Annotated in this window: 42 protein-coding genes and 1 pseudogene (1 of these 43 running past the window's edge); 24 read left to right on the forward strand and 19 right to left on the reverse strand. The window is 59.6% G+C overall.

Features of this window, described 5'->3' with window-relative positions; translation table 11 throughout:
- Positions 1-302: pseudogene (locus B9Z48_RS17680) on the reverse strand (energy transducer TonB); the annotation flags it as partial.
- Between the two features lie 409 nt (positions 303-711).
- Between B9Z48_RS17680 and B9Z48_RS17685 the strand changes: the two are divergent.
- Positions 712-2,997 carry a TonB-dependent siderophore receptor gene (locus tag B9Z48_RS17685; RefSeq protein WP_108380141.1) on the forward strand — a complete coding sequence of 762 codons (2,286 nt, stop codon included), beginning with the start codon at positions 712-714 and terminating at the stop codon, positions 2,995-2,997.
- A 197-nt stretch (positions 2,998-3,194) separates the two neighbouring features.
- Here B9Z48_RS17685 and gtfA read toward each other — a convergent pair whose 3' ends face one another.
- The 3 genes from gtfA to B9Z48_RS17700 form a co-directional block, all read right to left on the reverse strand.
- Positions 3,195-4,667, reverse strand: coding sequence for a sucrose phosphorylase (gene gtfA / locus B9Z48_RS17690; protein ID WP_108380142.1), 1,473 nt, complete (start codon positions 4,665-4,667; stop codon positions 3,195-3,197).
- Between the two features lie 52 nt (positions 4,668-4,719).
- Positions 4,720-6,015 (reverse strand): MFS transporter, encoded by a 1,296-nt coding sequence (locus B9Z48_RS17695; protein ID WP_108380143.1) that lies wholly within the window; start codon positions 6,013-6,015, stop codon positions 4,720-4,722.
- 217 nt (positions 6,016-6,232) lie between these two features.
- Positions 6,233-7,465 carry a hypothetical protein gene (locus B9Z48_RS17700; protein ID WP_108380144.1) on the reverse strand — a complete coding sequence of 411 codons (1,233 nt, stop codon included), beginning with the start codon at positions 7,463-7,465 and terminating at the stop codon, positions 6,233-6,235.
- A gap of 366 nt (positions 7,466-7,831) precedes the next feature.
- Between B9Z48_RS17700 and B9Z48_RS17705 the strand changes: the two genes are divergently transcribed.
- The 3 genes from B9Z48_RS17705 (at position 7,832) to B9Z48_RS17715 (ending at position 14,261) form a co-directional block, all read left to right on the forward strand.
- Positions 7,832-10,588: a TonB-dependent receptor gene (locus B9Z48_RS17705; protein WP_108380145.1), complete on the forward strand. Its 2,757-nt coding sequence runs from the start codon at positions 7,832-7,834 to the stop codon at positions 10,586-10,588.
- 84 nt (positions 10,589-10,672) lie between these two features.
- The gene (locus B9Z48_RS17710; RefSeq protein WP_108380146.1) at positions 10,673-12,193 is read left to right on the forward strand and encodes a tryptophan halogenase family protein; all 1,521 of its coding nucleotides are present in this window, start codon (positions 10,673-10,675) and stop codon (positions 12,191-12,193) included.
- A gap of 61 nt (positions 12,194-12,254) precedes the next feature.
- Complete coding sequence (locus tag B9Z48_RS17715) at positions 12,255-14,261, forward strand: prolyl oligopeptidase family serine peptidase (RefSeq protein ID WP_108380147.1); 2,007 nt, start codon at positions 12,255-12,257, stop codon at positions 14,259-14,261.
- Positions 14,262-14,409: 148 nt separating this feature from the next.
- Here B9Z48_RS17715 and B9Z48_RS17720 read toward each other — a convergent pair whose 3' ends face one another.
- The 5 genes from B9Z48_RS17720 to B9Z48_RS17740 all read right to left on the reverse strand — a co-directional run bounded on the left by B9Z48_RS17720 (position 14,410) and on the right by B9Z48_RS17740 (position 21,841).
- On the reverse strand, positions 14,410-14,784 hold the full coding sequence (locus B9Z48_RS17720; protein WP_108380148.1) for a VOC family protein: 375 nt from the start codon (positions 14,782-14,784) through the stop codon (positions 14,410-14,412).
- Positions 14,785-14,861: 77 nt separating this feature from the next.
- Complete coding sequence (locus B9Z48_RS17725; protein ID WP_108380149.1) at positions 14,862-16,088, reverse strand: alpha-amylase family glycosyl hydrolase; 1,227 nt, start codon at positions 16,086-16,088, stop codon at positions 14,862-14,864.
- A gap of 42 nt (positions 16,089-16,130) precedes the next feature.
- The gene (locus B9Z48_RS17730; RefSeq protein WP_158273312.1) at positions 16,131-18,581 is read right to left on the reverse strand and encodes a glycoside hydrolase family 13 protein; all 2,451 of its coding nucleotides are present in this window, start codon (positions 18,579-18,581) and stop codon (positions 16,131-16,133) included.
- 2 nt (positions 18,582-18,583) lie between these two features.
- Positions 18,584-20,176 carry an alpha-amylase family glycosyl hydrolase gene (locus tag B9Z48_RS17735; RefSeq protein WP_108380151.1) on the reverse strand — a complete coding sequence of 531 codons (1,593 nt, stop codon included), beginning with the start codon at positions 20,174-20,176 and terminating at the stop codon, positions 18,584-18,586.
- Between the two features lie 12 nt (positions 20,177-20,188).
- The gene (locus tag B9Z48_RS17740; RefSeq protein WP_108380152.1) at positions 20,189-21,841 is read right to left on the reverse strand and encodes an alpha-amylase family glycosyl hydrolase; all 1,653 of its coding nucleotides are present in this window, start codon (positions 21,839-21,841) and stop codon (positions 20,189-20,191) included.
- A gap of 165 nt (positions 21,842-22,006) precedes the next feature.
- Here B9Z48_RS17740 and B9Z48_RS17745 point away from each other — a divergent pair, with 165 nt between their 5' ends.
- The 11 genes from B9Z48_RS17745 (at position 22,007) to B9Z48_RS17795 (ending at position 35,624) form a co-directional block, all read left to right on the forward strand.
- Complete coding sequence (locus B9Z48_RS17745; protein ID WP_108380189.1) at positions 22,007-24,838, forward strand: alpha-1,6-glucosidase domain-containing protein; 2,832 nt, start codon at positions 22,007-22,009, stop codon at positions 24,836-24,838.
- A gap of 5 nt (positions 24,839-24,843) precedes the next feature.
- Positions 24,844-26,109 carry an ABC transporter substrate-binding protein gene (locus B9Z48_RS17750; protein WP_108380153.1) on the forward strand — a complete coding sequence of 422 codons (1,266 nt, stop codon included), beginning with the start codon at positions 24,844-24,846 and terminating at the stop codon, positions 26,107-26,109.
- A 6-nt stretch (positions 26,110-26,115) separates the two neighbouring features.
- On the forward strand, positions 26,116-27,030 hold the full coding sequence (locus B9Z48_RS17755) for a carbohydrate ABC transporter permease (RefSeq protein WP_108380154.1): 915 nt from the start codon (positions 26,116-26,118) through the stop codon (positions 27,028-27,030).
- Entirely contained in the window at positions 27,027-27,863 is an 837-nt protein-coding gene (locus B9Z48_RS17760; RefSeq protein ID WP_108380155.1) for a carbohydrate ABC transporter permease, read from the forward strand. The genes B9Z48_RS17755 and B9Z48_RS17760 overlap by 4 nt, the downstream gene beginning before the upstream one ends.
- Before the next feature lie 21 nt (positions 27,864-27,884).
- On the forward strand, positions 27,885-29,525 hold the full coding sequence (locus B9Z48_RS17765; protein WP_108380156.1) for an alpha-glucosidase family protein: 1,641 nt from the start codon (positions 27,885-27,887) through the stop codon (positions 29,523-29,525).
- A 61-nt stretch (positions 29,526-29,586) separates the two neighbouring features.
- The gene (locus B9Z48_RS17770) at positions 29,587-30,720 is read left to right on the forward strand and encodes an ABC transporter ATP-binding protein (RefSeq protein ID WP_108380157.1); all 1,134 of its coding nucleotides are present in this window, start codon (positions 29,587-29,589) and stop codon (positions 30,718-30,720) included.
- Positions 30,721-30,755: 35 nt separating this feature from the next.
- On the forward strand, positions 30,756-32,486 hold the full coding sequence (locus tag B9Z48_RS17775; RefSeq protein ID WP_108380158.1) for an alpha-glucosidase: 1,731 nt from the start codon (positions 30,756-30,758) through the stop codon (positions 32,484-32,486).
- Between the two features lie 7 nt (positions 32,487-32,493).
- Complete coding sequence (locus tag B9Z48_RS17780; RefSeq protein WP_108380159.1) at positions 32,494-34,080, forward strand: glycoside hydrolase family 13 protein; 1,587 nt, start codon at positions 32,494-32,496, stop codon at positions 34,078-34,080.
- 79 nt (positions 34,081-34,159) lie between these two features.
- Complete coding sequence (locus B9Z48_RS17785; protein WP_108380160.1) at positions 34,160-34,621, forward strand: DUF6249 domain-containing protein; 462 nt, start codon at positions 34,160-34,162, stop codon at positions 34,619-34,621.
- Between the two features lie 2 nt (positions 34,622-34,623).
- A complete protein-coding gene (locus B9Z48_RS17790) occupies positions 34,624-35,190 on the forward strand; it encodes an RNA polymerase sigma factor (protein ID WP_199233546.1) in 567 nt (188 codons plus the stop codon).
- Positions 35,187-35,624, forward strand: a complete 438-nt coding sequence (locus B9Z48_RS17795; RefSeq protein ID WP_108380161.1) for a hypothetical protein — start codon at positions 35,187-35,189, stop codon at positions 35,622-35,624. Before B9Z48_RS17790 ends, B9Z48_RS17795 begins: the two co-directional genes overlap by 4 nt.
- A gap of 45 nt (positions 35,625-35,669) precedes the next feature.
- Here the strand turns inward: B9Z48_RS17795 and B9Z48_RS17800 are convergent, their stop codons facing one another.
- Positions 35,670-37,052 carry an MATE family efflux transporter gene (locus B9Z48_RS17800; RefSeq protein WP_233261185.1) on the reverse strand — a complete coding sequence of 461 codons (1,383 nt, stop codon included), beginning with the start codon at positions 37,050-37,052 and terminating at the stop codon, positions 35,670-35,672.
- A 277-nt stretch (positions 37,053-37,329) separates the two neighbouring features.
- On the opposite strand from B9Z48_RS17800, the gene B9Z48_RS17805 reads away from it, so the two are divergent.
- The 6 genes from B9Z48_RS17805 (at position 37,330) to B9Z48_RS17830 (ending at position 42,976) form a co-directional block, all read left to right on the forward strand.
- Positions 37,330-39,213 carry a glucokinase gene (locus tag B9Z48_RS17805; RefSeq protein WP_108380163.1) on the forward strand — a complete coding sequence of 628 codons (1,884 nt, stop codon included), beginning with the start codon at positions 37,330-37,332 and terminating at the stop codon, positions 39,211-39,213.
- Between the two features lie 126 nt (positions 39,214-39,339).
- The gene (locus B9Z48_RS17810) at positions 39,340-40,023 is read left to right on the forward strand and encodes an energy transducer TonB (RefSeq protein ID WP_108380164.1); all 684 of its coding nucleotides are present in this window, start codon (positions 39,340-39,342) and stop codon (positions 40,021-40,023) included.
- 71 nt (positions 40,024-40,094) lie between these two features.
- A complete protein-coding gene (locus B9Z48_RS17815) occupies positions 40,095-40,901 on the forward strand; it encodes a MotA/TolQ/ExbB proton channel family protein (RefSeq protein ID WP_108380165.1) in 807 nt (268 codons plus the stop codon).
- A gap of 54 nt (positions 40,902-40,955) precedes the next feature.
- Entirely contained in the window at positions 40,956-41,369 is a 414-nt protein-coding gene (locus B9Z48_RS17820) for a biopolymer transporter ExbD (RefSeq protein ID WP_089963644.1), read from the forward strand.
- Between the two features lie 25 nt (positions 41,370-41,394).
- Positions 41,395-41,823: a biopolymer transporter ExbD gene (locus B9Z48_RS17825; RefSeq protein ID WP_108380166.1), complete on the forward strand. Its 429-nt coding sequence runs from the start codon at positions 41,395-41,397 to the stop codon at positions 41,821-41,823.
- Positions 41,824-41,941: 118 nt separating this feature from the next.
- Positions 41,942-42,976 (forward strand): LacI family DNA-binding transcriptional regulator, encoded by a 1,035-nt coding sequence (locus B9Z48_RS17830; RefSeq protein ID WP_233261186.1) that lies wholly within the window; start codon positions 41,942-41,944, stop codon positions 42,974-42,976.
- A gap of 27 nt (positions 42,977-43,003) precedes the next feature.
- On the opposite strand, the gene B9Z48_RS17835 is transcribed toward B9Z48_RS17830, so the two are convergent.
- Both B9Z48_RS17835 and B9Z48_RS17840 read right to left on the reverse strand, forming a co-directional pair.
- Entirely contained in the window at positions 43,004-43,432 is a 429-nt protein-coding gene (locus B9Z48_RS17835) for a hypothetical protein (RefSeq protein ID WP_146186324.1), read from the reverse strand.
- Positions 43,429-45,504, reverse strand: a complete 2,076-nt coding sequence (locus B9Z48_RS17840; RefSeq protein WP_108380192.1) for an ATP-dependent helicase — start codon at positions 45,502-45,504, stop codon at positions 43,429-43,431. The genes B9Z48_RS17835 and B9Z48_RS17840 overlap by 4 nt, the downstream gene beginning before the upstream one ends.
- A 187-nt stretch (positions 45,505-45,691) precedes the next feature.
- Between B9Z48_RS17840 and B9Z48_RS17845 the strand changes: the two genes are divergently transcribed.
- Positions 45,692-46,660: an AEC family transporter gene (locus tag B9Z48_RS17845; RefSeq protein ID WP_108380168.1), complete on the forward strand. Its 969-nt coding sequence runs from the start codon at positions 45,692-45,694 to the stop codon at positions 46,658-46,660.
- Positions 46,661-46,747: 87 nt separating this feature from the next.
- Here the strand turns inward: B9Z48_RS17845 and priA are convergent, their stop codons facing one another.
- Entirely contained in the window at positions 46,748-48,853 is a 2,106-nt protein-coding gene (gene priA / locus B9Z48_RS17850; RefSeq protein ID WP_108380169.1) for a primosomal protein N', read from the reverse strand.
- A gap of 19 nt (positions 48,854-48,872) precedes the next feature.
- Here priA and B9Z48_RS17855 point away from each other — a divergent pair, with 19 nt between their 5' ends.
- Entirely contained in the window at positions 48,873-49,115 is a 243-nt protein-coding gene (locus B9Z48_RS17855; RefSeq protein ID WP_108380170.1) for a hypothetical protein, read from the forward strand.
- A 157-nt stretch (positions 49,116-49,272) separates the two neighbouring features.
- Here the strand turns inward: B9Z48_RS17855 and hemE are convergent, their stop codons facing one another.
- Entirely contained in the window at positions 49,273-50,385 is a 1,113-nt protein-coding gene (hemE, locus tag B9Z48_RS17860) for a uroporphyrinogen decarboxylase (RefSeq protein ID WP_108380193.1), read from the reverse strand.
- Positions 50,386-50,844: 459 nt separating this feature from the next.
- On the reverse strand, positions 50,845-53,019 hold the full coding sequence (locus tag B9Z48_RS17865; protein ID WP_233261189.1) for a protein-disulfide reductase DsbD: 2,175 nt from the start codon (positions 53,017-53,019) through the stop codon (positions 50,845-50,847).
- 291 nt (positions 53,020-53,310) lie between these two features.
- Here B9Z48_RS17865 and B9Z48_RS17870 point away from each other — a divergent pair, with 291 nt between their 5' ends.
- On the forward strand, positions 53,311-54,150 hold the full coding sequence (locus B9Z48_RS17870; protein WP_108380195.1) for a creatininase family protein: 840 nt from the start codon (positions 53,311-53,313) through the stop codon (positions 54,148-54,150).
- A gap of 18 nt (positions 54,151-54,168) precedes the next feature.
- On the opposite strand, the gene B9Z48_RS17875 is transcribed toward B9Z48_RS17870, so the two are convergent.
- From B9Z48_RS17875 to B9Z48_RS17890, 4 genes are all read right to left on the reverse strand, one after another.
- Positions 54,169-55,338 (reverse strand): hypothetical protein, encoded by a 1,170-nt coding sequence (locus tag B9Z48_RS17875; RefSeq protein ID WP_108380171.1) that lies wholly within the window; start codon positions 55,336-55,338, stop codon positions 54,169-54,171.
- Between the two features lie 76 nt (positions 55,339-55,414).
- Entirely contained in the window at positions 55,415-56,089 is a 675-nt protein-coding gene (locus B9Z48_RS17880; RefSeq protein WP_108380172.1) for a histidine phosphatase family protein, read from the reverse strand.
- A 99-nt stretch (positions 56,090-56,188) separates the two neighbouring features.
- Positions 56,189-57,157, reverse strand: a complete 969-nt coding sequence (locus tag B9Z48_RS17885) for a threonine dehydratase (RefSeq protein ID WP_108380173.1) — start codon at positions 57,155-57,157, stop codon at positions 56,189-56,191.
- A gap of 34 nt (positions 57,158-57,191) precedes the next feature.
- Positions 57,192-57,671, reverse strand: partial view of a PhzF family phenazine biosynthesis protein gene (locus B9Z48_RS17890; protein ID WP_108380174.1) — the 3' portion only. The gene runs 444 nt beyond the window's last position; only the last 480 of its 924 coding nucleotides appear in the window; the start codon falls outside the window, past its right edge; the stop codon is at positions 57,192-57,194.

The following is a 57,671-nucleotide window of genomic DNA, read 5'->3' on the forward strand; positions in this document are numbered from 1 at the left end:
GCCGTCACGGCGGCAATGGCGTTGACCGGTGCGGGTGCGGTAACGGCCACATCCACTGGGGGCACGTAGGCCGGGGGCGGTGGGGGCAGGTTCTTGGGGGGTGGCGGTGGTGGTGGGGGTGGAATGTCTGGCTTGGCGTCCTCCAGCAAGACCGCCTCCACAGGCCCTTGAATCTTTTTGACCACTGCACGGGCCAGACCCGAGCTGATGGCCCAAAAGAGCAAGAGGTGCAACACCACCACCAGCCCCAGCCCCACAAGGTGCTTGGTCGGCTTTCTTTGCCGGCTGGCGTAGTCGTCCATGGTTTCGTTTCTCCTATTTGCTTTGCATCTTGATTTCCATGCAAAACCGCAACAGTTGCCTGTATTTTTATTTTGCGGTTATGCAATCGTTTGCATCATACTTTTTTCATCTTTATTCCAACCTAGGGAAAACGCTAATTCATGGCGATTTTTTGGTGTTGCTACTTTTACACACTAGGGAAAACACTGAATTCATCTGGATTCCACAGTCAAGTTTCGACTCAAACCCCCTTGGAATGGTGCAATTTTCTTGATCAGGTGGACATCATTTTTGTTCAGCTGTTGCAATCGTTTTCAAAACCATACAAAATTCGTTTCGTCCGATTTGCAATTTGTTACTGCTGATCAGGATTTCACACTTGGACGCCATGAGTCCTCTTTTTTTGCAAACGTTATCTGGAGACATCCCATGAAAACACATCAACCTCTAACACCCCACAAAGTTGCACTGGCCGCCGCACTCGCAGTTGCCCAAATCGGCATGGCCCATGCGCAAGCCAGCAACGACACACTCAAATTGGACGAAGTCGTGGTGACAGGTACGGCCACTGGAGCCAGCAAGATGAAGCAATCGAGCTCCATCTCCACAGTGGGCGCTGAGCAAATCCTGCAAAACCAGCCCACCAACGCTTCAGACATCTTGCGTTCCATTCCAGGTATTCGCGCCGAATCCAGTGGTGGTGGTGGCAATGCCAACGTGACTGTGCGTGGCTTGCCCATTTCTGCCGGTGGCTCACGTTACGTTCAGTTCCAGGAAGACGGACTGCCAGTGATGCTGTTTGGCGACATCGCTTTCAGCACCCCTGATATGTTTTTGCGTGCTGACAACAGTCTGGAGCGCGTGGAAGTCGTGCGTGGCGGCTCGGCTTCGACCCTGGCCACCAATGCACCCGGCGGCATCGTCAACTTTTTGAGCAAGACGGGCGACGAGCCCGGCGGCAGCATTGGCATCACCACAGGCATCGGGTACAAAGAAAAACGTTTGGACTTTGATTACAGCGGCAAGTTGAGCGACAAGACCCGCTTTTTCATCGGCGGTTACACCAACAACGGCGAGGGCCCACGCCACACCACTGGGAACAGCATCCAAGGCGGTCAACTCAAGGCCAACATCACACAAGAACTGGACAATGGTTTTGTTCGCTTGAACTTCAAGTCCTTGAACGAACAAAGCCCTCTGTTCATGCCTGTGCCGGTCAAGATTGCCAACGGCACCGTCAGCGAACTTCCGGGCATTGACCCGCGTATGGCCAGCATGTATTCGCCTTATTGGGTCAAGGACTTCACACTCAGCAAAAACAACACCTTGGTTGGCACCGATGTGAATGATGGTCTGCGCGTTAAACAGAATTCATTTGGCGTTGAGGCCGATCTGAAACTGGCTGGTGGCTGGAAGTTGAGCGAAAAATTCCGTCACTCCGCCATGTCCGGTCGCTTCATCGGTTTGTTTCCGGCAGATGACGTGAAAGCGGCAGCCGTCGGCACCCAATACGCCACAGGCCCCAATGCAGGCCAACCTTACACGGGCAATGCGTTCACCAACACGGTGTTCAACACCTCCATGGACGACATGGGCAGCACCACCAATGATGTCAAGTTGAGCAAGTCATTTGCGCAAGCCGATGGCTCCAAGCTGAACACCACCTTTGGTTTGTTCATGAACGTTCAAAAAGTGGGTTTGACCTGGAACTTCAACCAGTACCTGATGCAAGCCACTGACAAAAATCCGGCTTTGCTGTCCAACGCATCCACCACGGCTTATGGTTCAACCGCTTTGGGTACCGATGTCTGGGGTGGTTGCTGCACACGCGCCATTGACGCCACTTACAACACCACATCACCCTATGCCGTCATTGGTTGGGAAAAGGGTGCCTGGTCTCTGGACGGCAGCTTGCGTCACGACCAACAAGTGGCAACGGGCTCGTACAACCAGGCCGTGGGCAATGCGTTTGAACCAGGCAATGCCAAGACCATCAACTACACAAAGAACCACACCTCTTACTCGTTTGGAGGCAACTACCAACTGAACAAAGACTTGGCCTTTTTTGCACGCCTGAGTGAAGGTGTGGCTTTCAACGCCGACCGCATCATGTTCGGCTCTGCCGCCGTGCCCATGGCCGGTGGCGCAGGCGTGGTGCCCATCAACACCGTCAAGCAACTCGAAGGTGGCGTGAAATTGCGCAATGGCAACTTGAGCACCTTCGTGACCCTGTTCCAGGCCAAAACCGATGAAAGCAACTTTGACGCGACCACCCAAAAGAGTACCGCGAACAAATACGATGCCAAAGGCGTTGAAATTGAAGCCGGCTACAAGATGGGAGCCTTTCGCATCAATGGCGGCTTGACTCTGACCGACGCCAAAATCGTCAGCAGCGGCTTGACACCGAACCGCCAAGCCAAAGTGGTCTATCAACTCAGCCCAACCTACACCTCGGGCGCCCTCACTGTGGGTGCTGCGGTGGTCGGCTCCACCAGTGCCAAGGATGCACAAGGCACACCTTACGAAGCCACATTGCCCGCCTACACTGTGGTCAACGGCTTTGCAAGCTACGCCATCAGCAAAGACTTGACTGCAACCTTCGGTGTTTACAACTTGACCAACACCCTGGGTTACACCGAAATCAACGACGGCCGCATGGCCGCACGTTCGATCAATGGCCGCTCTGCCAAAGTGGGTCTGAAGTACAACTTCTGATCCTCATCACACCAGACCCTCAAACGGGGTTTGGTGTTTTCAGTCCAGCTTGAAGACCGCCCTGATGGCGGTCTTTTTTTTGTCGTTCGCACATTCAAATTTCAGCCTGAATTGAAGGCCATAAAAAAAGCCGAAGTCAAACTCCGGCCAAGGTTTTGATTAGCGTGTATTGCTCAACAAACGCCTGCAGACAAGGGCTACATCATCACGAACTTCTGCTCACCCACCACCGAGCTGTAGACCATCACCCCGGTTTTGGCATGCAGATTGACCTCCAAGCGGGCGTAGTCGACACCCGCTGTCCACAACAACGTCAGCAGATGATCCGCCGATGAGGCGTGACTGAACACCCCGTTGAACGCAGCATGTTGATTGCGCAGGCGAATCAGGTCGATCAGCTTCGACACCACAGGTGCCTGAAGTGCACTGAGGACTTCTTCGCGATCGTAGTAGTGGCGGTTGATGTCACGTCCAACCTGTGTGCGGGCCAGCAAATCCATGTCGTTGTGTCCTGCGAGCAGGCCCACGTAATACACCTGCGGCACGCCCGGCACAAAGAACTGAATGGCACGCGCCACCAGATAGGCGGCCTCGTTGCGCTCCATGGCGTCAAAGAAAATGCAGTTCACCTGGTACAGATCCAGGTTGGAGGCCGCAGCCCCCGTTGCCTGACGACTCTGGTTTTTTGAATTGCGATGCATGCGCTCGACCAATTCGTCAAGTTCTGCCGGTGGCACCAGCCCAGGGTTGTGGGCACGGTCGGCGGCGTCTGCCCCTATGTCGATGATGCCGATGCCGTCATGCGTATCGAGCACCGTGATGGCATTGTTGGGGCGCTGATCCAGCCAGGATCGCAAGGGGGCGCTGCGGCCAAACTCCATCGCGTGAAGCACCAGTGGCGGCAAGGCGAAGTCATAGACCCAGTCCACTTGCCGGGCAATCTCCATTTGGCGCTTGTAGTACGAGTGAATTTCCACCAACACTTCCAGCCCCAGTTCACGACCGCGCTTGGCAAAAGCTTTGATGAATTCGAAAGTCTCGGGCATCATGAAACAGTTGGTGCCAGCCTTCTTGATGGCATAACCCACCGCATCAAGCCTTACCATGGTCACACCACTTTGCGACAGTTTTTGCAAGATGGATTCAAGGTATGCCTGCCCAGCAGGCGTGTGCACATCAATGTCAATTTGTTGCGGTGTGAAGGTGGTCCACAGCAATCGCCTCTCTCCATTGGCCAGCGTGGTCATCGAGAAAGGCATGCCCGGACGTGGACGGTACACCGCCAACAAGTCTTGCTCGGTGGCTCCGTCTGGGAACACCGATTGCATGGTCAAGAAAAGTCCATCGTATTCAGAAGCGCTGCCCTTTTGGGAGTAGTCCAAAAATTGTGGTGATTCGCACGACATGTGGTTCACGATCACATCGGCCATCACGTCTGCGGTGCCACTCAGTCGTTTGATGTCATCCCAATCACCCAGACGATCGTCGACACGGGTGTGGTCAATCGGGTCAAAACCGGCATCTGCGCCGTCAATTTTGTAAAAAAACGGCAAGAGATGAATCCCGCCAAATACACCGGCCAAAGGGCCATCCAGCAATTCTTGTAACTGGGGCAATGTCGTGCCGCCAAAGCGGTCAACGTAGGTGATCAATTGAACCTTGTTTTTCATACTTCAAACATTCACAAAACACAGACTGGGAAACACAGGCACAAGCAGCACATCAGTCGGGCACCTTGACCCGCAAGGTGGCCACTGCGGCGCAAATCATCAATACGCCAGCCGTCATCAACACATTGCGCGGATCACCGCCAAACACACCGTCGTACATCAGTGACATCAAACCAGCACCGATGAGCAAAGGAATCACGATGAACATGTTAAAAATGCCCATGTACACCCCGGTGCGCTCTGGAGGTACGCTGCGGGCCAACATGACATACGGGTTTCCCATGATGCTGGCCCAACCCAAACCCACGCCCACAGCCGGCAAAAAGAGCCACGCATACGAATCGATCTGCGGCAGGAACCACATTCCCAAACCCGACAGCGTCAAGCAAACAGCGTGTACTTTGGGCGCACCAAAGCGCTGCGTGTAACGCACCATGAGCAAAGCGGTTATGAATGAAACCAGGTTGTAGAAGGCGCCCACCTCTCCATTGACCAAAACGGCATCGCGGAATCCCGTGCTGGTCGGGTCGTTCGTGCCAAACAAGGAGCGGGCGATCGAATACGCCACATACTGCCAGTACCAGCCCATGGCCATCCACTGGAACAGCTTCATCCAGGCCATCTGGCGCATAGGCGTTGGCATCTCACGGATGGCATCCCAAATTTCGATGAGCGTTGCTGACAGTCCTTGCTTTTTGGAGGCCAATTTGGCCTTTTGCTCGGAGGACAAGGGCAACTCTGGCACCCGCCAAATGGACCAAAACATGGTGGTGACCGAGATCAAGGCACCAATCATGAAGGCAAAGAGCGTGATCTGCGGGATGTGGTTGTCACCAACTGCATCCTTGTTCATGCCCGACCAAACCAACAACGAAGGGGTGAGGTAAGCCAGCGTTTGAGCCAAGCCAGTGAATGCACTTTGAATGATGAAACCATGTGCGTGTTGATCTTTGGGCAAGCGGTCCCCTACATAAGCCCGATAGGGTTCCATGGCGGTGTTGTTGGCCGCATCCAATATCCACAACAAGCTTGCCGCCATCCACAAGGCTTGGCTGTAAGGCATGGCCAACAAGCACAATGAACACACAATGGCGCCAATCAAAAAGAAAGGCGTGCGTCGACCAAAGCGCGATGTGCAGCGGTCGCTCATGGCCCCCACGATGGGTTGCACCAGTAAACCCGTGACGGGTCCAGCCAAACTCAACAAAGGCAGCGCCGCTTCGTTGGCCCCCAAGTAGCTGTAAATCGGCCCCATGCTGCTTTGCTGCAATCCAAAGCTGAACTGCAGCCCCAGGAAACCGATGTTCATTTGCACGATCTGCCAGATCGTCAAACGGGGAAGTGACATGTTCAATGGTGTGGTCATCAAAATTGAATAGGTGGCGTGCAACGCATGCACTGGAACTGATTGTGGCAATTTACCCGCTATTGCAATCGATTGCAATAGGGTTTCACCTGATCACCCATCAACGCACCATGGTCCTGAGGGACTTGCTCGCGCCAATCAAAAAATAGCGCCTGTACTTACAAACCAGCTGCCCATCTGGCGCTGGCTTGCAAGCAGATCAACGGGCCAACAAACCCCACAAGCTGGCCAGCTCCATCGCCAGGGGATCACCCTGCACGGCTGCCAGTTGCTGACGTGCTGCGTCTTTTTGGCCCGCTTTGATCAGGCTGATCCCATAATGCAAGCGCAGCTCATGTTCACGGCGCAAACTGCCCAAGACCAAGGCTTTCGCATAAGCCGAATTGGCCGCCGTCCAGTTTTGCTGTGATGCATACACATCCCCCACCCCGGCCCAAGAGGCACTGTCCTTGGCTGACTTTTCCAATTGCGCAAAAGTGAGCTCGTCCTCTTGCGCCTTCTTTTTCGCTTCTGTGCGCAGTTTGGCATGAGCAGCACCGTCTGAGCCTTGCCCCAAAACACCCGCGTCAAACCCCTTGGCCAACACCCTCAGCGCCTCGGAAGGCAGGCCCGCTTTGAGCGCCTGTTGGGCCATATCGCTGTACTCAACAGCCTCTTCCAAGTTGTCAGTTTGCTCAAGCAATCGGTACAAATCAAGTTCTAGACGCGGGTTCAAATTGGGCTGCTGCGCCAGCCGCTGGATCACCTCGGCCCAATAGGCTTTCGAAGGATAGGCCTCCAGCAAACGGCGCAATGTGGCTTGGTAACCTGCGTTGTCCTTGAGCTGGCGGTAGCTCACCGCCAGCATGCGCAACTCCTGCTCGGGCGTCTTGACCCCGGCCGAAGCGTCAAGACGCAACTTTTCGAGCATCTCAGCCACCACCTGCTGGTGCTCACCCATGACCGACAGGGTCTGAATCATCACCACACGGATCACGGGTTTGGAGCCACCACTTTCGATGTATTGACGAGCCCACTTGACCACCCGTGCGTTGTCTTTCTTTTGCTGCCCAGCGTTCATCAGCGATTCGAGCATCGGCAACCGGTCAGCCACAGGCACCTCAGGTGACGCGACCAGAAACTCGAGTGACTCAATGGCCACATCCCAATTTTGGGCACGCAGCGCCACCACGGCCTGGGTACGCAACACAACAGCCCGCTCGGCAGGGGTGAGCTGCGCCACCGCCAACGCTTGACGAGTCAGATTCAAGGCCTGATCGGGCTGGTTGTTCTTGAGGGCTTCTTGGGCGGCTGCAAGAGGCTTGTGTACTTCGGATCTCAAAGTGACCGGGGCAGGTGTTTGCGCCTGCACTGACACCATGCAAAACAACAGGCCGGTCAACAAAACCAGTTGGTTAGCCCAGTGGGCTTGGCGGTAATTTTTGGTATTCATGGGGTTTGCTCCTGACCTTATTGTGATGAAAAATGCCAACGCTTTACTGGATGCAATCGCTTTTGGTAACCCAAATGAACCCCTTAAGCCATTTTCAGTGCAAGCACGAACACCCGGCATTGAACGACAAGACAAGATCCACAGAGTTGTAATTTTGATACAAACCACACGCTGACATGATAATTAATCTAGCAAACAAACTTGCAATCGATTGTTTTTGATTAAAAAAATAGCATTTAAGTACAAAAATATCAAAAACACAGGGTTTTCACCAGTGTGAGCAACATCTAGTTTTACTACAAAATTCCAACGTGTTTACCTTTCAATGGGTAAGCGCCCTTCTTTACACATTTCCAAGGTTTACACATGAAACAAACAAACTCACAACGCGGCTTCAGGGTAAGTCCTGTCGCCGCGGGTTGCGCGATGCTGCTGATGGCAGCGGGTGCCGCACAAGCTCAACAAGCCGCTGACAATGTCATCGTGACCGGAATCAGAGCCTCTATCGAAAGTGCTATTTCGGTCAAGAAAAACGCTGAAGGCGTGGTCGAAGCCATCTCGGCTGAAGACATTGGCAAATTGCCAGACGCCACGGTGGCGGAGTCGATTGCCCGTTTGCCAGGCGTGACTGCCCAGCGTGACGCTGCGACAGGCCGCGCGAAAAACGTGAGCGTTCGTGGCATGTCGCCAGATTTCAACGGTGCTACTCTCAATGGCCGTGCACAAGCCTCAACAGGCGATAGCCGTGGTGTGGAATTCGACCAATTTCCGGCAGAACTGCTGGGCTCTATCGTCATTCACAAGACACCCAATGCTTCGTTGGTGGACCAGGGCTTGGCTTCGACCATCGACATGAAAACAGTTCGTCCACTGGACTTCAACAAGCGCACCATGGTGGTCAACCTGCGCAAACAAAGCACAGGTATTGACTCCGGTTCGCCAACAAACGGGACCGGAAATCGGCAATCGTTCTCTTATATTGACCAATTTGCCGACAGAACCATTGGTGTGGTGCTGGGCTACTCGAAGCAAAAAGACATTGGTGCCGCTCAATCTGACTTCGGAAGTTGGGGCACTGCCACCAAGTCTTACAACGGGCAAGATGTCGTGGTCCCTAACGGCTTCAACGATTTCAACAAGACCACCAGCGCCAACCGCGAAGGCCTGATGGCCACCATCCAATTCAAACCCAACAAGGACTTCGAAACTTCGTTGGACCTGTTCACCTCCAAGAACTCATTCAGCGCCAAAACAACAGGCATTCAGGGTGCACTTCCAGGGGGTGCAGGCGGCTACGATCCAGATGGTGTGCTGACGAACGCAACCATTGCCAACGGCGTGGCAACAGCAGGCACTTACAACAATTTCAAAGGCGTGGTCCGCAACGACAACACTCAGGGTGACGACAAACTCAACTCCATCGGCTGGAACACCAAGTTCAAGCTGGGTGAATGGAAGACCGTCGCAGATCTGGGCCGCTCAGAGGTCACACGTCAGCACACACGCTTCGAAACTACCGCAGGTCAGGCTGGCAACGCCACCGCACTGGACACCATCTCTTGGACCGGTTTTGATGGCAAAAATCTATCGGGTGCAAAGTACACCACCGGCTTCAACTACGCCGACCGAAATGTGGCCAAGCTGACCGACGTGGAAGGCTGGGGGGGTGGCCCATCCACCCCTCAAGCTGGCTACTACGCCTCGCCCACAACAAAAGACAGAGTTGACAACCTGCGATTCAGCGGTGTCCGCAATCTGGATATGGGCATGCTGACTGCCGTAGAAGTCGGTCTACATTTTTCTGACCGGGATAAAACCCGCAAAACAGCCGAAGGTGCAGTGGTTATTCCTGGAGGTGATCCCTATGGTGCAGTGACCATGCCCGGCACAGCCTCTGCCACAGCTTTGGCCACCGGCATCAATGTGGCCGCATTTGACCCCGTGGGCACCGTCGGCAGCGTGTACCAGTTGACACCATGGACCAGCACCGCGATCCTGAACAAGAACTTCAAGATCAACGAAAAGGTCACCACCACCTACATCAAGGGTGACCTGGAAGGCAAGCTCATGGGCCTGAGCTTCACGGGCAACGTGGGCGGCCAGCTGGTCAGCTCCAACCAGACTTCGACCGGTTACAACATCGACGGCATTGCATGCGCTGGCGAGAAAAACCAGCCATCCTGCACTTACTCCACCTTCACTCAAAACCATAAGTACAACGACTTCAACCCCAGCTTGAACTTGAATTTTGACGTAGGCAACGATCAGATGGTGCGCGTGGGTGCGGCCAAAGTGCTGTCGCGTGCCAACATGATCGACATGGCAGGCAACCTGGACTTGTCTTTCAATACCGGCGCAGACTCCAGCAAACCTGCAGGCTGGAACGGTTCGGGCGGCAACCCCAATTTGGAACCTTTCCGCGCCAAATCTTTGGATGTGTCGTATGAGAAATACTTCGGCAAAAAAGGTTATGTGAGCGTGGCCGGTTTCTACAAGGCCTTGGATACCTACATCGTGCGTCAAAGCACTGTGGTGGACTTCCGCAACTTCATCACCAACCCCTCGGCCTATGGCACCACTCTGGGCACCATGACCACCCCGGTCAACGGCTCCGGCGGCAGCATCTCGGGCGTGGAACTGTCATTGAACGTGCCCTTCAGCATGCTAGCACCCGCGATGGACGGTTTTGGTCTGATGGCCAACACCTCGGCCACCAACAGCGCCGTCAGTCTGCCACGTGCAGGTCTGACATCGGCAGACACCGACAAGGCCACCAACCTGCCCTTGCCCGGCCTGTCCAAGAGCGTGACCAATCTGCGCGCCTACTACGAGAAGAATGGCTTCTCAGTGTCGCTGGGTGCCAAAAAGCGTTCGGACTTCCTGGGTGAAATTCTGGACTACCAGGACAACCGTCAGCTGACATTTGTCAAGGGCGAAACCTTGGTGGATCTGCAAGCCAGTTACGAGTTCAACACCGGTTCGCTCAAAGGCCTGTCCATCTTGCTGCAAGGCAACAACCTGACCAACGCAGAGTTCATCCGCTATAACGGCACACCTGACAACGTGGTACAGCGCACCAAGTTCGGCAAGACCTACCAGATCGGCATGAACTACAAGTTCTGATCACACTGAAACCATCACCCTGGCATGCCGGGGTGATCTAATCAAAGGGGGCCCGGCGCCCCCTTTTTTGCAAATGAGTTCAACATGCAACAAGCAAACCTGATCCGATCCATTGTTATTGTGGGCGGCGGCACCGCAGGCTGGATGACCGCTGCCGCACTGGCCACCATACTCAAGGGGCGCTACCCGATCCAGCTGATCGAGTCAGACGAGATCGGCATTGTGGGTGTGGGCGAGGCCACCATCCCCATGATCCAGCGGTTCAACAAAGTGCTGGGTATCGACGAAGCCGAATTCATGCGCGAGACCATGGGCAGCTTCAAGCTGGGCATCGAATTCGTCAACTGGGGCCGACAAGGTGAGCGTTACATGCACGGCTTCGGCAAAATTGGCCAGGACCTGTGGACCACCCGTTTTGACCAGTACTGGCGAAAAATGCGGCAACTCGGCAAAGCAGCACCACTAGAAAATTATTCGATCACCCGCATGGCCGCTCTGGCCAACAAGTTCATGCCCACCCCGGATGGTGTGCAAAACTCGCCCTTTAACGACATTGCCTACGCTTACCACTTTGATGCCAGCCTGTATGCCAAATACCTGCGCAAACTGGCCGAGCAGCGCGGCGTTGTTCGGACCGAAGGCAAGATCAACCAAGTCAGTCAGCGCCCTATCGACGAACACGTCGATGCCGTGGTGCTTGAAAACGGCAAGCGAATCGAAGGTGACCTGTTCATCGACTGCTCGGGTTTCAGGGGCCTGTTGATCGAGCAAACTCTGCATACCGGTTTTGAAGACTGGACACACTGGCTGCCCTGCGACCGCGCTTTGGCCGTGCCCTGCGCGTCAGCCTTCACATTCACACCCTACACCCGCTCAACAGCTCACCAGGCCGGTTGGCAATGGCGCATTCCGCTGCAACACCGCACCGGCAATGGCCATGTGTATTGCAGCCAGTACATCAGCGACGACGAAGCAGCCTCGGTGCTGCTGGCCCACCTGGACGGCAAGGCCCTGGCCGATCCGCGCCCTATCCGCTTCACGACCGGCATGCGCCAAAAAGCATGGAACAAGAACGTGGTGGCCATCGGCCTGTCCAGCGGATTCTTGGAGCCCCTGGAGTCAACCAGCATCCACCTGATCCAGAACACGATCTCGCAGTTGGTGGAATTTTTCCCCAACCAAAGCTTCAACCCCACCCAGATCGCCGAATTCAACCGGCAAAACCGTTTCCAGATGGAGCGCCTGCGCGACTTCATCATCTTGCACTACCACGTCAACCAGCGCGACGACTCGGCCTTCTGGCAAGCCTGCGCCCACATGGCCATTCCCGACACCTTGCAGCACAAGATCGACCTGTACAAGACCACCGGGCGTGTGCTGCGTGTTGACAACGAGTTATTTGCTGAAGACGGCTGGCTGCAAGTCATGGAAGGGCAAAACCTGCCCACGGAAAGTTACCACCCGCTGGTGGATCTGCAATCCGAAAACAGCATCCACGAGTACCTGGAGAGCGTGCGCGAGGTCATTGCCAAATGCGTGAGCGTGATGCCAGACCATGCCGACTTCATCGCGCAGCACTGCGCGGCACCCAAAATGAACATGTGAGTCAAGCCGGGTGCGAGCGGGCACAGATCCGCCGCGCCATTTTTTCAATCAGGGAGGAAACATGAAACCATCGTTCAGGACATGGCGCCAACGTGCGCTGCAACTGGCGGCCGCACTGCTGCCGCTGGGGGTTGCCGCACAGACGCCCCCAACCACCACAACCGCCCGGGCCACCGTACCGGTCGAAGCTTTTTTTCAGGAGCCCCAGTTTGACGATGCCGTTCTGTCACCCGACGGGAAAAAGGTGGCGTTCAAACTGCGCGTCAAGGACAGCCGGGCCAAACTGGTCGTGATGGACCTGGCCACCCAGACCCCGACGGTGGTGGCCTCGTTCCAGAACGAATCGGTGGGCATGTTCGCCTGGGTCAATGACCAGCGGCTGGTGTTCAACCTGGCGGCATGGCTCAAACCTGCCGGGCAGCGCGACATCAACTCAGGCTTGTTTGCGGTGGACGCCAATGGCGAGCGCTACCGACAACTGGCTGAGACCATTGGCAGTCGGGTCAAAAACGGCGATGAAACCAAGTTACTGCCGCAGTGGACCCAACTGCTCAGGACCTCCGCACGCCAGACCGGCGACGACATCTGGGTCACCGTGACCGAGGCTTACGACAAAAAATTCGGCGCAGACTACCGCCGCGTGCGCAAACTCAACACCGTCAACGGACGCTGCAGCGAAGTCGATGCACCACAGCATGCGGCGCACTGGGTTTTTGACGCACAAGATGAATTGCGCGCCGCCACCGAAGCGCGCGATGGGCAACTGAAAATGTGGCTGCGCGAACCGGGCCAGGCCTGGAAAACCGTGGCCACCGTGGACAGCCTGACCCGCACCCTCTACCCCTCCCACATGGACGCGCTGGGCACGCTGTACGTCATCAGCAACCAAGGGCAAAACACGGTGGGCCTCTACACCTGGAACTTTGAAACGAACCAACCCAGCGGGAAACCGGTGCTGCACAGCCAGGCGTTTGACCTGTACCCGAGGCCGGTGGTCAGCGAGGGGCAAGTGCAGGGATGGCGTTACACCGTCGATGCGCCCGTGACGCAATGGACGCATCCGCCCGCACAGACTTTGCAGGACACCATCGACAAGGCCTTGCCCCATACCGTCAATGAGCTGTCCACCGGGGTGCGCTCCACATCGCCCCATGTGCTGGTGCACAGCTTTTCTGACCGCAACCCGGGCACAACACTGGTCTTCAACCGGGACACCCAAAAATTCATCCGCTTGGGTGATGCGCGCCCCGACCTGCGCGGGCAGGCCATGGCCGGTATGGACTTCGTGCAATACAAGGCCCGCGACGGCTTGAGCATCCCCGCCTGGCTGAGCCTGCCCGCAGGCAGCGTCAAAAAGAACCTGCCCCTGCTGGTGTACGCCCACGGCGGGCCTTGGGTGCGCGGGCAAAGTTGGGGATGGCATGCCGATGTGCAGTTTCTCGCCTCACGCGGTTATGCCGTGCTGCAACCCGAGTTTCGCGGCAGTGCAGGCTATGGGCGCAAGCATTTTGAAGCCGGCTGGAAACAATGGGGCCGGGCCATGCAAAACGACTTGGCCGATGGGGCCAAATGGGCCATCACACAAGGCATTGCCGACCCCCAGCGCATTTGCATCATGGGGGCCAGCTACGGCGGCTATGCCGCCCTGATGGGCCTGGTCAATGACCCGGACCTTTTCCGTTGCGGCATCAATTGGGTGAGCGTGACCGATCCGCAACTGCTTTACAGCGTGAACTGGAGCGACACCACCGACCAGGCCAAGACCTATGGCCTGCCCCGCCTGATGGGCGATTCGGTCAAGGACGCCGACATGCTGCGGACTTACTCGCCCTTGCAGCAGGCCGCCCGCATCAAGAGCCCGCTGCTCATGGCCTATGGCGGCAAGGACGAACGCGTGCCCTTGGTGCATGGCGAAAAAATGCGCGATGCCCTCAGGGCCCACAACCCCCAAGTCGAGTGGGCGGAATACCCCGATGAAGGCCACGGCTTCGTGGACCTCAAGGCGCAAGCCGACTTCTGGCAGCGGGTGGAGAAGTTTCTGAACAAAAATCTGAAACAGCAACCCTGACATGCTTTTGGCCAGGGTCATCGAAGCGTCCAAAAATCTTGATGGACGGCTTGAAGAAGGATCAAAGCCTGGCGGGTTCAGCCAGGTTCAAAAAAATGCCGTCACTTGATCCAAGACTTTCCACCTTGACCCCGGAGGCTGTTGCCCCTTACAGGGCCAAGATTTGCCCAATCCGAATCAAGTTACCGTCCGCGTCCACCAGGGCAAATTCTCGAAGACCCCAAGCTTTGTTTTCAAGTTTTTCTAAACGAGGAATCCCCATCGTTGGCAATGACAAGCCCAAACAAACGCTGTAAAAAGGATCGACCTCTTGGACACGAATGTAACAACCTGCTGAGGACTCAAAAGGCCTCAGGGCAGTGTGTTTAAAAAAATGAATTTCAATGCCCTGGCGGCTCAGGATGGCGTAATCGCCATTGAACGCGTGTGGTCCCCCCTCAAAACCCAATCGGCCATAAAAGGCAACAGTGTCAGGAATTGAGCGACTGGGTAACACTGGAATCGCCACATCAACAAGAGACATGAAGACATTTCCTATTCAAATGATTCGAATTTTTGCTCGGCGTGGCGAAGAGCACCATAGACGATGACGGCATCGATTCACAAGCTGCCTTGAACCATCTCCCAGGCCCAGCCCGCCAGCATCGTCCCCTCGGGCAAAGTCTGGGACTGCCCCGTCAAGTTCACCGTCACCTGGATGCGGCGACCGTCTCTGACGCGCTGGAAACGGAACACCCCCGTGTGGCCCGTGTCCATGATGTCGACGGGGCCGCCGGTCGCGCCGTTTTGCAAGGCCGGGTGCGTTTTTTTCAGCGCAAGCAAGCCGGCATAAAAATCGGCATGTTCGTAGGTGCCCCAGTCAATGGCGTCCTTCTCGAAAAACTGCAGCTGTTTGTTCAGCCCCGACTCCTGGCCACTGTACACCAGCGGCATGCCAGGCAAAGTGGCGGCCAGCACGGCCATGGCGCGAAAGGCTGAGCCGTATTGCGCCCCATCGTGGCCGTGCCATGAATTGGTGTCGTGGTTGGCGGTGAAGGTCATGCGGTAGGCGTCTGCTGGATACAGCTTCTCGGGCTGCTCCAGATATGTGTGCAGGTCTCGGGCATCGCCTTCGCCCCGGGCGATTTTTTTGAGAACCTCGTAAAGCGACCAGTCATAGGTCATGTCGAACGCCTTAGCGTGCAAGCCCGGATCGGCCCACTCGGCCAGCATGAACACGGGTTTGATCTGTTCCATCTGCGTGCGCGCCTGCTCCCAAAAGAGCGTGGGCAGCAAACCCGCCACGTCGCAGCGAAAGCCATCCACATCGGCCTCACGCAGCCAGTAGAGCATGGCTTCGGTCATGGCAGGCCACAGCGCAGGCTGCTGGTAGTCGAGGCCACAGACATCGGACCAGTCTTCGATCTCGGTGCCGTTGTCGTACAGGTAGCTGTGGATGTCGCCCTGCGCGTTTTTGAGGTACCACTCGGGGTGCTGCTGTGTCCACACATGGTCCCAAGCGGTGTGGTTGGCCACCCAGTCCAGGATGACCTTCATGCCCAACGCATGGGCCTGCTGCACCAGGGCGCAAAAGTCGGCCATCGTGCCGAACTCGGGGTTGACCGCCGTGTAGTCACGGATGGCGTAGTAGCTGCCCAGAGTGCCCTTTCGCATGAGCAGGCCAATCGGCTGGATCGGCATGAACCACAAGATGCTCACCCCCATTTTTTGCAGGCGCGGCAAGTGCGTGGCCATCGCTGTCAGCGTGCCTTCGGGGGTGTATTGGCGGACATTGACTTCGTAAATGCTGGCATTGCGTGACCAGTCCACATGCGGAAAAAGGTTCATGGTGATTGTTTGAATGGATGACACATAGTGGCCACAGATTCCTTATCGCGTGCCCCAGACCCAGCCGCCCAAAGGCGGCACTGTCAGCGTCATTTGCGCGCCCTGCACCTGGACCGCCCCTGCACCCCACCACAGGGTCCCGTGCTTACCACGCAGGGCCGCAGGCAGATCGATCGTCACGGTCTGAGCCTGCCCGCTGTTGTTGTAGGCCATGAGGGCGGTTTGTGATCCATTTTGCCGGGCGAGCACCACCACATGCGGTGTGCTCACCAACGGGGCCTGCAAAACGCCACGGCGCAACACGGCTTGTTTTTGGCGCAATTGCAGCAAGGCCTTGAAGTCACTGCGCAAGGCCAAATCAGGTTGCCCACCCTGATCGGCCCAAGGGTAAGTCATGCGGTTGTACGGGTCATCGCCACCGCTTTGGCCCACCTCATCGCCGTAATACACCGTGGGCGAGCCGGGCAGCGTCATCTGCACCAAGGTGGCCAGTCGCAGTTTTTGTTTGGCCTGTTGAATGACTTCGGGCGTGGCACCGAGCGGGCCGCCCAGCACGTGCAGGGCACGCGCCTGGTCGTGGCTTGACAACAAATTCATCAGCGCATGAAAGGCCTGCCGGGGATAGGCCTCGCGCAAGTGCTCGATGTTGGACACCAGCTTGCGCGCATCGCTGCCGTTGGCAAAGTCCAGCACCGCATTGCGCAGCACATAGTTCATGGTCGAGTCAAACGTGTCACCCAGCAAGTATTTGGACGCATCGAACCAGGTCTCGGCGATCGTGATCGCGTCCGGCCGAGTCTGCTTGACCGCGTGCCGCCATTCACGCCAGAAGTCATCGGGCACCCAGGGGGCCACATCCATGCGCCAGCCTGCAGCCCCTTTGCGCAGCCAACTGCGGGTGACCGAGTCTTTGTCGCCATAGGCAAACTTGCGCCAACCGGGCATTGCCTTGTTCAACTCGGGCAAATCGCTCACACCCACCCAACCTTTGAACTGCATGTCGGGCGCGGCCTGCGTGGCATCGAAGCTGAACCAGTTGGCGTAGGGCGAGTCAGCCCGAATGCGGCCGTTGGCAAATGCGCCTTGGTCCTGTGTGCTGTAGTTGCCAAAGCGGTCAAAGTAGCGCGAGTCGGCCCCCACATGGTTGAGCGAAGCATCGGGGATGATGCGGATGCCGCGCTTGGCTGCTTCACGGGTCAGGCGGGTGAAATCGGCGTTCGTTCCAAAGGCCGGGTCAATCTGGTGGTAGTCGGCCGTGTCGTACTTGTGGTTGCTGGCGGCCTTGAACACGGGCGTCATGTAGATCGCATTGGCCCCCAGGTCGCGGATGTCGTCGAGCTTGTCGATGATGCCTTGCAGATCGCCGCCAAAGAAATCGTTGTTGTAATGTGCGTCCGAGCCGTCGCCCGTGCCGGGTTTGAAGGGCGTTTCGCCCCAACGGCCATGCACCTCAATGCCATGCTGGTGGTACTTGCGCTCACCGACTTTCGGGTCGTTGGCCGGGTTGCCGTTGCGAAAGCGTTCGGGAAAGATGTAGTAATACACCGCGTCCTGTGCCCAAGCGGGTACTTTGAAGGCCGGGTCGTGCACCGTGATGCGAAAGCGCCGCACACGCCGATCTTGTGCAATGGGCAAGCTCACCTGGCCCAAGCCGCCACTGCCTTTTTCTTGGGTCCAGTAAATCGGCTCGACATTGTTCTGATAGACGTACTTCACACCACCGATCAGGACTTCGAACCAGTAGCCGTAAATGGCTTTGTCTTTGAATCGGTAACGGGCCTTGAACAACTCATGCGCACCCGCTGACGTGCGCTGCATGTTGATGCGTGTCAGGTTGCGGTAGTCCAGCACCTCTTGGTTACCTTCGAGGCGGCGCACATCGAGCACCAACGTGGCCTGCTGCACACCGGGCAAGGCCTTGAGCGCCCAGTGCACGGTCTCGTTTTGCGGCACCGCGCCAAAGGGGCTGCGGTAAGCCAGATCCCGCGAGTCGTGGTGCAAACTGAGCGCCACCGGGTCGGTCACCGGCTGCTGGCGGGGGTCCACAAAATGCGGGGCCTGTACCTGCAGCTGCGCAGTCGCCCCCTGCCAAGTCAAACGCAAAGTGTGCGCGCCCGCAAAGCTGTGTTTGGCCCCCGGCACACCCGGCTTGTCGGGGGCCATAAGCAGCACCTCCTTGGCTGCACCCGACACCGCCATGGACCAGCTGCGCCCCGCGCTCCACTGCGCATCGGCCAGTTTGAATTCGTGCTCGCCCTGCAAGTTCACATTGAGGTAGTAGGCGTTGCAGTCCCAAAAAAACTCAAAGTCGTCTTGCGCCGTCCAGCCGTTCATGCTGCCACGCAAATACAGGGGCGGCATGCCCGCTGGTGCGGCGCTGCAGGTGGTGTTGCTGCCTTGGGCCAGGTTATCGGGCACGGCCGTTTGCGCCAAAGCACTGTGCACACAAGCTGCCGCCATCAGGGCCGCCAGGCCCACTCGATCAGACCACATCGTCATTTCTCCAAAGCAAACACATGCACCGACTGGGCAGGCACGGTGATTTGACCCAAGCGCAGCTGCTGCACACGCCCCGCAGGGTACAAAGGCCGCAGCTTGGCGTTGGCTGCCACACCTTCGATGGTCAGGGAGGCCGCTTGCTCGCCATAGTTGATGAGCACCAGGCTGTGCTCATGCCCAAAGCGGCGTTGGTAAGCCATGAGCGGGCCTTGTGCCTGTGCAAACTCGTAGCTGCCGCGTGCAATCGACACCCGGCTGTTGCGCAGCGCCAGCATGTCACGGTAAAAAGACCCGATCGAATGGGGGCTTTGCATCTGCCCCAAGACATGGTGTGTGGCCAGGTTGCTGGCCAGTGCCCGGTAGGGCTGGCCCGTGGTGAAACCCGCGTTTTTCGGGTCGGGTGTCCAGCTCAATGGTCCTCGAATTTTAGGGTCATCACTGAGGCCCTTGACCCCGCCCATGCCAATGTGCTCACCGTAATAAATGAAAGGCGTGCCCGGCAACAAAAGGTAGGTGGCGGCCGCCAATTTGTAGTGGGTCTCGTTGCCGCCCACCTGATCCCACAGGCGCTGACCGGCGAACTGGTCGTGGTTGGACACGAAGGTGGCCAGGGTGTGTGGTGCCTTCACAAAGTACTGCACCACCTCTTGAATGGCTTTGGCATCCCCTTTGGCGGCCGGGACGATTTTGTTCTCCAGTCCAAACGCAAACGAGCCGCCACAGACCTCTGGGTTGGCATAGGCGCGGGGCTGAGCCGTGGCTTCACACACCACATAACGGCCCGGGTAGGATTGAATCAGGCGCGTCAAATCGCCCGTCAACTGTCGGCTCTCGGGCTGGTCGTTCCAGTCCTTGGCGTTGTTTTCGATCAAGTGGGGCACCGCGTCCAGGCGCATGCCGTCCAGCCCCCGGTTGAGCCAAAAGCGCAGGCTGTCCTGGTGGTAGGCCACCACCTGAGGATGGCGCAAATTGAAGTCGGGCATGGGTGCGCCAAAGGTGGCCAAATAACTGCCCTTGGGGGTTTGAACCCAAGGATCGCGCCCCCAGATGTCCCAGCCTTGGGGGTGTTCCTGCCGCCACTCGTACCAAGCGCGGTAAGGCCCTTGGGGCTCACGCTGGCTCTGTACAAACAAGGGGTGTGTGTCTGCGCTGTGGTTGACCACATAGTCCATGATCACCCCGATGCCCCGCGCATGGGCTTCGCGGATCAGTTCATCAAAATCGGCCAAAGTACCGTAGGCAGGTTCGATGTCGCGGTAATCGGTGGTGGCGTAACCATGGTCCCCGTCGGCGCTGCGCGTGATGGGCATCAGCCAGATGCCCCGGATGCCCAGCTTTTGTAAATGGTCCAAGGACTGCGTCAAACCGCGCAAGTCACCAATACCATCGCCATTGCTGTCTCGCCAGCTGCGCACAAAAATTTCCATGAACGCACCGTGCTGCCAGCCCTCGGGCAAGGCACTGGGCCGCAGTTGTGCGGGCACAGGGCTCAGGTCCACCGGCGCTTGGGCCTGCACAGCGCCAGACAGCGCCAGCATCCAGGCGGCACAGGCCTTTCGGACCAAATGATTTGAAAACAATGAAGGCATGACTGGTTGTGCTCAGTGGTGTTGTCGGTACACGGTGACCGATTGGGGTGGCTGGCTCAGGGTGGCTGTGCCATCCAGACCGGCCACCAGCTCAGGCGCTGACGGGTACTCAGCGACCCACCGGGTCGCGGCACCCAGCGCATTCAGGGTGACGGGCTGCGCCATCAGCCCGTAGTTGTAAAGCACCAGGGTGCGCTCGCTGCCCCAGTTGCGCTGAAAACCCATGAGCGTCCCATGTGCCCAAGCCGCGCTGTAGTCGCCCCGAGCCAAAGAAGGCAAGCGTTGACGCAGGCCGATCAGGGTTTTGTAAAAACTGTGCAAACTGCCCTCGACCCCGTGTTGGGCTTGCACATGGTTGACCGCAATGTTGGCCGACGCGGCGCGAAACGGCACGCCCGATGTGAAGCCGCTGACCTGCCCCGTCCAGCTCATGGGCGTGCGCAAGGCCCAGTCCCCAGACAGGCCCGAGCCATTGGCCATGCCGATTTCTTCGCCGTAATAAATGAAGGGCGTGCCCGGCAAGAGCAGATAACTGGCAGCGGCCAGCTTGTACTGCGCCAAGTTGCCCGACAACTGGTTCCACACGCGCTCACCCGCAAAGCTGTCGTGATTGGCCAAAAACGTGGCCATGCCGGGCGGTGCCGTGAGAAAGTACTGGTTGAGCGAGGCGATGGCCGCGCTGTCCCCCCGAACTGCACGCAGGATGTGGTCCTTGAGGTCAAAAGCAAAGGCGCGGCCACACGAGGTCGTGGCCGCAAAAGCCTGGGGGGCCGCAGGCGCTTCACACACCATGAAACGCTTGTCGTAACTGTTCAACAGCGCCTGAACCTGCCCCATGATGCGGTGGTTCTCGGGTTGACTCTCCCAGGCCGTGGGGCCGTTTTCGACCAAATTGCCCACCGCATCAAAACGGAACCCGTCCACCCCCAGGTTCAACCAAAAGCGCAGATTGTCATGGTGAAAGGTCGTGACCTGCTCGTTTTTCCAGTTGAAGTCGGGCATGCCGGACCAAAAGGGTGCGTAGTAAACACCGTTGCCGCTGCTGTACCAAGGGTTTTGCCCCCACACACGCCAGCCCGAAGGTGCCGTGTCCTGCCAGACAAAATAGGGGCGCTGCGGGTTGCGTTTGGCCGAGGCGGCATTCAAAAACAAGGGATGCTGGCTGCTGGCATGGTTGATCACATGGTCCAGGATCACCCCCATGCCACGCTGGTGGGCTTGCGTCAGCAGTTGGCTCATGTCGGCCAAGCTGCCGTAATCGGCGTCAATGCTGCGGTAATGCGTGACCGCATAACCGTGGTCGTGATCTTCGCTCTGGGTCACGGGCATCAGCCACAGACCCTGAACACCCAAATCTTGCAAATAGTCCAGCTGCGAGATCAAGCCCTTGAGGTCGCCTTTACCGTCGCCATCGCTGTCTTTGTAGCCCCGCACATAAATTTGCATGAAGGCACCGTTCATCCAGCCATCGGGCAGCGAGCTGGCCCCCCCTTGGGCCTGCACAGCGCCCACATCGGGCACCGCCAAATTGCGGCCTGTGCCCGACTCCAGGTTCACAGACGCACTTGGCACCACCCCGCCTCCACCACCACAGGCCGCCAACAGCACAACGAGGGCCACAAACCCAAGCCCTTTCAGGCTGAATGCGCGAAGTGTTTTTGTCATGGGATATCTCAAATCAACAGGCCGCCGAAATGTAGGAAAGTTACAGATTCTCCCCACTCCAGCCCCATCACTGCTAAGTAATTACCCTAAATAGATGTCAAAAAGCCTGACTTTATGTAGTTTTATTACGATAATCAACTTGTCTGTGACCCACTTCCTTTGCGCATGACCAGTTTATTGACCCGTTCGGCTTTTCGATGGTTCACCTCGGTGTGCGCGGGCGCGTGCCTGCTCGTCCCGCTTGCCAAGGTGTCGGCACACGCCGCACAACCCTCGCTCGCCGCACCGGTGGCAGACCTGTGCAACAGCACGGACCCCAGCACGGTGCTGCAGGCCAACCCACAGGCACTGCCCGCACAGGCGCACTGGCTGCACGGTGTACTGCTGCAGTGGCCCACTCACACCGCCCTGACCAATGGCCACCGTTTCAGCCTACTGGCTTCGCCAAAAAGCCGTTTGCAAGTGCAGCTTGGCCGCCCCGCCGAAGGGGTTGAGCAGCGCTGGCCCCTGCGCATTTCCCCTGGTCCTCTATCGCCAGCTCTGCGCCAACGCTTTGACTTCCTCAAACCAGGTGTGTTGCTGCAGATGCCCCCTTTGCCTGGTGCCACGCAGCGCGACCTGCACACCCAACAAAACGTGCTGGTTGAAGAAGACGCACAAGGCCGGGTGGTGGCCGCCACACGCGTGCAGGCCGCAGGCGCGCTCGATGCGCTTTTTGCGCCCAGCGCACAAGCTGTGCACTTGGGTCCCAGCTTTCACGGCCAACAAGTGAAGTTGGCCCTGTGGGCTCCCACCGCGCAACAGGTGCAGCTGTGCCTGTACCCCGGGGCCACAACACCTGCCAGCCAAATGCAAGTGTTGCAGCGCGACGCCACCAGCGGCACCTGGTCGGCCACGCTGCCCGCCAAAGCCACTGGCGCGTATTACCGTTTTGCCGTGACCGTGCATGTGCCCGGTGTGGGTTTGGTGCGCAACCTCGTCACCGACCCTTACGCCGTCAGTTTGAGTGCCAACTCCCTGCGCAGCCAGATTTTGGACCTGAACGACCCGGCCTTGCAGCCTGCGAACTGGATGCGTGACACGCCCCCGGCCACCGTCCGCCAAGCCACCGACATGGTGATCTACGAATTGCATGTGCGGGACTTTTCAATCAGCGACGACTCGGTGCCCGTGGCCGACCGTGGCAAGTACCTGGCTTTCACCCATGGTCAGTCGCGGGGCATGCAGCACCTCAAAGCCTTGGCCCGTGCTGGCCTGACCGATGTGCATTTGCTGCCCGTGTTTGACCTGGCCAGCGTGCCCGAAACCTCGTGCCTGAGCCCACAGCCCTCGGGCAGCGCCAACAGCGACAGCCAACAAGCCGCCGTGAAAGCCGTGGCCGCACAAGACTGCTTCAACTGGGGCTACGACCCTTTCCATTTCAATGCGCCCGAGGGGAGTTATGCCAGCGATGCACAAGACGGCACGCGCCGCGTGATCGAGTTGCGCCAGATGGTGCAAGCCCTGCACCGCGCGGGGCTGCGCGTGGGCATGGACATGGTCTACAACCACACTTCAGCCTCGGGTCAGCACGCGCAATCGGTACTCGACCGCATCGTGCCCGGGTACTACCAGCGACTCAATGACCAGGGCGTGGTCGAGCGCTCCACCTGCTGCGACAACACCGCCACCGAACACGTCATGATGGAAAAGCTGATGTCCGACTCGGTGCTGCTCTGGGCGCGCCACTACAAAATGGACTCCTTCCGATTTGACCTGATGGGGCACCAACCCAAAAAGGCCATGATGCGCATGCAACAGCGCATTGAGAAGGCCTTGGGACGGCGCATCGACTTCATTGGCGAAGGCTGGAACTTTGGCGAAGTGGCCAATGGAGCACGTTTTGTGCAGGCCTCGCAAATGTCCTTGAACGGCACGGGCATCGGCACCTTCAATGACCGATTGCGCGACGCCGTGCGTGGCGGCAGCGCCAGCGACACCCCCGAGCGCATTCAGGCCGACCAAGGCTACATCAGCGGCTTGGTGCTGCAGCCCAACGCCCTGGCCCGTGCTGGACAAAGTCCACAAGACCTGATGAAAGTGGCCGACCAAGTGCGTGCCGGTTTGGCAGGATCACTGCGCACTTACCGCATGACCACCGCCACCGGTGAGCCACGCGCTTTGCAGGACATCCCCTACGGCACTCAGCCCACGGGCTATGTGCAAGAACCCAGCGAAGTGGTGAACTACACCGAAAACCACGACAACCTGACGCTCTGGGACAGCTTGGCCTTCAAACTGCCCCGTACCACCAGCGCAGCAGAACGCGCCCGGGTGCAAGTGCTGGGCGCGGCCCTGGTGGCCTTCAGCCAAGGCGTGGCCTACTTTCATGCGGGGCAAGACATCCTGCGCTCCAAGTCGCTTGACGGCAACAGCTACGACTCGGGCGACTGGTTCAACCGCTTGGACTGGACCTACCAAACCAACCACTTCGGCACAGGCTTGCCGCCCCAACAAGACAACGGGCACCTGTACCCCCTGATGTGTGATCTGCTGCCAGACCCGGCGCTGCAAGCGGCCCCTGCCGACATCGCTTTTGCGCGTGATGCGTTTCGCGACCTGCTGAAAATCCGCGCCAGCAGCACGCTGCTGCGCATGCCCACGGCGGCCGACATCCACCAGCGCCTGCGCTTTTTCAACGTCGGTCCCACACAAAACCCGGCCGTGATCGCCGCGCACCTGGATGGCCGAGGCCTGCGCGGAGCCCGCTTTGACGAGATGGTGCTGCTGCTCAATGTCGACGCCCGCCCCCACAGCCTGAGCGATGCGGCGCTGCAGGGCAAAGCCTTGCAACTGCACCCGGTGCACCGGGACCCGGCCGCCGCCGACACACGGCCAGCACAGCTGGCCCGCCACGACGCGGCCACAGGACGCTTTGAGGTGCCTGCGCGCACCGCTCTGGTTTATGTTTTGCCTGCCAGCACGTCTGACACCAAGCCCATGGATTCCCCAAAATGACTGCGATGAAACCACCTCTTCCAAACCTGCACCGCTGGATGTTGGGCATGGGCCTGGCCTTGGGCCTGGGCACCGCCGCTCAGGCCGTAGAGGTCACCATCACCTGCGGCCCCAGCGGCAGCGATGTGGAGTTCTGCCTGAAACACGCCCAAGCTTGGGCCACCAAAACCGGCCACACCATCAAGAACTTTTCGCCGCCCACCAGCCCCACTGAAAAACTGGCGCTCTACCGCCAGCTCTTTGCGGCCAAGTCTGGGGACATCGATGTACTGCAAATCGACACCGCCTGGCCGGGCATCCTCAAAGACCACCTGCAAGACCTCAAGCCCTTCAGCAAAGGGCTAGAAAACCAGCACTTCCCCGCCATCGTGACCAACAACACGGTGGGCGGGCGTCTGCTGGCCATGCCGTGGTACACCGATGCGGGCCTGCTGTACTACCGAAAAGACTTGCTGGCCAAGTACAAACTGCCCGTGCCCACCACTTGGGAAGAGCTCACCGCCGCCGCGCAAAAAGTGCAAGCCGGGGAACGCGCCAAAGGCGACAATGATTTTCATGGCTTTGTGTTCCAGGCCAAGGCCTATGAAGGCCTGACCTGCAACGCGCTCGAATGGGTCAGCGGCAGCGGCGGCGGCACCGTGGTCGATGCGCAAGGCCAGATCACCATCAACAACGCACAGGCTGCACAAGCCCTGAACCGCGCCGCCCGCTGGATTGGCACCATCTCGCCCGTGGGCGTGCTCAACTACGAAGAAGAAGAGGCACGGGGCGTGTTCCAAAACGCCAACGCCTTGTTCATGCGCAACTGGCCTTATGCCTGGTCCTTGCTGCAAAAGGACGACAGCTTGGTCAAGGGCAAGGTGGGCATTGCCAAACTGCCAGGCACCCCCAGCGCCGCCACCTTGGGTGGCTGGCACTTGGGTGTGTCCAAGTACAGCAAAAACGCCGCCATTGCCGCTGACTTGGTGATGTACATGACCAGCGCCCAGGTGCAAAAAGCCCGCGCCATGGGCGGCTCCTTCAACCCCACGCTGCCTGCGCTGTACCAAGACAAAGACATCATCACCGCCAACGATTTCATGTCGAGTTTGGCCGATGTGTTTGCCAACAGCGTGGCCCGCCCCACCACCGCCACCGGCCTGAAGTACCCGCAGGTCAGCCAAAGTTTTTACAACGCGGCGCACGAGGTCATGTCCCAACGCGCCACTGGCGAAGAGGCGGTCAAAAAACTTGAATCCCGCCTCAAACAAATCCGCCGCAAACACTGGTAAGCCCCCATGAACTCCAGAATCCGCACCGCCTGGCTTTTCCTCACCCCCATGATCGTGCTCATGCTGATCGTGGCAGTGTGGCCCTTGGCCCGCTCCATTTGGTTCAGTTTCACCGACACCAACATCAACGACATCGCCGCAGGCCAGTTTGTGGGCCTGGAAAACTACTTCGGTGAATACGGCCTGTTCTTCAACCCCAACGACGAAGAAGGTTTTTGGGCTGGGGACTGGGGCGTGTCGATCCGCAACACCTTCAGCTTTGCGGTGGTCTCGGTCATCCTCGAAACCCTGACGGGTTTGGGTTTGGCGCTGCTGCTCAACCAAGAGTTCAAGGGCCGCGCCTTTGTGCGCACCGCCGTGCTGGTGCCTTGGGCCATCCCGACCATCGTGTCGGCCAAAATGTGGGGCTGGATGCTCAACGACCAGTTTGGTGTGATCAACACCCTGCTGCTGGACGCCGGGCTGATCAGCCAAAAAATAGCTTGGACCGCCGAGCCCAGCTACGCGCTGTGGACGGTGGTCATGGTCGATGTGTGGAAGACCACACCCTTCATGGCCTTGTTGATTTTGGCCGCGCTGCAAACCGTGCCCAAGGACTGCTACGAAGCCGCCCGCGTGGACGGCGTGCACCCGCTGCGCGTGTTCTGGAAGATCACACTGCCCCTGATCCGGCAGCCACTTTTGGTGGCCATTGTGTTTCGCCTGCTTGACTCGCTGCGGGTGTTTGACCTGATTTATGTGCTGACCGCCAATGGCAGCACCACCATCAGCATGTCCGGCTTTGTGCGCCGCGAAATGGTGGAGTACGGCAACATGGGTTTTGGCTCAGCGGCGTCAACCTCGCTGTTCCTCATCATCATGCTGACCGCCATCCTTTTCCTGCGCTTGGCCCGCGTGAAACTTGCCGAGAACGCCCAATGAACCACCGCTCCAAACTGGCCACAGCCCTGCTGTACCTGATCTCCGCCATCGTGGTGGTCTTGTCGGTCTACCCCTTCATCTACGCCATTTCGACCTCGCTCAAAACCGGCACCGCCCTGTTCAATTCGCAGCTGATCCCCAGCAACGCCGACTTGCGCAACTACGTGGCCTTGTTTGAAGGCGTGCAGCCCTTTGGCAAAAGCCTGCTCAACTCGATCATGGTGGCGGTGCTCACCGTGGGCTTTGCCATGCTGATGGGCGTGACCGCCGCTTATGCGCTGGGCCGCATCCGTTTCAAGGGCAAGGGCCTGCTTTTGGTCTGCATTTTGGGCGTGTCCATGTTTCCGCAGGTGGCGGTACTTTCGGGCATGTTCGAGCTGATCCAGTCGCTGGGCCTGTACAACAAGGCTCTGGGCCTGGTGCTGCCCTACACCATCTTTACGCTGCCCTTCACCGTGTGGATTCTCACCACCTTCATGCGCGAGCTGCCCGGCGAACTCGAAGAAGCCGCCATCATGGACGGGTGCGGTCCGATCCGCATCATCTTCCAAGTCTTCATGCCGCTTTTGTGGCCCGCGCTGGTGTCCACCGGGCTGCTGGCCTTCATCGGGGCTTGGAACGAATTCATGTTTGCGCTGACCTTTGTGGTGAGCGACACCGAGCGCACCGTGCCGGTGGCCATCTCGCTGATCGCGGGGGCCACGGCGTTTGAAATTCCCTGGGGCACCATCATGGCCGGTTCGGTGATCGTCACCGTGCCGCTGCTGCTCTTGGTCTTCGTTTTCCAAAAACGCATCGTGTCGGGCCTGACGGCGGGCGCGGTCAAAGGTTGAACTTTTTCGATTGCAAACACCATGAACAAAGCACCCAACAACCACTGGTGGCGCGGTGGCGTCATTTACCAAATCTATCCCCGCTCTTTTGCCGACAGCAACAGCGACGGCGTGGGCGACTTGCCGGGCATCACCGCCAAGCTGGACTATGTGGCCAGCCTGGGCGTGGACGCGATCTGGCTCTCGCCATTTTTCAAAAGCCCGATGAAGGACTTCGGCTACGACGTGAGCGACTACTGCGACGTCGATCCGCTGTTTGGCACGCTGGACGATTTCCGCACCTTGGTGCAAAGCGCACACGCCAAGGGGCTGAAGGTCGTGATCGACCAGGTGCTCTCGCACACCTCGGACCAGCACCCCTGGTTTGAGGAAAGTCGCGCCTCCAAAACCAACCCCAAAGCCGACTGGTATGTGTGGGCCGATGCCAAGGACGATGGCACCCCGCCCAACAACTGGCTGAGTGTGTTCGGTGGCAGCTCCTGGCAATGGGACACCCGCCGCAAGCAGTACTACCTGCACAATTTTTTGAGCAGCCAACCTGACCTGAACTTCCACAACCCCGAAGTGGTCGAGGCCATTTTGGGCACCGTCAAATTCTGGCTCGAACTGGGTGTGGACGGCTACCGCTTGGACACCGCACCGTTCTACTTCCACGACAAGGAACTGCGCAACAACCCGGGCCGGGGCGGGGCCAAGGAGGGCGACAACACCGTGTCCGACGTCAACCCCTACGGCTGGCAGTGGCATGTGTACGACAAAGAGCGCCCCGAGAACCTTGAATTTTTCAAGAAACTGCGCGCCTTGGTCGACCAGTACCCCAACACCACCATGGTCGGCGAGATCGGCACCGACGACAGCATTGCCACCATGGCCGCCTACACCAGCGACGGTGACAAGCTGCACATGGCCTACAGCTTTGACTTGCTGGGCAAAGATTCGAGCGCGCCTTATCTGCACGGCCTGATGCAAAAATTCGCCGACAAGAGCCAAGGCGGCTGGCCGTCCTGGGCGCTGGCCAACCACGATGTGGAGCGGGTCGGCTCGCGCTGGGGCGGCCCCGAGCGCAACTTGCAAAAACTGCGCTTGGCCGCCGCTTTTCAGATGTGCCTGCGCGGCTCGCCCTGCCTGTACCAGGGCGACGAACTCGGCCTGCCCGAGGCCGACATCGCCTTTGAAGACCTGCAAGACCCGCCCGGCATCGCCATGTGGCCCGAATACAAAGGCCGCGACGGCTGCCGCACGCCCATGCCCTGGGTGAGCCAAGCGGCTGACATCGGCTTTGGCGATGGCAAGACCAAAGCCTGGCTGCCCTACACCGAGGCCTACCGCCCACTGGCCGCCGATGTGCAAGAGCGCGATGCGGCGTCGCACCTGAACTTTTATCGCCAACTGCTGCAGTGGCGTCGCACACAACCCGCCCTCATCCACGGCGAACAAGCATTGCTGCCCGTGCACCCGCAGGTCATGGCCTTTGTGCGCGAGCACGAGGGCCAACGCGTGCTGTGCGCTTTCAACTTCAGCGCGCAAGCGGCCAGCCTGCCCCTGCCGTCCGACATGCAGGCACTACACACCATAACGCTGCCCGGCCTGAGTGGCGGCTGCTTGTCGGGCCACGCTTTGGCCTTTGAGCCCTTTGGTGGCCTCATCGTTCAATTGGCCTGAATAGGCCTGAATAGGCCCGAACCGGCCCCACCGAAACCTACACCGCGCTGGAGTACACCCCATGTCTCGCATCGAATTCAAGAACATCTGCAAGCGCTACGCACCGCATTTGCCGATGACCATCCACAACGCCAACCTGACCATCGAGCACGGCGAATTTTGTGTCTTTGTTGGCCCCTCGGGCTGCGGCAAATCCACCCTGCTGCGCATGGTGGCCGGTCTGGAAGACATCAGCGCCGGCGATTTGCTGATCGGCGACCAACGCGTGAACGACCTGCCCCCCGCCAAGCGCGGCGTGGCCATGGTGTTCCAGAGTTACGCGCTTTACCCGCACATGACCGTGGGTGAAAACATGGCCTTTGGTCTGCGCGTGTTGGGCTCGAACAAAGCCGAGATCGACCGCAAGGTGAAAGAGGCCGCAGACATTTTGCAGCTGACCCCGCTGCTGGACCGCCTGCCCAAAGCCCTGTCGGGCGGGCAGCGCCAGCGCGTGGCGATTGGCCGCGCCATCGTCAAGCAACCCAAGGTGTTTTTGTTTGACGAACCCCTGTCCAACTTGGATGCGGCTTTGCGCGTGCAGACCCGGCTGGAGATCGCCAAGCTGCACAAAGACATGGGCTCAGCCAGCATGATCTATGTGACGCACGACCAGGTCGAGGCCATGACCCTGGCCAACAAAATCGTGCTGCTGCACACCGGTGCACTGATCCAGGAGCGCGGCAGCGTGGCGCAGGTGGGCTCGCCCATGAACCTGTACCACCGCCCGGCCAGCCTGTTCGTGGCCGAATTCATCGGCTCGCCCAAGATGAACCTGCTCAAAGGCACGCTGCAAAGTGCCGAGGCCACACACGCCACGGTGGACGTGGGCGGCCACACGCTCACGGTGGCGGTGGACGCCCGCCATTTAAAAGCCGGTGAAGCGGTGCAAGTGGGCATTCGCCCCGAGCACATTCCTTTGGGTGCCGAAGGTGCAGGCACCGCCGTGACCGCCAGCTTGCAACACATCGAACGCCTGGGCGATGCGTCGCTGCTGTATGTGCAAATCCCGGGCCAACCCATGGCCACCGTCAAGGTCGAGGGCAGCGCCGCGCTGGCCGCGGGCTCGGCCCTCACGCTGCGCCTGATGCCCGATCAGCTGCACCTGTTTGACCGCCAAGGCATCGCCTGCCACCGCCCCGTGGAACTGCCCGAATAAGCCCCTGCTTTTTTCATTGCGTATTGGCCCCCGTCATGAACTCATCCGATCAAGCCTGGTGGAAAAGCAGCGCCGTCTACCAAATCTACCCCCGCAGCTTTTGTGACAGCAACGGTGACGGCATCGGCGACATCCCGGGCATCACGAGCAAGCTGGACCATCTGAAAACGCTGGGCGTGGACGTGGTCTGGCTCTCGCCGGTGTACGAGTCGCCCAACGACGACAACGGCTACGACATCAGCGACTACCGCGCCATCATGGGCGAGTTTGGCACCATGGCCGACTTTGATGCCATGCTGGCAGGCATGAGCGAGCGAGGCATGGCCCTCATGATGGACTTGGTGGTCAACCACACCTCAGACGAGCACGAATGGTTTCGCCAGGCGCGGTCTTCGCGTGACAACCCGTACCACGATTACTACATCTGGCAAGAACCCGTGGAAGGCCGCGCGCCCACCAACTGGGAGTCGGCTTTCAGCGGCCCGGCCTGGAGCTTGAACGAGGCCACCGGTGAGTATTACCTGCACATGTTCTCGCCCAAACAGCCCGACCTGAACTGGGAGAACCCCAAAGTGCGTGCCGAGGTCTATGACCTGATGCACTTTTGGTTTAAAAAAGGCGTGCACGGTTTTCGCATGGACGTGATCAACCTGATCTCCAAGCCCTGGCGTGCGGACGGCTGCCTGCCCGATGCGCCCGTGGTGCAGCGGGGGTTTTTGCAGCCCGCCTTCGAGATGGTCAAACACGGCCCGCGCTTTGTCGAGTTCATGCGCGAGATGCGCCGCGAAGTGCTGGACCATTACAACAGCCTCACCGTGGGCGAATCACCCTGCGCCACCGTGGAAGAAGCCGCCGAGATCACCCACCCCGACACCGGGGCCTTGAACATGGTGTTCCAGTTTGAACACATGGACCTGGACAGCCAAGCGGGCAAAGGCAAATGGGCGCTCAAAGCCCTGCACTTGCCCGACCTCAAAGCCAGCCTGAGCCGCTGGCAAAACGGCCTGCATGGCCGAGGCTGGAACAGCCTGTACTGGAACAACCACGACCAACCGCGCATCGTCTCACGCTTGGGCGACGACGGCCCCCAATACCGCGAACGCTCGGCCAAAATGCTGGCCACTTGCCTGCACTTGATGCAAGGCACGCCCTATGTCTACCAAGGCGAAGAACTGGGCATGACCAATGTGGCCTGGCCCGACATCACGAACTACCAAGACATCGAAACCCGCAACATGTACCGCGTGGCCACCCAAGAAAAAGGCCAGTCCCCCGACAAAGTGCTGCGCAGCATCCACGCCAAAGGCCGCGACAACGCCCGCACCCCCATGCAGTGGACCGCACAGGCCCATGGCGGCTTCACCACCGGCACCCCATGGCTGGCGGTGCACAAAAACCACGACCACATCAACGCCGAGGCGGCGCTGGCCCAGCCCGACTCGGTGTTTCACCACTACCGCCAACTGTTGGCCCTGCGCAAGCAATGGCCCGTGCTGGTGCATGGCCGCTACACACTGCTGCTGCCCGCACACCCCCATGTGTTTGCCTACCTGCGCTCGGACGAACAACACAGCGTGGTGGCGCTGTGCAATTTCAGCGGCCAGTTCCAGCGCCTGCCGCTGACGGAACTGCCCGATCTGCGCACAGCCACCCCCCTGATCGGCAACCTGCCCTTTGAAGAATGGCCCATGGCCCCCGACACCCTGGCCGCCTGGGAAGCCCGGGCTTACCTGCTGCCCGGTGCAGCTTTAACACACAACGCTTGAGTCCTCCATGACACACCACCGCCGTTGGCAACGCACCGCACTCTGGCTGGGTCTTGCCCCCCTCACCCTGCTGTCCGCTCAGGCCATTTCAGCAAGCTCGGTCTACGATGCCCGAGAAAAAGACTGGCGCAATGGCGCTGTGGTCTACCAAATCTTGGTGGACCGCTTTGTGCCCTCGGCCAATCTGGCCGCCAAAAAGCACCTCTACCCGGCACCCAAAGTGCTGCACGACTGGCACGAAGTGCCGCGGCGCGGTGTGGATCTGCCCGATCAGAAACTCAACAGCCAGGAGCTGGCCTTTTGGGGCGGCGACCTGCAAAGCGCCCGCTCGCGGCTGGACCATGTGCAGCAACTCGGGGCCACGGCGGTCTACCTCAACCCCATCCACCTGGCCTGGACCAACCACAAATACGACGCCCTCGACTTCAAGGCCATCTCCCCCGAATTCGGCACCCGCGAAGACTTCAAACAATTTGCCCGCGAAGCGCACCAGCGCGGCATGAAGGTGGTGCTGGACGGTGTGTTCAACCACATGGGCCGCAACAGCCCGGCCTTCAAAGAAGCCATGGCCAAGCCGAGCAGCCCTTGGCGCCACTGGTTTGCCATTGGCCCGCAATACAAAGGCGGGGCACGGGTCTGGACCGGTTACCAAAACCTGCCCGAACTCAACCTGGAACACCCGCCCGTGCGCCAGTACCTGTATGAAGCGCCCGACTCGGTGCTGCGCGGCTACCTGCGCGACGGGGCCGACGGCTGGCGTCTGGACACGGCGTTTGAGTTGGGCCACCGTTACCTGCAAGACCTGCGCCATGCAGCCCGCCAAGAGAAAAAAGACGCGCTCATCGTGGGCGAGATCGTCAACTACCCCGACCAATGGCTGCAATCGATGGACGGGGTGATGAACTTCACGCTGCGGCAAATCATCCTCGGCCTGGCCCAAGGCGAACTGAGCACGTCCGCCGCCACCCGCATGACCGAACGCCTGGTGCGTGACGCCGGCATCGAGCCGCTGCTCAAGTCTTGGAACGTGATCGACAACCACGACATCCCCCGCATCCACACCCAACTGCCCGACACGCGCCTGCGCCGGTTGGTGCAAGCGCTGCAATTCACCCTGCCGGGCTCGCCCAATGTGTATTACGGCAGCGAAGTCGGCATGACCGGCGGCGGCGACCCGGAAAACCGAGGCCCCATGCGCTGGGACCAAGTGCAGCCCGACCAAGCCGAACTGGTCTGGATGAAACGGCTGATTGCCCTGCAACAAGGGCACCGCGCCCTGCGCGTGGGCGACTACCGCCGCATCGAGGCTGAGCGCCTGTTCGCCTTTGAACGCCACACCGACAAAGCACTGGACACGCGCATCGTGCTGGCCAACCCGAGCCACACACCCGTGACCGAAAAAATCATGGTGGCCAATGCCGCCCTGATGGACGACACCCCCCTGGTGAACCTGCTGGCCGACGACCCCACCCAAGCCGTGACCACCATGGGCCCCGGCCTGATCACCGTCACCGTCCCCGCACAAAGCGTGATGGTGCTGCAACCCGTGGAACGCGATTTGGGTGGGTACAGTCGGTACAAGCGGGTGCGGTGAAGTTTGCAAAATGTCAGGCTCATGTGAATCCAATCGGAATGCAGATTGCATCTAAGTGGTTTTCAACTCGGAGAACGACATGGACAAAAACTTCTGGCCCCCGATCTTGGCTTTGGCGATTCCGCTGCTGGCTTTGCTTATCCCGATTGCTTACATTGTTTTTCGCTTTGTGCTGCAAAGCCGCAAGGCCCAGCTGATGCACGAGACCCTTCGCCACTTTGCGCAATTGGGGCAGCCCATTCCGCCTGAATTGTTGCAACAAGAGCCGCCCAGCGCCGCCTTGACTACCCCCACACCAGAGCAAAAAGCCGAGCGCGTGGCCAGCTTGCTGCGCAAGGCGGTGTTGGCCATGTGTTCGGGCTTGGGGCTGGGCTTGGTGGTGTATTGGGTCAACCTCGACAACGGCGAGTTCAACGGTTTCCATGGCTGGGCCTGGGGCTTGTTGCCCTTCATCCTGGGCTTGGGCTGGCTGTTTCTTTGGGTGGCCGAATCTCGGCAGCTGCGGCATGAACAGGCACTGGCGCGTGGCGAGACGGACTGAGTGTGTCCGCCCCCTCTTTGGCGCAGGAGCGCGAGTGGCTGCGCTTGGCGCAGCACCATCGCGATCCACAGGCCTTCGGGCAGCTGGTGGCCCTTCACCAGGGGCGTGTGCGTGCGGTGCTGCGCAAGCTCACCCGGGGCCAGCGGGCCCTGGCCGATGAGTTGGCGCAAGAAACTTTCATCAAAGCTTGGCGGGCCTTGCCCACGTTCCGGCACGGGGCGCAGTGGAGCACTTGGCTGCACCGCATTGCTTACCTCGAATTTTTGCAGCACCAAAGGCGCTGGGCCGATGAGCACGCCAACACCGCATCTCCCGAGCATCAGGCCATCGAAGCCACGCACTCGGCCCACGATTTGCGCCTAGACTTGGAGAAGGCCTTGGCACAATTGCACCCTTTGGAAAACGCCGCCATCGTGTACTGTTACCACGGTGGCTTGAGCCATGCTGAGGCGGCGCAAGTTTTGGACTTGCCTTTGGGCACCGTCAAAAGCCATGTCTTGCGCGGGCGCGCCAAACTGCAAACGTTGCTGGCCGCATGGAAGCCCACAGACACTCAGGAGTCACCATGAACAAAACCACCGCTGACACCTCGCATGCCGATGACTGGCTGACGCCTTTGTTGTTGCAGGACGCGTATGGAAACCCAAGCCCACAACAGGACGCGGCTTTTGTGGCGCAAGTCTTGGCCCGTCTGGATGTGCCGCTCGCTGCCCACGTTAAGCCCTGCATACCCAAGGTCCATACCGCCTTGAACCAAGAGCGTGGTTTGTTGCTCGGGTTTCAGATGCTGGTGGTTGTTTTTATATTCTTATCCGCACCTGCTGGCGTGCAAGCCTGGCTGCAGGTTGCTCAAGCCCCTATGAACATGTTAGCGTGGTATGACCACAATCTGTGGAGCTTGGCTCTGGGTCTGGGAATGATGGTTTATGGGGCACTTAAATTGCTGAATATGCCTGAAGAGGCTATGGTCCTTGAAATCGACTCAACCAAATTTCTTATCTAAGCGCCAATTCAGATTGACCCTTTGCTGATCGCAAAATGTTCGATATCAACCGATAAGCCCAAGCTTTTGACGTCGCATTCGTGCATGAGCAGCTCGGGCATGAGGCACCCAGCCCTGCGTGAGCCAACGCCGCCACATCAACAAACCACGTATCCACTCATCGGCCGCGTAGGCCAGCCAGACCCCCATCAATCCCCAACCCCAGTGCACTCCCAGCAGCCAACTGCCGCCCGCGAGCACCACCGCCATGGAGCCCGCCCCGGCATAAAACGGATACCGGGCATCGCCCGTGGCCCTCAACGCCGAAATCACGATCAAATTGAAGGTGCGGCCCGTCTCCAGCAGGACAGACAGCCACATCAGCTGGCTGCCTACCCGCAAAATGGCCGGGTCTTGCGTGAACAAACCCAGCAACCAAGTGCCCAGCAAGGCCTGCACACAGGCCACGACCAACGTCACGGCAAAGCCGATTTTCTGGGCCTTGCGCACCAGATCGTGCGCCTGCCTGAACTGGCGTGCCCCAACCATGTGGCCGACCACCATTTCAACGGTGATGCCAATCGCCACGGCGCTGATCAATATCCACATGTTGAACTGCAAGACATAGGTCTGGGTGGCCAACGCCTGCGTGCCCATGAGGCCAACAGCGGCCACGCTGACCATGAAGGCGGCCTCCCAAGACAGGTTTTCCGCCGCGCCGGGCAAGCCGATGTGCAGCACAGGCTTCAATTGAGCCCAACGCACCCGCCACCAGTCTGCCCACTGTGGACGCAGCCCTAGCCGCAGCCGCCACAAATACAGGTGCAAGGCCATGCCCACCAAACGGCTGATGATGACGGCCACCGCAAAACCCGGCAAACTCAACGCCGACAACGGCCCCCAACCGGTCATCAAGGGCCAGGCCAGCGCCAAGTGGGTGGCGTGCATGACGATCATCACGGCCAGCGTGTCGCGGTTGCGCAGGTGTGCCCGCATGACCCCGGCCATACAGGCGTTCCAGGCGTCCAGCACCAATGCGAGCGCTAGCGATTGCAAAAACGGTGCGGCCAGCAGCAACACATCAGCGGGGGCATTGAGCATCTGCAGCATCGGGCGTGCGCACAACAAGGCCAGCATGGCTGCCAACCCGCCCATCCAGGTGCCCGAGGCCAGCGCGGCGCGTGCAACCCGGTCGGCCTCCGGGCGATGCCCGGCCCCAAGGTTTTGCGTGATGACCACACTCACCCCCGCCCCCACCAGACGGAAGACCATGAACAACAGGCCAAACACGTGGTGGGACAGCGCAAAAGCGCCTCCCGCCGCGTCAGACATTCGCGCCGCCAGCGCCGTGCCGACCATGCCGACCACCAATCCGAGCGACAGTTCTATGAACAGGGGCAAGACCAGCGTTGCGATGGCCGGCTGAGGCTTCAGATTTCCGGTTTTCACGGGTAAGGATTTCATAAAAGTCGAGAACGCCAAGCCGCGCTGTATGGGCAAAATTGACCACACCCTGCCGTAGCATTACTACACAGCTTCGGCGACATTGGGCCTAGAATGCAAAAGGCTTGGTCTTGATGCTGGTCATTGTGATGCGCTTAGCCACACTAACAGCGGTTAAACGGATCAACCGGGTTACCAAAATGCTGTCACGCTCCAAAATAGCAACGTAATTGAATTACAGGCCTGAGCCATTAAACGCCTCACAAACGAGACTTTTCCTGACATGATTGCCCTTGAGTCCCCACGCCTCATCGCTGACATTGGCCGCATTTATGCCCGCTTCGCCTTAGAACTCGAACGCGACCAGTTCAGCCACCAAGCCTCTTTACGATGCGCCGATCACCCCAGCTTGGAACACGCGATCAGCACTTACTTGGAGTCGCTTCACCCCATTAAGGTAGAACATGCCGCCATCGCGATTGCAACCCCAGTCGACGGCGATCAGGTGCGCATGACCAATTACCACTGGCAGTTTTCAATTGAGCAAACACGCCAAGCCCTGGGTCTGGACACCCTGGTGGTCGTTAATGACTTTACTGCCTTGGCGATGGCCCTGCCAAGGCTTGGGGCCGAGGCTGTGCGCCAAGTGGGAGGTGGGCAACCTGTCAAAAGCAGTGTGATCGGCTTGCTTGGCGCTGGCACAGGTCTGGGAGTTTCGGGTCTAATCCCTTCGGGAGAAGGCTGGTTTTCGTTAGGGTCAGAAGGTGGTCACACCAGTTTTTCTCCACGCGATGATCATGAAATTACTGTTTTACAGCATGCCCTTCAACTGTTTGATCATGTCTCCTTTGAGCGACTGGTTTCAGGATCGGGTTTGGAGTTGATTTATCAGGCCTTGTCTAAAGCAAAAGGACTGCCAAGCACTTATTTGAGCGCCACTGAAATCACACGCCAAGCTCTGGATGACAAGCACCCTTTGTGCTGCAGCACTTTAAATGTGTTTTGCAACATGTTGGGGACCGCTGCAAGTAATCTTGCTGTCACGTTGGGCGCTACAGGAGGGGTTTACATTGGGGGCTCAATCGTGCCTCGTTTGGGGGCGTATTTTGATCAATCCGGTTTTCGCCAACGCTTTGAAGACAAGGGACGATTCCGACAATACGTAGAAAACATTCCAACTTACGTTATCACCGCTGACAACCCTACTTTTATGGGTGTATCGGCCATTTTGGAGACCCAACTTAAGAGCCTCCACAATTCGGCAGGATCGGCCATACTGTCTCAGATCCGCCGATTGCGAACACAACTATCACCCGCTGAACAACGGGTCGCCGAATTGGTGTTAGCACAGCCTCGATCAGTACTCAACGATCCCATCCATGACATTGCACTGGCTGCTCAAGTTAGCCAACCCACCGTCATCCGATTTTGCCGCTCAGTTGGCTGCAAAGGTCTGTCTGACTTCAAACTTCGCTTGGCATCGGGCCTGAGCGTATCCGTTCCCATCACGCACTCTCAAGTCACACAAGAAGATTCACTGCTCGAATTAGGCTCTAAAGTGCTGGGCAATACCGCCAATGCGGTTTTGCAATTGCGTAACGAATTACAACGTGAGCCGATCGACAAAGCGATTGACCTTGTGATGAATGCCAAACGAGTCGAAATTTTTGCTGTGGGCAACTACGCTTCAGTTGCACAAGATGCTCAAATGAAGTTTTTGCGCTTGGGTATTCCTTGTGGTGCACACACCGACCCGCATTTGCAACAACTAGTGAGCAAATTAGTCGACCATGACACAACCACTATTTTTATCAGCAGCGGGGGCAACCTCCCTGAGTTGATGGATTTGCAAAACAAAGTCAACGAGCTGGGATCTCCAGTGATCGCCATCACAGCCAACCAGTCGTTGTTGGCAAAAAAGGCCGATGCCGCCTTGGTCGCAGAGCACAACGAACATGCCACCACCCACCTGCCCATGATCAGTCGGGTACTCCATCTTTTGCTGATCGATATCTTGGTAGTTGGACTTGAAATGCGACTAACCGATGAAGGTCGCAAAAGCAAAGCAATGGCGCTCGTGAACAAACCGGAAGCTTCCCGGTCCCTGCCCATTCTTGGTGTTCGCACCGCCACCCCCATCCGACCATCAATTTCCCACAGTCAATAAAGACAAAGTCAAGGGATTACCCTCATGTAGTTTTGTTTCTTCACTCTTTGAAATTCATGTAACCAAATTACAATTCACTGGCCTTTCATGCATCATGTGAAAGTTTCAACAATGAGGAATCGAACCATGGACGACTACGCCAGCCGGCAAAGAAAGCCGACCAAGCACCTTGTGGGGCTGGGACTGGTGGTGGTGTTGCACCTCTTGCTCTTTTGGGCCATCAGCTCGGGTCTGGCCCGTGCAGTGGTTAAAAAGATTCAAGGGCCTGTGGAGGCGGTCTTGCTGGAGGACACCAAGCCAGACATTCCACCACCACCACCACCACCGCCACCGCCTCCCCCCAAGAACCTGCCCCCACCGCCTCCGGCCTACGTGCCCCCAGTGGATGTGGCCGTTACCGCACCCGCACCGGTCAACGCCATTGCCGCCGTCACAGCGGCTGCACCCACGCAAGCGGCACCGATTGCACCCGCTGCAGTGGCCCCGGCGGCCCCTGCACCTGCACCTGCGCCCGCACCGCCTGCACCCCCCGTGCGGGTGGCTGCCGTGGTCAACTCGGCCAACTGCGAGAAACCCGACTACCCCAGCGCCTCGCGTCGTCTGGAGGAAGAGGGCACCGTGAGCCTGCGCTTCTTGGTGGGCGCAGACGGCAAGGTCATTCAGTCCGAGGTCGAGAAGTCCTCGGGCTTTAGGCGGCTGGACGAGGCGGCGCGTGCGGGCTTGTCCAAATGCGCCTTCAAGCCCGCCACCGTGGACGGCAAGCCCGAGCAGGGCTGGGCCAGCATGAAATACACCTGGCGTCTGGAGTAAAGCGAGCCCGCTTTGCCCACGTCCATCCAATTCAACCGATTTTTTTAAGAACACAGCAGGAGCACCTCACCATGTTCAAACCTTCCAAAAACCTCATCCTGGGCGCAGGCCTGTTGGCCAGCCTGTTCTTTGCGGGCGCTGTGATGGCGCAAGCGGCTGATGCGTCCGCTGCGGCCGCGACTCCTGTGGTCGCTGCGGCAGGCGCCGTTGCGGCGGCGGCCGAAGAAAACCCCTACGGCCTGGGTGCGCTGTGGGCGCAGGGCGACTTTGTGGCCAAGGGCACTTTGCTGATCTTGGTCATCATGAGCATGGGCTCGTGGTACGTCATCTTCACCAAGTTGGCCGAGCAGTCCAAGCTGAAGAAGCAAGCGGCGGCGGCCAAGGAGACCTTCTGGAGCGCCAGCACCGTGGCCCAGGGCAAAGACACCTTGGCGCAAGACTCGGCGTTTCGCTTCATTGCAGAAAAAGGCCTGGAAGGCGCCTCCAAGCACACCGGCTTGCTGGCCTCGGTGGACTTCAATGAATGGGTGAGCATGAGCATCCAACGCGCCATGGCCAATGTGCAAAGCCGCATGCAAGACGGCCTGGCGGTACTGGCCACCGTCGGCTCAACCGCACCGTTTGTGGGCTTGTTTGGCACGGTGTGGGGCATCTACCACGCGCTGGTCAAGATCGGCATGTCGGGCCAGGCGTCCATTGACAAAGTCGCTGGCCCCGTGGGCGAGGCGCTGATCATGACGGCCATTGGCTTGGCGGTGGCGGTGCCTGCGGTGTTGGGCTACAACTGGTTGGTGCGCCGCAACAAGGCGGTGATGGAAGAGGTCAACGCCTTTGGCGCCGACTTGCACGCGGTGCTGCTGGGCTCGGCCAAGAAATAAACCCATCGCCCGGGCGGTGGCAACGCGGCCCGGGCGAGCACACAAGGAGCCATCATGGCCATGAACGTAGGCGAAGCCGACGACGAGATCATCGGCACCATCAACACCACCCCTTTGGTGGACGTGATGCTGGTGCTGCTCATCATCTTTTTGATCACGATTCCGGTGGTGACCACATCCATCAAGGTGGACTTGCCCAAAGAGCAAAACGTGGTGCGCGAGACCAAGCCGGAGAACGTGATCATCTCGGTGGACAAGGCGGGCAAGATTTACCTGTACGACACGCCGATCAAAAACAGCACGGACTTGCTGGAGCGTATGAAGAAGTTCTCGGCCATGAAGCCGCAACCCGAGGTGCAGATCCGGGGGGACGGACAAAGTGATTTTGAGTCGGTGGGGCGGGTGATGTACGCGGTGCAACGCGCGGGCATCACCAAGGTCGGCTTCATCACCGAGCCGAGCAACTGAAACAGACACAGGCAAGGAGCCCAAAATGGGAATGAATGTAGGAACAAGCGCCAGCGACGAGCCCGAGGTGATGGTGGACATGAACACGACGCCGCTGATCGATGTGATGTTGGTGCTGTTGATCATGCTGATCATCACGATTCCGGCGCAGCTGCACTCGGTGAACCTGGACATGCCGCTGCCCAGCAACGCGGCCAAGAAGGTGGAGCCGGTGGTGATTCGCATCGATGTGGATGCAGCCAGTGTGGTGAACTGGAACGGCAAGCCGGTGGAGGGCCGTGCGGATTTGGAGGCCAAGCTCAAGGAGGCGGTGGCGATGCAGCCGCAGCCGGAATTGCACATTCGCTCGCACGCCAAGGCCAAGTACGAGGCGACGGCGGGGGTGATGGCCAGTGCCCAGCGCATCGGGCTGACCAAGCTGGGCATTGTGGGCTCTGAGCAGTTCGTCAATTGAGCAGTCCAGACATTTTTTGTTGAGTACGTTTCTTCCAAGGAAACTTCCAAGTCCCAACCCGCAAGGGGAGGGACTTTTTTTTGATTTACCATCAACGCCACTTGAATGGGACAGATGAATGGCCAAGGCAGAACCGGATAAACGCAAAATTCAGATGGCGGACATCGCCCGATTGGCGGGAGTGTCTACCGCCACCGTTTCGCGTGCCCTCAACGGCAGTCCGCTCATCAACGAAGAAACCCGTTTGCGCATCATCGAGTTGGCCCGCTCGCTCAATTACACGATCAACTTGGGGGCGCAGAATTTGCGCAAGGGCGACAGCTCGACCATTGGGGTGGTGATCCCTTTTGACGCGGCCAACAAGCAAAACATCACTGACCCCTTCTTTCTGGCCATGCTGGGCAGTTTGGCCAACGCCCTGACGGATCGGCAATACGACTTGTTGTTGTCAAGGGTCGATGCTGACCATCTGGATCGAATCTCATCGCTTTACGACTCAGGTCGTGTGGGCGGCATTGTGGTCATTGGGCAGTGGGGTCACCATGATCAACTCAATGAATTGGCGCGTCAGCGTCTGCCATTTGTGGCGTGGGGTGCGCAAATGCCCAATCAGTTGTATTGCAGCGTGGGCTCTGACAACATGAGTGGCGGTGTTTTGGCAACGGAACATTTGCTCTCGCTGGGGCGCAAGCGTGTGGCGTTCATGGGCGACAAAACCTTGCCAGAACCTGAAAAACGCCATGCGGGGTATCTCAAAGCCATGCGCAAGGCGGGAATCAAAGCCGATGTGTCTCTCTATATTCCGACCAGTTTTGCACCACTTGATGCTCAAGAGGCGATGCGAAAACACCTGGACCAGCACGGGCTGAATTTTGATGCCTTGGTCGCTGCGAGTGACCTGATTGCCATTGGCGCCATGGGCGTGTTGAAAGAGCGTGGGTTTCGCGTGCCTGAAGACGTCAGTGTGGTGGGCTATGACGATGTGGAGCCTGCAGCGCACAGCTTTCCGCCCCTGACCACGGTGCGCCAGCCGATGGACATTGCGGGAGTCCAATTGGTGGATGGTTTGTTGCGCGTCATGGCAGGAGAAAAACCACAGCCACAAATGTTGCCCACAACCCTGGTGCTGCGTGAGTCAACCAAGGCGCATTAAGCCACGCTGTGTCCAATTCGGACGGCATTACTTTGTCACTGGCCTGCGCATTTCAAAAGAGTCCGTCACACCTTGCGCGGTTTCGCGCTCCCCCATCAAGGTCTGAGCGCAGCCATTGGGGCTGAGCTTGCCCAGCCAGGTGGCGGCGATGCGTTGGCCGTCGTGTGATTCTTCCAAGGTGAATTCGCCGTCATCCCAATCGGCCACGACTGCAAAGCGTTGCGACCCGGTATCCAATTCGCCGCGCAGGCTTCCGATGTGTTCGGGATGGGGTTTCAGTTCAAGCCGCCATGCATGGGCCTGCGCTTTGAGCTGAACCCGCCACTGGCCTTGCAACTGCAAGGCGCTGATGTCGGCCGCGTCTGGGCACGCTGGGGGTGCCGATTGAATGGGGCCCATCCACCCCAATGCCAGGCACAGCAACAAACGTTGAGAGAGGACTTGTGCGATCGTCATGGTTTGGCAGCCGCTGCGGCGGCAGCAGCCCGTTGGGCAAATTCGGCCCTCAAGGCCTTGAGCTTTTCGCGCGGGTCTTCACGCACCGTGTTTTCGTCCAGCCGCATTTCAGCAATGAAGCGGCTGGGCAGGGCGGCCACGGTTTCGCGTCCTTTTTTGCGGCGCTTGGTCCAGCTCACCGCCAAGCTGCGCTGGGCGCGGGTGATGCCCACGTACATCAGGCGTCGCTCTTCTTGCAGGCGCAGCAAAATGCCTTCTTGGTTTGCCCCGTCGGTGGCATCGTCGTCACCCAGCTTGAAAGGCAGCAGGCCTTCGTTCACACCCACCAGCATCACATGCGGCCACTCCAGACCCTTGGAGGCGTGCAGGGTGGACAGCGTGACCACGTTTTGGTCTTTTTCCCGTTCGCTCAGGGTCGAAATGAGCGAAATGGTTTGTGCCACGTCCAGCAAGTTTTTGATCTCTGTGGCCTGGGCTCCCGTGGCGTCGTCGATCTCACCACCGCAGCGACCGGCCATCCAGTCGCAAAACTCCAGCACGTTGGTCCAGCGGGCTGAGGCCACTTTTTCGTTGTCTTCACCGTCGTAGAGGTGCGATTCGTAGCCAATCTCTTTGAGCCACTCCAGCAAAAAGGCCAACGCGTCGGTCTTGCCCAGGGTTTGGCGGGCGCGGTGCTCCAGGTCATTGATGTAGCGGCCAAACTCGTGCAAGCCCGCCACCGCCCGGGCATTGACGGCGCTGGGCAGGCTGCCGGCAAACAGGGCCTCGAACAGGCTGAGTTTGTATTGCGTGGCAAAAGTGCCCAGTTGCCCCAGCGTCTGGTGGCCAATGCCACGTTTGGGGCTGGTGATGGCGCGCAAAAACGCCGGGTCGTCGTCGTTGTTGATCCACAGGCGAAACCAGGCGCACAGATCCTTGATTTCGGCCTTGTCAAAAAAGCTCTGCCCACCCGAGACCTTGTAGGGGATGTTGGCGCGGCGCAGGGCTTGTTCAAACGGCCTTGCCATGTGGTTGGCGCGGTACAAGATGGCGAAGTCCTTGAACTCGCGGTGCTTGGATTCGAGCGAATGCCCGCTGCGGATGGATTGGATGCGGGCAATCGCCCGGTCGGCTTCGTGTTCTTCGTTCACCGCCTCGTTCAGGCGCACGGGTTCGCCCTCGCCCAACTCCGAAAACAAGGTTTTGGGAAACAGCTTGGGGTTGGGCTGGATCACGTTGTTGGCCGCCCGCAAGATGGCGCTGGTGGAGCGGTAGTTTTGCTCCAGCTTGATCACTTTGAGCTGCGGAAAATCCACCGGCAAGCGCTTGAGGTTGTCCAGCGTCGCGCCGCGCCAGCCGTAAATGGACTGGTCATCGTCACCCACCGCCGTGAAGCGGGCCCGCTCGCCCACCAGGTGTTTGAGCACCTCGTACTGGGTGGCGTTGGTGTCTTGGTACTCGTCCACCAGCACATGGCCCATCTTGGCTTGCCAGCGCTCGCGCACCTCAGGGTACTCGGCGAGCAGCTTCAGGGGCATGCCGATCAGGTCGTCAAAGTCCACGCTCTGGTAAGCGGTCAGCCGCTCTTGGTACAGCGCCATGATGCGGGCGATCACCCGGGCGTTGTCGTCGGGGGCCTGGGCTGCGGCCTGCTCGGCGTTCAGCCCCATGTTTTTCCACAGGCTGATGGTCCACTGCCACTGGCGTGCGGTGGCCGCGTCGGTGGTGCCGCCACAGTCTTTCAGGATGCTGGTCACGTCGTCTGCGTCCATGATGCTGAACTGCGGCTTGAGCCCCAGCACCGCGCCGTCTTCGCGCATGATGCGCACGCCCAAGGCGTGAAAGGTGCAGATCAGCACATCTTTGGCGGCACGGCCAATGAGCTGTTTGGCCCGCTCGCGCATTTCGGCAGCGGCCTTGTTGGTGAAAGTGATGGCGGCGATGCGCTTGGGCTCCAGCCCCGCTTCGATCAAGCGACCGATCTTGTGTGTGATCACCCGTGTCTTGCCCGAACCTGCTCCGGCCAGCACCAGGCAGGGGCCGGAGACATAGTTCACGGCGTCGAGTTGGGCGTTGTTGAGTCCGGCTGACATGGGAAAGTGGGCGATCAGGGCAAAGCAGATCATCATAGCGCCTGACTTGGCGTGTGCCATGGCGAAGCTTGGGCGGCCTTTGGAGGGTGAGGGATGGTCGCGGGTCACGGTCAGGCGGACATGAACTTGTCCGCACTGCGACGGGCGTGGGCCCTGGTGACTACTGGTTTACCCCGACAATTGACGCATGCTTGAAATTTTGCGTGTCACTTTTCCCTTTTTTGCCCTGGTCTTGTGTGGCTACGCGGCTGCCCGGCTGCGGCTTTTGCCCCTAGAGGCCATTCCTGGCCTGAACGGTTTTGTGTTGTTTTTTGCGCTGCCTTGCATGTTGTTTCGCTTCGGGTCGGGCACGCCCATTGCGCAGTTGCTCGATGCTGGGGTGTTTTTCACCTATTTGTTTTGCGCCTTGGTGGTGGTGGGTTTCAGCATCGCCATCAGTTTGAACGCCCGCATTCGCTGGAACGATGCTTCTTTGGGCGCGCTGGTGGCCGCATTTCCCAACACCGGCTTCATGGGTGTGCCCCTGCTGGTGGCTTTGCTGGGTGCGCAGGCGGTGGGCACGGCCATTGTGACCATTGTGGTGGACTTGGTGATCACCTCGTCTTTGTGTGTAGCGCTCTCGCGCATGGATGCGGCGGGCGAGCACGGTGCGGCGGTGGCCGCTCGAAAGGCCTTGGTCGGCGTGCTGCGCAACCCCATGCCCTGGGCGATTAGTTTGGGCGCAGCGTTTTCTTTTTGGAACCTGGAGCTGCTGGGGCCCGTGGCCAAAACGGTGGATTTGCTGGCGGACGCCGCATCGCCGGTGGCCTTGTTCACCATTGGTGCCGTGTTGGCCCGATCTGCCATGTTGGCGCACGAACAGGAGGGGGAGCCCTTGCGGACAGCCGATTATTTGCCCATTGCCTTGGTCAAGTTGGTTTTGCATCCGGTGTTGGTCTTGCTGGTGGGTATGACGGCCATCCAGTTGGGTGTGCAAATCACGGCCTTGGCGCTGCAAGTGATGGTGTTGGTGGCGGCTTTGCCCAGCGCGAGCAATGTGTCCTTGTTGGCCGAGCGACTGGGCGCTGACAACGGTCGCATTGCGCGCATCATTTTGGTGACCACCGCTGCGGCGTTCTTGACCTTTTCAGGGGCGGTGGCGTTTTTCAAAATGTAGCGCTCAGTGTCGAGGGCGCAACGGCCCGGGTCGGCAAAAAAGGGTGCCAGTCCGGCCCACGAAGCGAGTATCGTGCGCCCTTTTCCTTCATATGGACTGCGGGTCCACATCCACCAGCCAGCGGATCACGCCTTTGTGTTCGGGCTGGCTTCGCACTTGATGCAGCACGCCGTGCAGGTGCCAAAGCATTTTTTGCAGGGCCATGCGGTTGGGGCTTTCCAGCAGCATTTGGGCGCGTTCGACATCGGCCACGCGTTGCATGCTCATGGGCACTGCGGGATAAATGCTCACTTGCTGCACCAAGTCGGCTGTGGCGGGGTCGGCGTTCAGCTGTGATTGCAGTGTCTCGCGGGATGCGTTGAGCAGAGCCTGGGCGACCTCTTGGGTGCGGGCGTCGGCACGCAGCAGGGCTTGGTGGCTGATGGGGGGCAGGTCCGCGGCGGTGCGTTCGGTCAGTTCGCTGGCCGCAAAGGCGGGGTAGTCGTGTTTTTTAAGGGCCTCAAACAGCGGGTGTGTGGGGTGAAAGGTCTGCACCCACATTTCACTGCTGGCGCTTTGAGCGGCGTTGCGACCGGCGCGACCTGCCGCCTGCATGAGCAGCGCAAACAAGCGCTCGGGTGCCCGAAAGTCGCTCGAAAACAGCGCCGTGTCGGGGTTGACGGCCGCCACCAAGGTGATGTGACGAAAGTCGTGCCCTTTGGCGATCATTTGTGTGCCCACCAACACATCGACTTGACCCGAATGGACTTGGGCCAGCTGACTTTCCAGGGCACCTTTGAGGCGCGTGCTGTCGGCGTCAATGCGGGCGATGCGCACGGGGCTGCCGTCGGGGCGCAAGACGTGCGCCAGCAATTGCCCCAAGTGTTCTTCGAGTTGTTCGGTGCCTCGGCCAATGGGCGCGATGTCGGCATTGCCGCACTCGGGGCAGGCCCGGGGCACGCGTTCCGTCAGGCCGCAGTGGTGGCAGCGCAGGGTGCGGTCGATTTTGTGGAACACCCGAAAAGCGCTGCAGTGCTTGCACTCGCTTTTCCAGCCGCAGTCGGCGCAGTGCAGCACGGGCGCATAACCCCTGCGGTTGAGCAGCAGCATGCATTGCTCACCGCGCTCGACCCGCTCTTGGATGGCCGCCACCAACGGGGCTGACAACACGGTGCGGCGGGGCTGTTTGTTCATGTCGACCCGGCGTACTTTGGGCAAAACGCCTGTGCCTATTCGGGAGGGCATCAGCAGGCGCTGGTAACGGCCGCCTGGATCGTCCTGCGTAGCCGAGCGGCTGAGGTGCCAGCTTTCGAGCGAGGGCGTGGCCGAGGCCAGCAGCACGGTGGCGTTTTGCAGCCTGCCCCGGTACACCGCCAAGTCGCGGGCCGAGTAGCGTGCGCCTTCTTGCTGTTTGTAGCTGGGGTCGTGTTCTTCGTCGACCACAATGAGTTTCAGGCGCGGTATGGACGCAAAAATGGCCATGCGTGTGCCCAGCACGATGCGGGCGTGGCCCGCGTGTGCGGCCAACCAGGCTTTGAGGCGCTGGGCGGGTGTCATGCCACTGTGCATGGACACCACCGCCCGCGCCCCAAAGCGGGCTTGCACCCGTTCTTCAAGTTGTGGGGTGAGGTTGATCTCGGGCACCATCAGCAGAGCCTGGGCCTGCGGGTCGGCCGCCAGCATGCCTTGCACGGCCTGTAAATACACTTCGGTCTTGCCGCTGCCGGTGCTGCCAAACAGCAAAAAAGGACCCTTACCCAAAGCCATTTGGTCCAGCACCATGGTTTGTTCGGTCGACAGGCTGGGGCTGGGGGCCGTTTGCACGGAGCGTTCGGTGACTTGCTTTTTCAGGCGACGTGCCAATTGTTCGGGTGTCAGGTCACGCAACTGTGGGGGCAGGGCCGACAGGGCCACTTCGCCCAAAGACCGTTGGTAGTACTGGGCTGAAAACTGCACCAATTGACGCCAGGGTTCGTCGAGGGGCGGCAAGCCATCGAGCACGCTGATCACCTCGCGAATGGCCGACGACGCCATGCCTTCAGGGGGTGAGGCATGGACTTTCCAAACCACGCCAAGCACGTTGCGCTGCCCCAAAGGAACCCGCACAAGCTGTCCTGGTTGAACGGCTTGGGTGCACCGATAGCTCAGCAATCCGCCGATCTGGCTGTGGGCGGGTGTTTGAACGGCCGTGTCGATCCAGAAAGAAGCAGGCACTTGGAATCCTGAGGTTTGAATGAATTTGAAAATTTTGATGGTTAAGAAAAGTCTCGAAAACGAGGCTAAGTGCTTGATTTCAAAGTGCTTTGAGGATGCTCCAGAAAATCTGTGGATAACTTTGTTGAAAACTTGTCATGAACCCCCTGAAACCCTTAAAAATCAAGGCTTTCAACAGATTGCTCACCCCGTGGGCATTTTAAATTTCATCAATAAAATCAACAACTTACGAATTTATGGTCTGTTGCGCAAGAGGGCATGAAAATTGAAAGATGATCAACTCACAAAGTCATATTTTGTGCATAAGTCAAGGCGATGGATCTTCTTTTTTTCACAAAAAAGCCAGAACAACCGACTTTTCTGTGGTAATTTTTTTTCCAAGGCCCAAGGCCCAAGGCCCAAGGCCCAAGGCCCAACGTTCAACGCTGCCGCAATTTCCGCGAATGGCTGTGCACCGCCTCTACCAGCGCCGTCACATGCTCGGGCGGGGTGTATTGGCTGATGCCGTGGCCCAGGTTGAAGATGTGCGTGGGGCCGGTGGTGGTTTTGTCGGTGTGTGGTGTGCCAAAGCTGTCCAGCACGCGGTGCACCTCGGTGGCGATCTGCGCGGGGGGCGCAAACAAGATGTTGGGGTCGATGTTGCCTTGCAGCGCTTTGCCGAGGCCACCGACTTCGCCGCCTACCAGAGCCCGGGCGCGGCCCAGGTTCATGGTCCAGTCCAGACCCAGCACGTCGCAGTTCAGACCGGCCATCTCGGGCAGCCACAGGCCGCCGCCTTTGGTGAAGACGATGCTGGGGATGCGCTGGCCGTTGTGCTCGGTCTTCAATTGGCTCAGAACGCGGGCCGTGTAAGCCAGGCTGAATTGCTGGAACGCGCCATCGGCCAACACGCCACCCCAGCTGTCAAAAATCATGGCTGCTTGCGCACCAGCTTCGATTTGGGTGTTCAGGTACAGGGCCACGGCATCGGCGTTGATTTCCAGAATGCGGTGCATCAGGTCAGGGCGGCTGTACATCAGGGTCTTCACATGCCGGTAGTCGTCAGAGCCTGCGCCCTCGACCATGTAGCAAGCCAGCGTCCAGGGGCTGCCGGAAAAACCGATCAGCGGCACGCGGCCGTTGAGCGCCTTGCGGATGCTGGTGACCGCGTCGAACACATAGCGCAGCTTGTTCATGTCGGGCACGGCCAACTCGGCCACGGCCGCTTCGTCGCGCACGTTCTTGGCAAAACGCGGGCCTTCGCCCTGGGCAAAGGACAGGCCCAAGCCCATGGCGTCGGGCACGGTGAGGATGTCGCTGAACAAGATGGAGGCATCGAGCGGGTAACGATCGAGTGGCTGGAGCGTGACTTCGGTGGCGTAGTCGACGTTGGTGGCCAGGCCCATGAAGCTGCCGGCCTTGGCGCGGGTGGCGCAGTACTCGGGCAAATAGCGGCCAGCTTGGCGCATGAGCCAGACGGGGGTGTGGTCGGTGGCCTGGCGCAGGCAAGCGCGAAGGAAGGTGTCGTTTTGCAGGGGGGCGAATGAGCTCATGCCCTTATTGTGGCAGGCCCAGGCCGGGGTTTTCGGCGTCTCTGGCAGGGGCGTCCGCGAGGAGGTGCTCATACCCATGATGGATCCTGCCCTGTGAAGTTTGAAGTGAAAAACGGGTCTTTCCCCTGCGATCACCGGCGCTGTCATTGTGGGAGCCCCGCCCTCGGGGCGATGGGGGGTGGTCTGAGAGACGTCATCGCGGGGAGGGTGTCGCTTTTACAAAAACGTTCATTCAAACATCATCGGAAATCTTGATGGTGCTGTTCCTGTGAGGTTTGCATGGCAAGGCCGGTCTTCTCACTGCGATCACCGGCGCTGTCCGTGTGGGAGCCCAGCCCTCGGGGCGATGCGTGATGGTCTGTGAGGTGCCATCGCGGCGAGGGCGTCACTTTTACAAAAACGTTCATTCAAACATCATCGGGCCGGATCGGGAGGGGCTATTTGGAAAGTATGGGCAGCTCAACGAGCCGGAAGTCCTTGCAAGGCGGTTTGCACTTCGGCCACGCTGGGCAGCTCCGACAAGAGCACGGGCGCACGGCCGGGGGCGTACAGCGCATAGACCGGCACGCCGCTGCGACCCAGCGCCGTGAGCGCCTGCGTGATGGCCGGGTCGCGCCGTGTCCAGTCGGCCCGCATCAGCACCACTTGCCGTTCCGCAAAGTCGGCCAGCACACGGGCATCGGCCAGCGTGGTTTTTTTGTTGTATTGGCAAGTCACGCACCATGCGGCGGTGAAATCCACAAACACTGGGCGGCCTGCGGCCAGCTGGGCTTGCACGGTAGTTTCAGACCAAGGTTGCCAAGTGGTAGCGTTGGCGCTGGACAAGGTGCCGGGTGCGGTTTGGCTGGCGCTGGTGTTGCTGGCAAGTGGCTCAGCAGGCGTTTCACGCAAAGCCAGTGGCAACCAACTGCTGCCCAGCCACAGCAAGGCGGCCAGGGCCACGCCACTCAAAACCCAACGCGTGCGACCGCTCAAGCCCAGGGCCCACACCAGCCAAGCGACCGTGAGCAACAAGGCCAGCAGGCTGCTCGCCCCGTCGATGCCGGTTTGTTGACCCAGAACCCACAGCAACCAAATGACGGTGGCAAACATCGGAAAAGCCATGGCTTGGCGGAAAGTCTCCATCCAAGCCCCAGGGCGCGGCAGAGCGCGGGCCATGCCCGGCCACCAGCTGGCCGCCAGATAGGGCAAAGCCATGCCCACGCCCATGGCAGCAAACACCAGCAGGGCTTGCCACACGGGCAGCGCAATCGCCAGGCCCAGCGAGGCCCCCATGAAGGGCGCGGTGCAGGGTGAGGCCACGGCCACGGCCAGCACGCCCGACAAACCGGCGTTCACCGTGGGGTGTCGGCTTTGCAGCGTGGCCAGACTGCTGGGCAGCATCTGCCCAAATTCAAAAACGCCCGCGAGGTTCAGGCCCAGCAGGGTGAACAAAAGCGCCAGGCCCGCCACCACCGGGGGCGACTGCAGTTGAAAGCCCCAGCCCAATTGTTCGCCTGCAGCCCGCAAGGTCAGCATCAGGCCGCCCAGCAGCATGAACGACAGCACCACACCCACGGTGTAGGCCATGCCTGCTGCGCGGTGTTGGGCCTGCGAGGTGTCGGCTTGCGCAAAACCCATGACTTTGATGGCCAGCACGGGAAACACGCAGGGCATGAGGTTGAGCAAGAACCCGCCGACCAAGGCCCCCAAAACGGCCAGCGTCAGGCCCAGAGCGGTGGTGCTGGAGGCCGCTGGCTTTTGCGCCGCGCTGGCGTTGTCGGCCAGCGCCTTGGCCAATGCGGGCGAAATCTCAGCGGGCGCGGTTTGGGCCAGTGCTGGCCAAGTGCCTTGCACAGGCGTTTCGATGTCAAAAGCCGGGGCTTTGGGCGCAGACTCCGGTCCAGCTGCGATCACCCAGCGCATCGATGTCGGGCTGTCGCCACGTTCTTCAGACACCGGAATCTGGGCGCTCCAAACCGCGCCTTGCCAGCTTTGTGTCCAGTCTTTGCCCTGCACGGCCGCGTTGTGCACCACGTTGGGGGTGACCGGGAAGGCGCTCAAGGTCTGGCCGCGCCAGCCCACAGGCAGGCCGTGCACGCGCAGACTGATTTGTTTGGCGTCAGCGGACAAAGTGGCTTGGCCACCTGTGATCCAAGTGCCGCCTTGTTGCAGCTGAGGCAGGGCTTGGGGGCTGAGTTTTTGGGCTGTTTCAAACCCGGCCGCATCGGTTTTTTGTGGCGCGGCAGAGCTCAGCTGCAAGCTGAAACGGCCTTCTTGCGGGATGCATTCCTGGCGGCAGACCAGCCATTCGGCCTGCAAGCCCAGGGTCAGGGGTCCACTGTCCGGGAAGCGAAAGTCGGCCCCTACCGTCACGGGCACGGTCAGCAGCAAACGGCCTTCGTAGCCGTAGTTGGCCAAGGTGCCGATGGGGATTTTTTTGGGCAGCGGCCAGGCCATCTCACCCGCTTGCAAACCCGCAGGCAGCTGCCACTGCAGCCGCGTGGGCAAGCCCGAGTCGCCGGGGTTTTGCCAATAGGTGTGCCAGTGCGGCTGATGCTCGATCTGCAGGCCCAACCAAAACGTTTGCCCGGCGCGAATGCCCTCGGGGGCGTGCACCCGCAATTCGGCCCGTACTTGGTCGGTCTTGACCACATGGCTGTTACCGCCGAGCAAGGCGGCCGTGCCCGGGGTGCTGGCCGTTACGGACTTGGACGAAAACAAGGGGCCGGTTTGTGCATGGCCGGGCAGCGGAGCCCACAAAAGGGTGCTCAGCCCCAGTCCCACCAGACCCACCCCCCAGCTTTGAACAGTGGCCCAGCCACGCGAGAACACCGAAACTTTCACGCCAATCCTTCTTTCTGACCCCCAACGCCTCGTGCGGGGGGCTCTTCATCACAATTCGAAAGGCACTGTACACGCCCGGGCTCCATTAAGATGCCCCACATGCAAAACCCTTCGCGTTTTTGGGCCGACTGGGCCACCCTCGATTTTCAGGCCTTGACGCCAGGCCGGGCCATCGATCGGGCCATCGCCATCTTGCCCGTGGCGGCGACCGAGCAGCATGGCCCGCACCTGCCGCTCTCGGTCGACACCGATTTGGTCAACGGCGTGGTGGCCGCTTGCCTGCCGCAATTGCCTTCTGACTTGCCCGCTTTGTTTTTGCCCACCCAAACAGTGGGCCTGAGCCCTGAGCACGCGCGTTTTGCGGGCACTTTGACGCTCAAGGCCGAAACCGTGATCCGCCTGTGGACCGACATCGGCGAGTCGGTGGCGGCCAGTGGTGTGAAAAAGCTGGTGCTGCTCAACGCCCACGGGGGGCAGGTCAGCTTGATGGACATCGTGGCGCGGGATTTGCGGGCCCGGCTGGGCATGCTGGTCTACAGCGTGAGTTGGTTCAATTTGCCGCTGCATGACGCGCAAGGCGGGGACGTTAATGCCCTGTTCCCCCCCGAAGAGCACCGATTTGGGGTGCACGCAGGCGACACCGAAACCTCGATGATGCTGGCGCTTCGCCCTGAGCGCGTGCGCATGGATTTGGCGCAAAACTTCCGCTCCACTTCGCAAGACCGCGCCGAGCGGTTTGAAATTTTGGGCAATGGCAAAAGCGCCAAGCTGGGCTGGCAAATGCAGGACTACAACCGCCACGGTGCAGCTGGGAATGCTTCAGCTGCCACCGCCGAAAAAGGCCAAGCTTTGCTGGATGCTTCGGGCCGGGCGCTGGCGCAGTTGTTGGGTGAAATAGACCGTTTGCCGCCCGACACGCTCACCGACCAGGTGGGCTGAGCCCACGCGGCCCCATCTTCAAAAGCTGGGCAGCACCAGGTCGCAGTGTTCGCGGCTCACGCTTTTGGGGTATTCACGGGTCGTGTCGATGCAGCCGCCTTCTGCATAAACACCTTTGGGGTCGCGCATGCGCAGCATGCGGTCCAGTACGCGGGCCCTGGCTTGCGGGTCGGCCTGGGTTTGCGCCACCAAGCGTTCCACCACCGTTTCGTCCATCTGCAGCTCGCCTTGGGCGTCGGTGTAGACGCCGTCTTTCCAATGGAAGATTTCAATGGCTTTGGACTCGAGGGTGAAAGGCGCGTCGCGCTTCCAGAAGTTGCTGAACAGGCCGCCGCCCATGTACATGACCCATGAGCCTTCGTAGCCGGTCACGTCGGAGGAGCGCTCGTCCGGGTTGCGAAACCACAGTCGGTCGCCCGGCACATAAAAATGGGCGGGCAAAGGGGTTTCCATGCTGCCGTACTCGATCAGAAACACCTCATGGAACTGGCCCGAGCGCACAGCGTGGCGTTCATTGAGTTGTTGCAGCTCGGCCAGCAAGGCGGGGTGGTGCGCCTGCAATTCTTGCGCAATGCCCAGCAAGATCACGTATTCGGTGGCTCGGTAGCACGAGAAGTCGTAGAGCTTGCCGGTGGCCTCGGGTTGCGTGGCGGCAATCAGGGCGTTGATCAAAGGGCGGCCCGGCTTGAGGATAAAGCCGGGATCTTCTTCGTAGTGCCAATCGGCTTCGGGGCGCTCGGCCGCTTCGGTTTTGAAGGCCAGTGCGGTCAATCGTGCGGCCAGGGCCATGTTGCGCCGCACCCGGACATGCGATTTCAGCGCTTCCAGATCACGGAATACAAAGCGGTGGGGCGAGCCCAACAGGGCCACCCAGATTTCGCGCTCCAAGGCCCAGGCTTCATCGACGGGCTTGGCTTCTTGACAGGCCCCTAGGGTGCTGCAAAGGTTCAGGCTGTTGTGCCTGGGCATGTGGGTTTGCTGGAATTCGGGCCGCAAGCTGGCCATGAGTGCCACTGTGCCATCTTCAAGGGGCAAACCCAGTGTCTGAACCGCCGACTCCAGGCCCCATTCCCGAAGGTCCGCGCTCAGTTGCACCGCCAGGCGATCGGCCTGATCGGCGGGAGTGCGGGTGAGCTCAATGCCGCCTTCCAAGGTATGAAGGGCAAGCCAGGCAGTCGAACAATTCATGTTGCCTATTTTGCCCTTGCAGTTGCAAGGTTTTTCCTAGGGATTACACCCAATTTTTGTATGGAAATTCACTGTTTCAGGCAAAGGTGACCCAGTCTTTGTGTGCGTCGCTGTCCAGGTGGGGCAGGGTGTTGTAGGTCAGCAGCATGTGGCGCTTGGGGGTGAACACGAACTCGGTGAGCGCCGTGTTGCGGATGCGCAGGTTCAGCTCGATGGTTGTTTCGGGCGGGGTGCCCAGCACCCGGCCCACGGCCGTCGAGATGGGGCCGCCGCTGGAGACGATCATCACGTCACCCGTGTGGTTTTGCCGCACATGGTCTAGCGCCGCTTCGATGCCGCCCACAAAGTCGGCATAGCTGGGCATGTCACGCGGCTGGGTGCGTCCGGCCATCCAGGCCTGCAAGGCGTCGCGCAGCAGGCGAAAGTGGTGGCGGTACAGCTCGGGCGTGTCGGGCTTGGCCAGTGGCTCGGGGTGGATGGACTCGATCAGCGCGTGGCTGTCGTATTCGTTCAGACCCGGCCACACGGCCGGGGTGTGTGGCAGCCCTGCGCCTTCGGCAATGCCTTCCCAGGTTTGGCGGTGGCGCTTCAAGCTGCCCATGAGCACTGCTTCGAGGGGCTTGTCCTGCAGTTTGGGCCGCAGGTATTCACCCAGGCGCACGGCCTGCTGGCGGCCCAGTGGGCTGAGTTGGTCGTAGTCATCGGCCCCGAAAGAGGCTTGTCCGTGGCGGACTAAGTAAAGTGTTCCCATGACCGGGGATTCTGTGCGGGGAGGTCTGAAGGCTTTGTCCCACGAGCGACGGCCATCGTTTGGCGTCGCCGTGGGTCTACTGCGGGTCTACCGCGGGTCTCAGAAGTGCTTGTTCAACACGCTGGAGAATATGTCGCTGTCCACATTCCCGCCGCACAGTGTGGTGCCGACCTGCAAGCCCTTGAGCTGGTCTTTGTCTGCCCAAGCGGCGGCAAAGCTGGCGGCACCTGCACCTTCAGCCAGGTTGTGCGTGTCGGTGTACAGGTCGCGCATGGCCTGTGCGACTTGCGCGTCGTTGACTTGAACCACACGGTCCAACCCTGCTTGCAGGATGGCCAGAGCCTGCGGGTCGGCGCGGCGCACGGCCATGCCATCGGCCAGCGTGGTGCTGACCGGTGCTTCCACCACGCAACCGGCCGCCATCGAGTCGGCGTAGGTGGTGGCGTGGGCACTCACGACGCCGACCACCTTGACGGCGTGCCCCAAGGCCTGTTTGGCCGCTAAGGCGGCGCAGGCCCCAGAGCCCAGTCCAATCGGCACATACAGCACGTCGAGGGCCGGGACGGCCCGCAAAAATTCGACCCATGCGGTCGCCACGCCGACAACCAGAGCCGGGTGGTAGCTGGGAACCATGTGGGCCCCGCGTTCTGTGGCGAGGGCTTGGGCGTGCTCGCGGGCGTCCTGGAAGTCGTCACCATGCTCCACCAACCGAGCGCCCAAGGCCCGCATGGCGGTGTTCTTTTCGACGGAGTTGCCCCTCGGGACCACGATGGTGCACGGGACGCAGTGACGTGCTGCGGCGTAGGCAATGCTCTGGCCGTGGTTTCCTCGGGTGGCGCTGATGACTTCTTGGGGCAAACACTGGGTGTTGCGCAAGTGTTCGAAGTACGTCAACCCGCCCCGGACCTTGAACGCCCCGACCGGTGTGTGGTTCTCGTGCTTGACCCAGCAGTCGGTGCCCAGCCGTTGGCTGAGCGTGGCCCAGCGGTATTGCGGCGTGGGGCCAAAGGCCGCGTAAACGGTTTTGGCAGCGGCTTCGATCTGTGAAAGCGTGGGCAGGTCGGTCATGGTCTTTTCAGGGTCAAGTGACATCAAGTGCCCATCAGAGCGTGATCAGGCCTTGGATGCAGCCCACCACATCGCCGCCTACCCAGACTTGGCCGCTTTCGTCTTGTGACAAAAACACCTGACCTGCGCGGCCCAGCGCGGTGCCCTGGCGGGCGCTGTAGCGGGTGGGCATGTGGCCTTCGGCCATCAGCCATTGGGCCAGCGACGCATTGAGGCTGCCGGTGACCGGGTCTTCGGCGATGCCCACTGGAGCGGCAAAAGCGCGCACTTCCAGATCGGTGGGGTCGTTGGCCATGCGGGTGGACGGCGCAAAGGCGCGAGCCTCGCGGTTGGCGCGGCGGATCAGACTGCCTGCGCTGACCTGTCTTTTGGCTGCTACACCAACCTTGGTGTTCAGGCGTTTGAGTGCTGCGTGGTCAGGTTCCAGCGATAGCAGGCTGTCCACCGAGTCGATCAAAATGCCCAGCCAGTGCGGGCCATTGTTCAAGTCTTGTGCGGCCAGCACCTCGTCGGC

Source organism: Limnohabitans sp. WS1, from assembly GCF_003063265.1.
Lineage (GTDB): Bacteria > Pseudomonadota > Gammaproteobacteria > Burkholderiales > Burkholderiaceae_C > Limnohabitans_A.

What these genes read in the sequence shown, in the direction of transcription:
- B9Z48_RS17685 (WP_108380141.1), top strand. Translation starts at nt 712, where the DNA reads ATGAAAACACATCAACCTCTAACACCCCACAAAGTTGCACTGGCCGCC.
- gtfA (WP_108380142.1), bottom strand. Translation starts at nt 4,667, where the DNA reads ATGAAAAACAAGGTTCAATTGATCACCTACGTTGACCGCTTTGGCGGC.
- B9Z48_RS17695 (WP_108380143.1), bottom strand. Translation starts at nt 6,015, where the DNA reads ATGTCACTTCCCCGTTTGACGATCTGGCAGATCGTGCAAATGAACATC.
- B9Z48_RS17700 (WP_108380144.1), bottom strand. Translation starts at nt 7,465, where the DNA reads ATGAATACCAAAAATTACCGCCAAGCCCACTGGGCTAACCAACTGGTT.
- B9Z48_RS17705 (WP_108380145.1), top strand. Translation starts at nt 7,832, where the DNA reads ATGAAACAAACAAACTCACAACGCGGCTTCAGGGTAAGTCCTGTCGCC.
- B9Z48_RS17710 (WP_108380146.1), top strand. Translation starts at nt 10,673, where the DNA reads ATGCAACAAGCAAACCTGATCCGATCCATTGTTATTGTGGGCGGCGGC.
- B9Z48_RS17715 (WP_108380147.1), top strand. Translation starts at nt 12,255, where the DNA reads ATGAAACCATCGTTCAGGACATGGCGCCAACGTGCGCTGCAACTGGCG.
- B9Z48_RS17720 (WP_108380148.1), bottom strand. Translation starts at nt 14,784, where the DNA reads ATGTCTCTTGTTGATGTGGCGATTCCAGTGTTACCCAGTCGCTCAATT.
- B9Z48_RS17725 (WP_108380149.1), bottom strand. Translation starts at nt 16,088, where the DNA reads ATGAACCTTTTTCCGCATGTGGACTGGTCACGCAATGCCAGCATTTAC.
- B9Z48_RS17730 (WP_158273312.1), bottom strand. Translation starts at nt 18,581, where the DNA reads ATGTGGTCTGATCGAGTGGGCCTGGCGGCCCTGATGGCGGCAGCTTGT.
- B9Z48_RS17735 (WP_108380151.1), bottom strand. Translation starts at nt 20,176, where the DNA reads ATGCCTTCATTGTTTTCAAATCATTTGGTCCGAAAGGCCTGTGCCGCC.
- B9Z48_RS17740 (WP_108380152.1), bottom strand. Translation starts at nt 21,841, where the DNA reads ATGACAAAAACACTTCGCGCATTCAGCCTGAAAGGGCTTGGGTTTGTG.
- B9Z48_RS17745 (WP_108380189.1), top strand. Translation starts at nt 22,007, where the DNA reads ATGACCAGTTTATTGACCCGTTCGGCTTTTCGATGGTTCACCTCGGTG.
- B9Z48_RS17750 (WP_108380153.1), top strand. Translation starts at nt 24,844, where the DNA reads ATGAAACCACCTCTTCCAAACCTGCACCGCTGGATGTTGGGCATGGGC.
- B9Z48_RS17755 (WP_108380154.1), top strand. Translation starts at nt 26,116, where the DNA reads ATGAACTCCAGAATCCGCACCGCCTGGCTTTTCCTCACCCCCATGATC.
- B9Z48_RS17760 (WP_108380155.1), top strand. Translation starts at nt 27,027, where the DNA reads ATGAACCACCGCTCCAAACTGGCCACAGCCCTGCTGTACCTGATCTCC.
- B9Z48_RS17765 (WP_108380156.1), top strand. Translation starts at nt 27,885, where the DNA reads ATGAACAAAGCACCCAACAACCACTGGTGGCGCGGTGGCGTCATTTAC.
- B9Z48_RS17770 (WP_108380157.1), top strand. Translation starts at nt 29,587, where the DNA reads ATGTCTCGCATCGAATTCAAGAACATCTGCAAGCGCTACGCACCGCAT.
- B9Z48_RS17775 (WP_108380158.1), top strand. Translation starts at nt 30,756, where the DNA reads ATGAACTCATCCGATCAAGCCTGGTGGAAAAGCAGCGCCGTCTACCAA.
- B9Z48_RS17780 (WP_108380159.1), top strand. Translation starts at nt 32,494, where the DNA reads ATGACACACCACCGCCGTTGGCAACGCACCGCACTCTGGCTGGGTCTT.
- B9Z48_RS17785 (WP_108380160.1), top strand. Translation starts at nt 34,160, where the DNA reads ATGGACAAAAACTTCTGGCCCCCGATCTTGGCTTTGGCGATTCCGCTG.
- B9Z48_RS17795 (WP_108380161.1), top strand. Translation starts at nt 35,187, where the DNA reads ATGAACAAAACCACCGCTGACACCTCGCATGCCGATGACTGGCTGACG.
- B9Z48_RS17805 (WP_108380163.1), top strand. Translation starts at nt 37,330, where the DNA reads ATGATTGCCCTTGAGTCCCCACGCCTCATCGCTGACATTGGCCGCATT.
- B9Z48_RS17810 (WP_108380164.1), top strand. Translation starts at nt 39,340, where the DNA reads ATGGACGACTACGCCAGCCGGCAAAGAAAGCCGACCAAGCACCTTGTG.
- B9Z48_RS17815 (WP_108380165.1), top strand. Translation starts at nt 40,095, where the DNA reads ATGTTCAAACCTTCCAAAAACCTCATCCTGGGCGCAGGCCTGTTGGCC.
- B9Z48_RS17820 (WP_089963644.1), top strand. Translation starts at nt 40,956, where the DNA reads ATGGCCATGAACGTAGGCGAAGCCGACGACGAGATCATCGGCACCATC.
- B9Z48_RS17825 (WP_108380166.1), top strand. Translation starts at nt 41,395, where the DNA reads ATGGGAATGAATGTAGGAACAAGCGCCAGCGACGAGCCCGAGGTGATG.
- B9Z48_RS17830 (WP_233261186.1), top strand. Translation starts at nt 41,942, where the DNA reads ATGGCCAAGGCAGAACCGGATAAACGCAAAATTCAGATGGCGGACATC.
- B9Z48_RS17835 (WP_146186324.1), bottom strand. Translation starts at nt 43,432, where the DNA reads ATGACGATCGCACAAGTCCTCTCTCAACGTTTGTTGCTGTGCCTGGCA.
- B9Z48_RS17840 (WP_108380192.1), bottom strand. Translation starts at nt 45,504, where the DNA reads ATGTCAGCCGGACTCAACAACGCCCAACTCGACGCCGTGAACTATGTC.
- B9Z48_RS17845 (WP_108380168.1), top strand. Translation starts at nt 45,692, where the DNA reads ATGCTTGAAATTTTGCGTGTCACTTTTCCCTTTTTTGCCCTGGTCTTG.
- B9Z48_RS17855 (WP_108380170.1), top strand. Translation starts at nt 48,873, where the DNA reads ATGAATTTGAAAATTTTGATGGTTAAGAAAAGTCTCGAAAACGAGGCT.
- hemE (WP_108380193.1), bottom strand. Translation starts at nt 50,385, where the DNA reads ATGAGCTCATTCGCCCCCCTGCAAAACGACACCTTCCTTCGCGCTTGC.
- B9Z48_RS17870 (WP_108380195.1), top strand. Translation starts at nt 53,311, where the DNA reads ATGCAAAACCCTTCGCGTTTTTGGGCCGACTGGGCCACCCTCGATTTT.
- B9Z48_RS17875 (WP_108380171.1), bottom strand. Translation starts at nt 55,338, where the DNA reads ATGAATTGTTCGACTGCCTGGCTTGCCCTTCATACCTTGGAAGGCGGC.
- B9Z48_RS17880 (WP_108380172.1), bottom strand. Translation starts at nt 56,089, where the DNA reads ATGGGAACACTTTACTTAGTCCGCCACGGACAAGCCTCTTTCGGGGCC.
- B9Z48_RS17885 (WP_108380173.1), bottom strand. Translation starts at nt 57,157, where the DNA reads ATGACCGACCTGCCCACGCTTTCACAGATCGAAGCCGCTGCCAAAACC.